We start from the raw sequence: 56,576 nt of genomic DNA, 5'->3' as shown, positions 1-56,576 counted from the left end.
CGGCAGGTGCCCGGGTAGGAGCCGGGCAGCGAATGAGGGGCGGTGGCAGCCTCGGCAATGTCACGGCGGGTGCAATAGCACTCGTAAAGCAGGTCGGCGTTCCGCAAGGACTCGACTGCGGCCCGGTAGAGGGGGAGCCGGTCACTCTGGCGGACCGGTTCCGCATCCCAGTCGAGCCCGACGGCGGTGAGCTCGGCGAGCTGCGCTGCTTCGGCTCCGGCGCGGGCACGGTCCAGGTCTTCGATCCGCAGCAGGAAGGACCGGGACGTACTGCGCGCAAACAGCCAGGCGAGGATCGCGGTGCGGAGGTTCCCCAGATGTAGCTCGCCGGAGGGGCTGGGGGCAAAGCGGCCAGCGCCGGGGCTGTTCATCGGTGCTCCTGCAGCGTCAGGGGATGAGAAGACCCCCCATGCACCTGTCAGAGCCCGCTTACCCTTGCTACCTTCCGGTCCTGGGGGAGTTCACAGGGTGACACCACATGAGGGGCCGGGAAAGAGTCTACAGGAATCTCGGGGCCGGATTCGAACCGGCAGAATCGTCGGTCGTCGTGCCGCGGGGCGGGCAGAACGCCGGCTGGTTGTCTGCTGAATCAGGTGTGATCCTGGAGTCGCCCGGCAAGGTCACACGGCGGCGATTCGTTAGATCGTTCCCAAGTGGGTATTCTGGTATCTGCTCCAAACTAGGAGGATTCGCCTAGCGGCCTATGGCGCACGCCTGGAACGCGTGTTGGGTTAACGCCCTCGGGGGTTCAAATCCCCCATCCTCCGCCATATGTGAGTTACGACAAAAGACATCTCCAGCTTCGGTTGGGGGTGTCTTTTGTCGTTCAACCACTGAAGAACGTAGCCTCATCCCCCGGGTTGGGGCGGGTTCGCCTCGGCGTCAGTGCCCCGCAGCCTGGCGAGCCGTCGGAGCGCGGCTGCCTCGCTTGGGCCCTCGGGTCCGAGGCCGAGCCGGACGATGAACATGACCAGGCGTGTCGCGGTGCGCACCGGCAACGGAATGGGCCCCAGTGACGGCACACGGAGCCCCAACAAGTCCCGGTGGCGGGGTTCGAGGGTGGCCACGGCCCCGGCGAACAACACCCGGTAGCCGAATCGCTGGGACAGCGGTAGCGGCGGACGTTTAATGTACCGGAGCGCTTCGGTGACCTGCGGGCCGCACACCAGCTCGTCGTCGAACGCTGCCAGTTGCGCTGCCAGTTCAGCCGCCGACTCCGGCGGGTCGATGACCCCCATGAGTCGCCCGGCCTGTGCCCATTCAGCCACATAGTTGTCTGCACCGCCGGGGATCGGCGGGCCATACGCCAGATGCGATGCCAGGAAGGCGTCAGTGAAGGCCAGATGCACCCAGCGCAGGAGGTCGGGGGAGCCCGCCGAATAGGGTTGAGTGTCACCCCGACTGTCAATGTAGGTGCCAGTGACCCGCTGATGTAACCGCTGTACCCAGGCCGAGCCGGCCTTGGCCGTTTCGGCTGAGCCATAGGTGACGGTGAAAATCCACTGGATGGTTCCGGCGAGGCGGCCGAGTGGGTCTTCGCGGTATCGGGAGAAGTCGTGGACGCCCGCCATCGCACCCGGATGCAGCGCCTGCAGCAGCAGCGCCCGGATCCCGCCGACCAGGGGGGTCATTGACCCGTGCACTGCCCAGGCCGCTGACGACGGCGGGAAGTAGCCGACGTCGTCGCCTTCGTCCAGCTTTTCCGCCCAGGCCGGGGGGACCTCCGAGTTGCCGGTGAAGGTCTTGCGGAGCTGTGTGCGCCAGGCGGTTAGCCCGGTGTTTCTAAGTGAGGCCACCACCCCATTATTGCCTAGGCCCATCCGCTGACTGCTACCGTACGAATGCTAAGCAGTCGCCTACCGGGAGTAACCATGTCACCAACGAATCTGCATTCCATTCCTCTGACCATGAACGATGGCACCGAGAGGTCGTTCGGCGACTTCAAAGGCAAGACGGTGATGGTGGTGAATGTTGCGTCGAAGTGCGGCTATACCCCCCAGTACGGTGGGCTGGAGAACCTCTACCAGAAGTACCGGGATCAGGGATTTGTGGTGGTCGGAGTGCCCTGCAACCAGTTCATGGGCCAGGAACCCGGAACGGATGACGACATTCAGTCCTTCTGCTCGACCACCTATGACGTCACGTTCCCGTTGACCAAGAAGGCCGACGTGCGCGGCAAGAACCAGCACCCCCTCTACTCGGAGCTGACGAAGTTCAAGAACGGCATCCTGCCCGGGCTGGTGAAATGGAACTTCGAGAAGTTCCTGGTGAATGATCAGGGCTCGGTGGTGGCGCGGTTCGCCCCGACGGTGGAGCCAGAGTCGGCCGAGGTGGTCGCGGCCATCGAGGGTGCGCTGGCGAAGACTGCCTAGGTTGACCTAGCTGCCAGCACGTGCCTCGCTGACGGGGCGGAGGGACTCAACACACGCGGCGAGGAAGGCGGCGCCAGCGTCGTCGTTGGTCAGGTGATCCTCGGTGAGCACGGGGTACGGCTTGTCCGGAACTCCGTCAGCGGGTCGGACGTCAACATGGGCGACGTCGTACCCGTGTTCGTGGAGGTAATCGGCCATCGCGTAGTCGGTGCGCGAGTCTCCGACGGTCCGCCAGCGGGCAGGGATGGCGGTGCCCAGCAGACCCAGGGCACGCTCGGCGCCGAGGTCCTTGCCGAGACGGACCGATTCAATGTCGGTCGAGATGATGGTCGGGTCGATCCGGTAGTCGATGTTGTCATCGCTATCCGGGGCATGATGGGCCAACCGGCAAACCCCCATGCCGAAGGACCGCATCAGGGCCAGAGCGTCGGCGTCGAACCCGGCCTGCTCAGCCAGATAGTCGGTGTTGTCCACCTCAATGTGCTGTTCCACCGACACCATCGCGTATTTGGTTTCATCGAAGAACATGTGCCCGAAGTACTTTTCCGCCACCAGTTCGCGGATCCCTGCCCCGAACTCCTTCGGCAGTGCCAGAGCCTGGTCGACATGCAGTTCGCCCGCCCCCGACCTGTCGAAGCTGAACCAGACGCCACCCTTCTCACAGATGGCGTGGAACACCACGCCTTCGGGGATCCCTGCCGCGAGCATGGGAGCCATCACCTCGCTGCGGATGAACGAATCAGACCGTCCCGTGTTGAAGATGACCGGCCACCCGGCGGCAGCGAGAGTCATCAGGTCCTTGATGATCGCCGGCCGCACGGTCCGGGACACGGGGCTCGCGATTGGTCCGTCGACATCCAGCAGGAGTCCGGTCAGCTCAGGGGTGCTCATGCCTGCAATTATTCTCGGCGGGCCCGGTATCGACTATTCGGTGGCCGGTCTGAACGTAACCTTTGGGCCACTAAAGACCGTTGGGCGCGGCTCATGTTCCATTGCCCGATGATGTTCTCTAGTCTGTATTGGTGATCTTCAAAGCCGTAAGCGCAGGACGTCCCTACCCGGACCATGGTTATGTGACCCCCAAGGATTGGGCCGGTGTCGCACCCCGGCAGGTACGGCTGGACGAACTGGTGACCACCAAAACCACCCTCGACCTCGAGGCGCTCCTCGCCGAGGATTCAACATTCTTTGGTGACCTGTTCCCGCACGTGGTCCAGTGGAACGAGACGCTCTATCTGGAAGACGGGCTGCACCGCGCCGTCCGCACGGCACTGCATCAGCGAACCATTCTGCACGCGCGCGTCCTGGTGATCAATGACTGACCAGCCCCCGCACCGGCACGAGACCAAAAAGTCCAAGAAGAACCCGATTGAATGGCACGGCCACCGGATCGTGACCGAAAACGATCTGGACAGCGTGTTCGCAGACACGGGGGAGGTGGAGCGCCCGCACATTTACATGCGCCGGCTCCGCCACGGGGTGGTTCTGGTGGTGCTGGTCGCGCTCCTCGCTGCGGCGGTATTCGTTGCGATAGGAATCAACCGTGGGGATATCCGCATTGCCGCGCTGGAACCGGATCTGGAGCCGACGTATGCCTGCCCGGAGGGCCCGTTCGAGGTGCAGTCCCCTTCGGCCATTACCGTGAACCTGTACAACAGCACAACCATTCCCGGTCTGGCTGGCACGGTCGGTGAGGTCCTGACGGAACGAGCGTTTGTGCTGGGCGAGATCGGTAACCGCACGGTGAACCGGACCGGCATGACTGCCATCGTGGTCGCCGGACCGGAGGGCTACGCGAATGCTTTCACCGTCCAGCGCCAGATTCCGGGAACCACCTTCGTGGAGGATGAGCGCGCTGACGCTACCGTCGACGTCGTCGTCGGATCAGGGTATGAGGGCCTCATCGCTGAGGCTGAGCTGGACGAGACTCCGGGCGGACTGGTGTGCGTCGACCCGACCACGGCATCTGCCGAGGCCGAGTCCACGTCGGGTGCACCGGAGTCGACCCCCGCTGCACCCTAGCTGCAGGCTAGTTGCAGCCTTCGGGCCCGCACGCTTCGCCGTCGGCGGAGGCCGCTGCGGATCCGGCGGGACTCACGAGGGTCAGCGGGTTCGCTTCCTGCCACGCGGTGGTGAGCGCCTCGGCGAACAGATCGGCGGGTTGGGCTCCGGAGATGCCGTATTTCCGGTCGATGACGAAAAACGGTACTCCGCTGATACCGAGCGCGCGTGCCTCGGCAATATCGTGGTGGACGTCGTCGGCGAACCGGTCCGTGTCGAGGGTGGCCCGCACATCCTGCTCGGTGAGCCCGATCTTCTGGCCGAGCTCCACAAGGAAGTCCGTATCGGAGGTGTCTTTGCCCTGTTCGAAATGGGCGGACAGGATGGCTTCCTTGGCGGCATCGCCGAGCCCCTGGGATTTGGCCAGGTGCAGGAACCGGTGGGCGGTGAAACTGTTGCCCACCACGACGTCCTCGAACCTGAAGTTCAATCCCTCGCCCGCGGCCGAAGCGGACAAACTGTCCCACATCTCGCGGATCCGGTCTTCGGAGATGCCCTTTCGTTCAGCGAGGTATTGCTGTTCGGTGCCGTCATAGTGATCCGGGAGATCCGGGTCCAACTGGAAGCTCTTCCAGGTCACGGTGACCTGATCGCGGTGTTCGAAGCCGGCGAGGGCCGTCTCAAACCGGCGTTTGCCGACGAAACACCAGGGGCACTTGACGTCTGACCAAATTTCAATCTGCATACACCGCACAACGCGGGGTGGGCTGCGGGGTATTCCCACCGCACCCCGCCGTGCCCCCTACCGGGGGTGCGGAGAGGTGCGGTGGGAATTGACTAGACGGTCGCCAGCTCGCGGTTCTCGTGCAGGTAGCGGGCGTAGGCGGGGACGGTGAGGAAGGTGGGAAACTCCTCACCGAGGGCCACCTCCTCGAAGATTGCCAGGGCGTCGTCGAAACGGTCGCCGTCGAAACGCTCCATCGCCGCGAACTCCTCCTCCAGCAGCTCGGCGACCCACCCGTGGGTGATGGCCTCGCCGTCGTCGGTGACGGCACCCGAGTAGATCCACTGCCAGATCTGAGACCGTGAAATCTCAGCCGTGGCGGCGTCCTCCATCAGGGAGTTGATCGCCGCAGCGCCGTTGCCACGCAACCACGACTCGATGTACCTCACGCCGACCTCAAGGTTCTCGCGGATCCCGGCTTCGGTGATGACACCGGGGGTGCCTGCGATGTTGAGCAGCGCCTTGTCGTCGGGGATGACGTCGTCGCGCAGCTTGGTCAGCTGGTTGGGCCGCTCGCCGAGGACGGCGTTGAACACCTCCATCGCTACCGGAACCAGGTCCGGGTGGGCAACCCAGGAACCGTCGAAACCATCGTTCGCCTCCCGGGTCTTGTCAGCCCTCACCTTTTCCAGTGCGACGGCGTTCGCGGCTTCGTCTCGCCGGTTCGGGATGTTGGCCGACATGCCGCCAATGGCGTGGGCGCCCCGGCGGTGGCAGATGCGCACCAGCTGCTCGGTGTAGGAGCGCATGAATGGCGCGGTCATGGTCACCATTGACCGGTCAGGGAGGACGAAGCGGGGCCCGCGGGTCCTGAAGTTCTTGATCACCGAGAAGATGTAGTCCCACCTGCCCGCGTTCAAACCGGCGGCGTGTTCGCGCAGTTCGTACAGGATTTCCTCCATTTCGAACGCGGCGGTGATGGTTTCTATCAGCACCGTGGCGCGGATAGTGCCCTGGGGCAGCCCCAATAGTTGCTGGGCCTGGACGAAAATGTCATTCCAGAGCCGTGCCTCGAGATGGTTCTCGATCTTCGGCAGGTAGAAGTAGGGGCCCCGGCCCTGGGCGATGAGCGTCCGGGCGTTGTGGAAGAAATGCAAACCAAAGTCGACCAGGCCGCCAGCGATCGGGGTGTTGTTGATCAGCAGGTGCTTCTCGGGCAGGTGCCAGCCGCGGGGGCGCACGACGATGGTCGGCCGATCCTCACCCAACCGGTACTCCTTCCCTTCCGGGGAGGTGAAGCTGATGCGGTCCGCCAGCGCGTCGCGCAGGTTGAGCTGCCCGTTGATGACATTGGACCAGCTGGGAGTGGAAGAGTCCTCCATGTCGGCCAGCCACACCTTGGCGCCTGAGTTGAGGGCGTTGATGGTCATTTTCCGGTCGACGGGGCCGGTGATCTCTACCCGGCGGTCCTCCAGACCCGGGGCGACCGGCGCAACCCGCCAGCCGTCGTCGTCGCGAATGTGCTTGGTCTCGGGGAGGAAACGCGGATCGGTGCCGTTGGAAATCCTGGCGCGGGACTGCTGCCGCAGGTGCAGGAGTTCCTGCCGGCGGCTGGCGGTCGACTGGTGCAGTTTCCGGAGGAAATCGAGGGCTTCCGGGGTGAGGATTTCGTCCTGGCGGCGCACGGCCGGCGCCGTCAGGGTAACGCCGTTGAGGGTAATCAGGTTGTTCATGGTGTGCCTCCTGGGAGAACGTGGGTGGGGCAAAGGGGGTTAGTGGAACTGCTGCGCCTCGGTGGACCCGGCCAGGGCGAGGGTGCTGCCCGTGGGGTTGAGGGCGGTGGCAACCTGGTCGAAGTAACCGGTTCCCACCTCACGCTGGTGCTTAGTGGCGGTGTAGCCGCGGGACTCGGCAGCGAATTCGCGCTCCTGGAGTTCGACGTACGCACTCATGCCGTCGCGGGCGTAACCCTCGGCCAGGTCGAACATCGAGTAGTTGAGCGCGTGGAACCCGGCCAGGGTGATGAACTGGAAGGTGAACCCCATAGCGCCGAGCTCCCGCTGGAACTTGGCGATCGTTGCGTCGTCGAGGTGCTTCTTCCAGTTGAACGACGGCGAGCAGTTGTATGCCAGCATCTGGTCCGGGTGCTCCGCCTTGATGGCCTCAGCAAACTTGCGCGCCAGGTCAAGGTCGGGGGTGCCGGTTTCCATCCACAGCAGATCCGCGTACGGTGCGTAGGCCCGTCCCCGGGCAATGCACGCCTCGAGGCCGTTGCGCACCTTGTAGAAGCCCTCAGAGGTACGCTCGCCGGTGATGAACTGCTGATCCCGCTCGTCAACGTCGGAGGTGATGAGGGTCGCGGCCTCGGCGTCGGTGCGAGCAATCACTACCGACGGCGTCCCAGCGACGTCGGCGGCGAGCCGGGCGGCGTTGAGGGTACGGACGTGCTGCTGGGTCGGGATCAGTACCTTCCCGCCGAGGTGCCCGCACTTCTTCTCCGAAGCGAGCTGGTCCTCCCAGTGAACGCCGGCAGCGCCGGCCTGGATCATCGACTTCATCAGTTCGTAGGCGTTGAGTGGGCCGCCGAAGCCTGCTTCGGCGTCGGCGATGATGGGAACCAAGTAGTCCTCCACCGTCTGGACCCCTTCGGCGAAGTCGATCTGGTCAGCACGTAGCAGCGCGTTGTTGATGCGGCGTACCACAGTGGGAACTGAGTTGGCGGGGTACAGCGACTGGTCGGGATAGGTGTGCCCGGAGTTATTGGCGTCGGCGGCGACCTGCCAGCCGGACAGGTAGATTGCTTTCAGGCCCGCCTTGACCTGCTGCACCGCCTGATTGCCGGTCAGCGCGCCAAGCGAGTGAGTGTACTCACCCGTGCTGGCCTGATCGGTCAACTGCGTCCACAACTTTTCGGCGCCGCGCCGGGCAAGGGTGTGCTCCTCCTGGACCCGGCCGCGAAGGCGGACGACGTCGGCTGCCGAGTAGTCGCGTGTGACGTTCTCCCAGCGGGAATTAGCCGACCACTCAAGTTCCAGCTCCCGCTCAGCCGATCCTTCGGCGCCCTGGCCTGTCGATGCGGTGTGTGTCTGTGGGGCGTTCTGGTCCTGTGTCATTGCATTCTCCTTTGAATTCCCTGAGCCGTTGATTCGAGTGCGCTAAGTGTTCGTTTGGCTTCGTAAAACCAACCTTTCTCTCATTTCAACCCCTTGCCTAGATGGAAATGCTGGCAAGAAACGCACTTCTTCGCGTAACCTCAAGAAATGACCAACATGCCGATCAAGCCAGCCACCTGGAATCGACCGGAATCCGGTGGAGCCGCAGAGGTGGGCGCCGGTGCGCCGGACGACCTCGACGCGATCAGTCTGGGCCGGCGGATCCGCCACCTCAGGAAATCGAAGGGGATGACGCTCGACGACCTGGGCGCCGTCGTCGGCACCGTTGCGTCGCAGCTGTCGTTGATCGAGAACGGCAAACGTGAGCCAAAGCTGGGGATGCTGCAGGGTCTCGCGTCGGCGCTCGGGGTAGGGATCGACCAGCTGTTAGGCGCGGAACCGCCCACCCGGAGGGCAGCACTGGAGATCGAGCTGGAGCGGGCGCAGCGCGGCCCGCTGTACGGGGCACTCGGGCTGCCGAAGGTGCGGATCTCCTCACGGCTCCCGATGGAGGTACTCGAATCCCTGGTGGGCCTTCAGGGCGAGCTGGAGCGGCGGCTCAACGAGCAGGTGGCCACCCCGGAGGAAGCCCGCCGGGCGAACGCCGAACTGCGGCGTGAGATGCGCAAACAGAACAACTACTTCCCCGAGCTTGAGGCCGAGGCGCAAAAGGTCCTGGATTCGGTGGGGCACACTGCGGGGCCCATGTCCCAGCACCTGATTGCCGACATCGCCGCCCACCTGGGGTTCACACTCCATCACGTGGGTGACCTGCCGCATTCAACCCGCTCCGTCACTGACTTAAAGAACCGCAGGATTTACCTGACCCAGTCCCAGCGCACCGACCACGATCCGCGCTCGGTGCTGCTGCAGGCGCTGGGACATTACGTGCTCGACCACCAGACGCCAGAAAATTATCGGGAATTCCTCAGGCAGCGCGTGGCCACCAACTACTTTGCCGCGGCACTTCTGCTGCCGGAGAAACCTGCGGTGGAGTTCCTGCAGCGCTCGAAAGCGGCGAAGGAGATTGCCGTGGAGGACATCCGGGATGCGTTCGCGGTGTCCTACGAGACCGCGGCGCACAGGTTCACCAACCTCGCCACCGAGCACCTGGGTATCCCGACCCATTTCCAGAAGACCCATGAGAGCGGGATCATCTACAAGGCGTATGAGAACGACGGCGTCACCTTTCCTCAGGATCACACCGGAGCCATCGAGGGCCAACCGTCCTGTAAGCGCTGGACCTCACGGGTGGTGTTCGAGGTGGCCGACAAGTTCCGTGCCTACAACCAGTACACCGACACGCCCAGCGGTACCTACTGGTGCACGGCCCGGACCGAACGGTCAGCGAGTGGGGAGTTCTCGTTGAGCATCGGGGTACCGTATGCGCACGTGAAGTGGTTCAGGGGCAGGGATACCACCATGAGGGAAAAGTCCTTCTGCCCGGATGAAGCGTGCTGCCGACGCCCGCCGTCGTCCCTGGCTGAAAATTGGGCAGGTCATGCCTGGCCGAGCGCCCGGGCGCACTCGCACCTGCTGGCCGCCATGCCGCCCGGTGCGTTCCCCGGCGTAGATGAGACCGAGGTGTACAGCTTCCTTGAGGCCCATTCGGGCTGACCTTTCACAACCTCAAGCCACCGATCAGGAGAACAACATGGACCTATCCACCGCAGACCTCTACGACCAGCTCGGAGAGGCCGTTCAATCAGTGTCACTCCAGTTCCAGGATCTGGGGGGAGAGATGGCGTTCAGCGGACCGATCCGGACCGTGAAGTGTTATCACGACAACGTGGTCCTGAAGTCGCTCCTGTCCACACCCGGCGCAGGTGCGGTCCTCGTGGTCGACGGCGGCGGCTCACTTGAGCGGGCGCTGATGGGTGACATGATTGCGGAGATTGCGGTGAAGAACGGGTGGCACGGCGTCATCATCAACGGTGCAATCCGTGACCGCGCGGTGCTCGCTGGGCTGCCCCTCGGCGTGAAGGCACTCGGCAGCAATCCCCGCAAGAGCGCCAAGGACGGCGTCGGCGAGATTGATGTGCCGGTGGCGTTTGGAGGGGTCGTTTTTACCCCCGGCGGGACTGTGTACGCCGATGCCGATGGAATTCTGGTCGCCGGCCCCGCAGTGTAGCTAGACACCGCTTTTTAGGTTGAGCTGTTGCTATCCGTGGTTACGGGTTGCAGTCGCCGTTGTCCTCGGTGTAGCCATCGAGACGTTCGATGAAGCGTGCCATGGCGTCACGGGCTACGGGCTGAAGGCGCTTGTACTCGCCATCGTTGAACCCGGTCGTGATGCCATTCTCGGCCATCCAGGAGATCTCCTTGTGGAACTGGTCGTTCACTGGAACATCCGGGAACGGCGCAACCTGAGGTGCATCGTAATCGGCTGCGTCCGCGATGCTGCAGTACTCGCCAGCGAAGCGGTTCATGAACGCGGCCATCGCGTCACGGTTGACGGGTGCCAGCGGACGGAAGGCGCCGTCGCTGTAGCCGGTCGACAGGCCGGTCTCGGCCATCCACGCCATTTCCTTGTAGAACTGGGTTGCAGGAGTGATGTCAGTGAATGGTGAGGTGGTGGGCTCTGCGTAAGCAGGCTCACCGGCCAGGCGGTAGAGGAACGCCGCCATCGCATCGCGGTTGATCGAGGCCAGCGGACGGTAGGTTCCGTCCGTGTAACCGTTGGTCAGACCCCGGTCAGCCAGCCAGTTGATGGCTTCCTCATGCTCGTTGCCCGCAGCGTCCGGGAACCGGAGCTGGTCAACCTGAAGTCCGACAATCTCGTCCTTCAGACCCGTTGCGTTGTGGTGATGCAGGAACAACGCGCGTGAGTCGGTGACGCCTTCCTGACGGTTGACGCCGAGCAACGCTCCATCGGCCGATACGAATGCTGCCGCATCAGCATCAGCGCCCTCAAACCACAGCTCGGGCTCGGAGACGTTGAAATCGATCCAGTCGGTGGAATCCACCGGACCATTTACACCGTCTTCGTCAACATTGAACGGGCTGTAGGTGGCGACCCGGTACTGGATGGGTGCCGATTCTTCCAGATCGAGGCCAAGAGCTGCAGCCGAGATAGGAAAGGTGATGACGTTGGTGTCGAAGGTGTTGGTGTCAGTATCGCCGAAAACGCCGTTGGCGAAAACCTGGTCGGTTAGGAGGGGATCCCCATTCGCATCGACCGCTATTGAACCGTCGGCGGCAAGTTCGTAGACCTCGAAGAGAATCAGGTCCAGGTCAGGAGCACGGCCGGTGAAACCAACATAGTCGGTTGTGCCGTCGCCGTCGGTGTCGAACTCGACCTCGACGCTGCTGTTACCACCGAGCTGCCCCCAGTTCTGCCAGGTGCTGACGCCAATGTTCAGTGTGCCGTCTTCGGCTTCGCCGCCCGCTGCTACCACTCCAGGGACCGTCGATGCTGCGCCGACTGAACGCAGATCGAGGGAGTAGAGGGATTCCAGGGGACGCTCGTCGGCCCGAGGGCTTTCGGCGCCAAGCACGAGTGGGGAGACGATTGACGCGTACTGCGAATCTTCGCCGCCCTGAAGAAGACCGCGGCCCTCCATGGCGATTGCGGTCTCAAGGGTTGACGCGTTCTCGAACATGATCTTCGAGCCTGCCGAGATTTCCGAGGTCGGCTTTGGTGCCGAGTAGACGGGAACGCGGAGTTCCTGACCCTCTGCGCCAGCCAGCTGGATGCGGCCGGAAACGTCGGCGAGGTACTGACGGGGCAAACCGAGCTGAGTTTCCTCAGCGGCCGGGTCAATCGTCTTCGCCAGCGCCGCAGGATCGTCGATGCTCATGGTGACATCGAGGGTGATGGTTCCGTTGGCAGGTACATCAATAAGCTCTGGGCTTACCGTGACCTCGACGCCTGGCATGGTGGATGCCTCAAGGTAGCTGGTCGAGTAGGTCAGAACTGAATCCGACTTGTTCTCGACGGTTACCTGCTGGGTCATCTCCATGGCTTCGGTACCTAGCTCCAGCACACCGAAATTCACCGAGGTGAGGGAGGGGTCTTCGGTGGCATAGGCGAGCACCCGGGTATCGAGCGCCTGGACTGCGTCAACGCGACCGGAGCCGACCCGGTTGGGAGCGTAGGCCGTGCCGTCGGCGGTGAGCAGATCTTCAGTGGCCGTGTTCATGATCATCGACTTGATCTCGTACGGGTTGAAGTCGGTTTCCGCGAAGAGCAGGGCAGCGATGCCGGCAACGTGAGGAGCGGCCATTGACGTACCGCTCTTTGACGACGCACCTGTGCCTGTTCCGACCTGAACCGACCCGGTGGAGACACCGGGTGCTGCGACGTCGGGCTTGACGACGCCGTTGGAGCCGTGGAGGCCACGGGAGGAGAAGGATGCGAGCGTGTCTTGTGCACCAGATTCGCCGGTGACTACAGCCTGGAAATCAGCATCGAGCTGGATTTCCAGGGTGCCGGCTTCTGCTGCTGGTTCCAGCTGCTCGGAGAACTCGGCGTTGAACTGAACGCCGGGAATGGTGGCGTTGCCGCCGATGCCAGCGTCGAAGACTGCCCGAGGCGAGTCGAGGACTACGCCTTCTCCACCTGCAGCTTCAACGTTGTTGAAGCGGGCCACAGAGCCGCAAGGGAACGCGCCGTCCTCTTCCCACTGCAGCCAGACCCATTCGCCGTCGAAGGTATTCGGCGCGAAGGGCTCGCACCCGAAGGCATTCGCTTCGGGTGCCTTGACCACGGTGCCCGTGAGCTGTTCATCAGTGGCGCCGTAGAAGTCGAAGTTCTGGCTGTACTGGCCGAGTGCTTCTCCTGCTACATCGCTGGGTGCAAGCACCTCTGCGCGGTCCAGTGAGACCTGCGAACCGACGCTGGCCGCAACGGTCAGCGCTGACTTGGAGCTGCCAGGGGAGCCGCCGATGTCGTAAACGTCCCCGTCATTTCCTGAGGAAACAACCGAGAGGACGCCAAGGGTGGTGAGCATGTCGACAATGTCATTTTCGGGGTCGTCATACGCTGGGAAGGAGGAACCCAGAGACATATTGACAACCTGCGCGCGGTCGCTGAAGTCGCCGTCACGGTTGGGGTCAAGTACGTAGTCGAGCGCCTCTCCAACCACTGAGCTGGAACCTTCGCAACCGAAGACACGGAGCGCAACCAGCTGGGCTTCCGGAGCCGACCCCGGGCCAATCTTCATTGCGTTGACCGCATCGGCATCGAGGGCGGAGTAATCGCCGTCGAAGGTGGACCCATCGTCGTTGACGCCGTAACCTGCGGCGGTGCCTGCGACGTGGGAGCCGTGGCTCTGACAATCGAGAGGGTTAGCGTCCGGTTGTGGCTCACTGGTCAGGGGGTCGCTGGCGTCGTAATCGTCACCCACCAGATCCCAACCACCAACATACTTGGCGGCGTCGAACAGTGCGGGGTCAGGTTCGAGGTCATTCTGAGCCTGTTCGAATGCTTCGATGGTGCCCGGCCCGCCAAAGCCTGAGTGGGTGTAGTCGAGTCCGGTGTCCAGGACGGCGATGGTGACTCCCTCGCCGGTCTGGTCGCGTGCGGTCCAGGCATCAAGGGAGCGGGTGTCGATGTCGGCGCCCTTGTTGGTGGTGGTCTTCGGCACGATACCGGTGATCTTCACGACGTCGGGGCGGGCAGCAAGTGCCCTGATCGCTGCAGCGTCACCCTGGATGGCGACACCCGGGAGAGTGTTGGAAGTGGTGTAGAGCTGGGTCGCGGATGCTTCGGCGGCTACCGAGTCTGCCTGTTCCTGGATTCCGGACCTAATGTTGAGGACATCGCTGGTTCGGTCCAAGGGTGCTGTCAAGCCGCTGAGGACCTCGGCGGGCTGGGTTTGTTCGAAGGCCCCTTGACCCGAGAACTGGACGTAGGCAGCAGTTGAACCCTTTCTGTCTCTCAGGTCACCGCTGACTTTTAGTTCGGGTACTGCCTGCAGCTCGATTCCCTCAGCTGTGGGTTCACCCGAAGACGGTGATTCCACAGCCGAAGCAGGCGCCCACATGCTGGAAGCCAGAACAAGGCCAGTCAGCGATGCCAACACAGCCTTCCCCGTATTCCGGTGGTATGACTTGCTCATACTTCTCCTTAGTGAGGCTCAGTCATGACCACCCGCTGAGACCTGTGATTAGCTCCCCGCAAGTACTGCTGACACGGCCATGACAGATGTGAGTGACGTTCCCTGAGTGAACAAGATGCATCAGCAGTAGTTGAACAGTGGATGCCGGTTACCCGACCCCCTCCACCGGTACTACCTTTCTGTGTGATCAGTCACAAGTCAACGGCTACCACAGAAAAAACTTAGTTAAGTTAGGCAATTTCCTGTCAAATCCCTGGGAAAGCCCGCGCGGTGTGAAATCGATGACTATTCGGAGCTTCTAGCGGCGAAGTATTCTACTTCTTAGCCGGCGATAGCGACGCCTTGCCAGAGCGACGAGGCTGGCGTCGCCTACTGTCTGCTCGAGCGCCTGTACCCGCTCGCTGAGTTGACGATTCGCGTCAAGAATCTGGCGCAGCAGGTCTTCCGAATAATTCTGCCGTTGATGCAGGTGGTCGAACTCGCGCTGCTGATACGACGTCTGGTAGAGCAGCGATCCCAGCCCTGACTGGCCGACATGCTCTTTGAGGTGGATCTCGCGCACCAATTGATCCAGCCGTTTGTGCTCGGCGTCACCAACAATCACGCTGTTCCCAAGGTCTCCCGTCGCTTCCTTCCGCTGGTTCCAAAAGGCCAACGGTTCCTCGCCGAGAAAACCCAGCGTGTGCTGTTGGAGCAGCCGGAGCTGAAATTCCCAATCGCCAACCACTGAGAGGGATTCGTCGTAATAGCCAATCCGGTCATGAACTGAGCGGCGATATAGCAGCGAAATGGGGACGCACCGGTTGTGCCGGAGGGTATCAAACAGGGTGATTGACTGCAGCTGCGGCTGGAAAATTTCCCGGCTAATTTCTTCGATTGTCCCGTCCGTGATCCGTTCGTAGACCAGTTCCGTGCGGACTGCTACCCCGGCGTCGTCGTGGTGCGCCAGATGAGCCAGGGTTCGTTCGAGGAACTCAGGGTGCCATTCGTCGTCGTCATCGTGGATGGCGATGAACTCCGAGTCCGACGCTCTGATGCCGGCATTTGAGGCTGCCTCCATGCCGCGCGCCGCGTCGTGGTGGATGACCTGGACTCGATCGCCGAGCTGCACACGGTAGCGGTCCACCACTGGATCCACTTCGGCGCGGTCACCGCCGTCGTTGACGACAAAGAGGGTCCACTGTGTGACGGACTGGTTGAGGACATCGCGCAGTGCACGGTCCAGCAGCACCGATCGGTTCCGGGACCGCATGATGATGGCGACTGAGGGGGGAGGAACGAATGTCACTGAAGATCCTTAGACGGCTTTGCGTAGTGGGAGCCGCGTACGCAGGGAGGCTAGTCTGCGGACCAGCCTGAAACTGGAGGAATTGAACCAGCCGTGCAGCTCGTCCCGGGCGGCGGCGACTTCCCCTTCAAGGTGTTCACGAGTCTTGCGGAGGTCAGCCAGTTCTGCTGACATCGGGAGGAACACCACCCGCGCCATGTCGGCTGCTGCGGCCCAGGATCCCCGTGCGGCCCATTGGTGGTGTGGCGACGGGGGCTGAACCTCGACTGGTTCGCCCTGCAGTGCACTAACCACTGAGTCCCACCACGCGGCAGATTCGATGAGCTTCTGGGGCCGGAGGGACTGCACCTGGTCCGCGATGTCCGTACGGCGCTGCCACGCCTCGTGAAGGGCCTGCCCGGCCGTGCCGTCGAGCAGCGACGGCAGGGGCAGGGCGAAGTCGGAGAGGCCCCAGTTGGCGAGGGCCCCACGCAACCGCACGTCACTGTATTCGTCCAGGGACAAGGCAACCGTGGGGACGCCGCCGTCGAGAGCGAAAACCACCGGGTGATACCGCGACGTGACTACCAGTGCTGCCCGAGACGTGAGTACTGCGGTGTCGCGCGCCGAGGCGATGGGCTGTGACTGGACGGAGGAGGTCATCGCTGCAGCAATCTCCGCGTGTAGTGAGTCATCAATACCGCCCTCACCCTCAACAGCCATGTGGGGCAGCAGGAGGACGGGCAGGCCGGTGAGGTCGGCGGCGTCGTCCAGGACCTGCGCAACGGCCGTCACGAACTGGTCGCGTGGACAGGCGCCCGTGTTGTCGGCGAAGGTGCCAACAATATAGGAGGCCATCGGTGGGGCATTTTCCGGCGGCTGGCCGCCGGCGTCGGGCTGCTGCCGGGCGGCCGTGCTCGATGCGAGGAAGGAAGCGTCGTCAAGGCACGGCACCACGCTGGATCCTGCCAGCTCCCGTCCGAGGCTGAGCGAACTGTCCTCACGTGCACCTATCAGGGCGGCACGGGAGAGCATCTGGACTGCCACTTCACGGTCAGCGCCGTACAGCATAGGACCGATGGTCTGACCAGCAATCACCACTGTCTTGCCGAGGTGCCGCGCAATTGCGGTGACCGCTGCGCGTTCGTAGAGCAGCCAGCCGAACACCGAGTTCATATTGCCGCCCCCCGCGATCAGCACTGAGTCGCAACCGCGGAGGGTCTGGATGAGGCGGTGCACCTGGTCGTCGTCGGCCAGGCTATGAGCCTCGCCGTTGAGGAGCGACATTATCTCGCTGAGGTAATGCTGGTAGTCGGCGTACGGCCACGGAAACTCGATGGTCGGCGCTGCCTCGGTGCCGAACCGGGTGGTCGTGTCAGCTGCATTCCGGCTGAGCAGGACGACGTCCTTGATGCCGCGGCTGGCCAGTTCATCCACGGCAGCGTGAGTCATTGCGTCATCACCGACGTGGTAGGTGCGCTGTCCGATATCGCCCAGAATCGCTACCCTCATGCGCGGGTCCCGGCGGCCCCGCCCTGCCAGACCGCATCGAATGGGGCCTGGGAGGACAACCGGTGACGAATCGCTTCGGTCACGAAAATCTTGGCGGTTCGAGCCGCATCGAGGGGACTGGCGCCCTTGGACAGTTCCGCCGCAATGGCCGCGGCAAGGGTGCAGCCCGCGCCGCTGACAGCTACGTCGCCGACCTTCGGGGCTGACAGCAGCTCAAGGGTAGTGCCATCGAAGTAGACGTCGACGGCGTTCTCACCTGCCAGGCGAATACCACCCTTGGCGACGACGACGGCGCCGCTGATCTCGTGAATCCGTTTGGCGGCCTGCTGCAAATCCTCGATGGTGTTGATGGTCAGGCCTGACAGTGACTCAGCCTCGAAGTGGTTGGGGGTGACAACAGTTGCGAGCGGGAGAATGTTGGCCTTGAGCGCCTGATCCGTGTCGAGCGCGGCGCCGGGCTCCTGGCCCTTGCAGATCAACACCGGGTCCAGCACAATGTTGCGCCACTGCTGGCTCTTCAGCGCCGTCGCAACAGTGTCGATGGTTGCCGGGGTGCCCAACATGCCGATCTTGACCGTGTCCACGGGGTAACAGGTCAGGACTGCCTCCAACTGGTCGGCGATGACCTGGGGCTCGACCGCCACGAACCGGTGGTTCCAGTTGTCTTTCGGAGCGAACGACACGATGCAGGTCAGCGTCGCGATGCCGAAAACGCCGAGCTCCTGAAAGGTCCTGAGGTCCGCCTGGGCGCCGGCCCCACCGGTCGCCTCGGATCCGGCGATGGTCAGAGTCACTGCGGGGGCGGAATTAGTTAGGGGCATTTGTACAGTCTGCCTACTTTCGGGCGGGGCGGCCAGTTCAGGGCCCTCCACCCGGGCGTGGCAGAATTGGACTGCCCGGGGGCAGCCGGGCATCAGTGCTAATACAGCGGACCCAATCGTGTCCGCGAACCACTTCGATGAATGAGAAGACGTTGACTCAACTGCAGGAAAAAACCCGCGCCAAATTTGCCTCCTCCGGCAGTACCTACTTCGCGATCATGCTGGCGACCCTCGCAGTCGTCGTACTGCTGTCCAATATTGGGGCTTCCAAGGGCGTGCTGATCGGTCCGATTATTGGTGACTTCAGCATCATCACCGACGGCGGCTTCTTCCTCTTCCCGCTGGCCTACATCCTCGGCGACGTCATCAGCGAGGTGTATGGCTTCAAAGCCGCCCGGCTGGCGATCATCGTGACTTTTGTCTTGTCGGCGTTTGCCTCGCTCTGCTACCTGGTCATCATCGCCCTGCCTGGGTTCGACGACGACTTCGGCACCTCGAAGCAGGCCGCACTGGAAGGAGCGCTCGGCCCGGTTCCTTTGATAGTGCTCGCCTCCCTGCTGGCCTTCGCGGTCGGCCAGACCCTCAACGCCTGGGTCCTGGTCAAAATGAAGGGGCGCTTCGGCGAGCGCGGTCTAGTGGGGCGGCTGCTCGGCTCGACAGTGGTCGGGGAGTTCGCCGACACCCTGATTTTCTGTGCCATTGCTGCGTCGGTGATCGGCATCACCACCTTTGGCGGATTCCTCAATTACCTGCTCTTCGGCTTTCTGTACAAAACCCTGATCGAGGTGCTGTTCGTGCCGGTCACGACACTGGTGATCAAGGCGATCAAAAAGCGCGAACCGAGTTACGCCGCGTCCTAGCGCTCCGGGCCTCACACTCACCCGGAAAAGTGCCGGAGCCGCAGACGAGTGGTGGGGCAGCCACTCGTCTGCAGGTCACGCACTTTTCCGGTGCACTAGGCGGGCGCGGTGGAGAGCCGACAGGATGCGTGCCTTAAGCTCCGCCTCGCGGAAGAGGTCCGCCCATTCGAGGCGGATGAACTGCCAACCATCCTCCATCAAGTCCTTTTCCCGGCGGCGCTCCTCGAACAGCACTTCCTGGGTCGGGGCGAAGTCGAAATATTTGATCCGGCCGTCAAACTCCAGGGCCAACAGGAGCTCCCGCCAGGCAAAGTCGAGTCGGTGATTGCCGCGCCTGGTCCGGACAGTGACCTGCTCCTCCGGCATCGGCAGCCCCATCCTGTGGAGGAAGTGTCTGGTCAAGGTCTCACCCGGGGACTCTGCCAAAGCGCTGGCTCTGGCAGCGACAGCCCGTGCGTTGGCGATGCCCTTGTGGCCGGTGAGCTGCAGCGCGATCGCTTGCATAGCAGGCTGGTCTCCGCCGAGTTGCAGCGCGTGATCGGCGATGATGAGCGACTGGCGGTAGGAGAGTATGCGGGCGCAGTCCACCACAGTGCGCTCCAGGGTGGTGACTCGCAGACCCTTCCCAGAGGAAACGTCCCGGGATGACAGCGACGAGTAGTGTGCTCGGACGTCCGGACCATGCCCGTGTGGACTGGTCGGAAACCCCTGGATGAGGTGGATCAGGTCATCCACTTTCCATAGGTACAGGCCATGGACGCGGGCAGCCGAGGTGTGGCTGTAGACCATCCCCCTCCGTGGTGTGGGAAGCAGCGCGTGATGGTGAGCGTAGATGCGTTGCAGAGCCCGGGCCTCAGGCGACTGCTGTCGCCAGAGCTGGCCGGAAAGATAACAGCCGCGACGCAACCGCACCAGGTCTTCGCCTTGGACGAAGCGGGCAACCTGCCGATCGTTGACGTTTCGTTCGGCGAGTTCCTCGGTGGTCCACGGCTTTGTGGAGGCCTTGAGCCAGGGCGGGCATCCAACGTTCATGCGGCCAGCATGCGCTGATCCACGCCCGATGGGGTGGGCGGCCGCTGCTATGTGGACAACTCGGCCCAGTTGGTGGCTGTGGAGGAGGAGTCCGGCCGCGGGCGACGCCATCGACCTGCCCCGCATCACCCAAAAAAGTGGCGCACCTGCAGGGTCGCTGTTGGGCAACCACTAACGTGCGGGTCAGCCACTATTGTGGGCCTCGGAGTGCGGGTCAGCCACTATTGTGGGCCCGGAGACCGGGAAGGGCTAGGCGTAGTAGCGGCCCAGCACCTCAGCCTTGAAGTCGAAGAAGGTGCCGTTGCCGATGGCGTCGCGGGCGTCGTCGACCAGTTTCACAATGAACCGCTCATTGTGAATGGAGATGAGGGTGGCCGAGACCATTTCCTTGGCCTTATACAGGTGGTGAATGTAGGCGCGGGTGTAGTTGGTGCAGGTGTAGCAGTCGCAGCCGTCCACCAGGGGAGTGAAGTCCTTCCTGAACCGGGCGTTCGAGAGATTCCACCGCCCGTCGGGGGTGTAGAAGGCTGAGTTGCGGGCTACCCGGGTGGGAGAGACGCAATCGAAGGTGTCGGCGCCGTTCTCGATGCCGGTGAACAGATCGTCCGGTTCCGAGATCCCCAGCAGGTGCCGGGGCTTGTTCTCCGGCAGTTCATCAGCACACCAGCCCAGAATGGTCCCAAGGTTCTCCTTTTCCAGCGCCCCGCCGATACCGAACCCGTCGAAGCCCATGCCGCCAAGGTCCCGGGAAGCCTTGCGTCGAAGATCCTCGTACTGGGCGCCCTGAATGACGCCGAACAGCGCCTGGTACGGCTTCCCCACCCGTTCTTCGGTCAGCCGGTCGTGTTCAGCGAGGCAGCGCTCCGCCCATAACCGGGTGCGCTCCAGCGACTCTTCCTGGTACGTGCGGGAATTCATCAGCGTGGTGAGCTCATCGAACGCGAACATGATGTCGGCGCCGAGCTGATGCTGGACCTGCATCGAAATCTCCGGGGTGAAACGGTGCCGGTCCCCGTTGAGGTGCGATTTGAACCACACGCCGTCGTCGTCAATGTGGGCGAGCCGCTCCTTGCCGGCGGCCACCCGATGGTCGGAGCCGCCCCCTTCGGCGTCGGCGACGTTCATGGTGATGACCTTCTTGAACCCGGATCCCAGGCTCATCACCTGGAAGCCGCCCGAATCGGTGAAGGTTGGCCCATCCCAGTTCATGAAGCGGCCCAGCCCGCCGGCTTCGTCGAGGATCTCAGGACCGGGCTGCAGGTACAGGTGGTAGGCGTTCGCGAGGAGTGCCTGCGCCCCCAGCTCCTTCATCGATTCGGGAAGCACCGCCTTGACCGAGGCTTTGGTGCCGACGGCGATGAAGGCCGGGGTGCGAATCTCACCGTGCGGGGTGCTGATGGTCCCGGTGCGTCCGTGCAACGGTTGACCCGTAGGGTCGCTCAATCGCTCGTTGACGGTGAAGGTGAAAGTGGATTGCTGGGTATCAGTTGGCACCAGCCCATTTTGCCAGCAATTAGGTGGCTGGCTTTCCGGCCCGACCCAGGGCGGAAGTGATGAGCGGGTCAGCATCGGGGTAGTGCTCGCGCCGCACCGCTTCCCATCCGTCCCAGACGCCGTGCAGCGCCTTGGCGCCCAGCGCATAGGTGGAGGCGATGACCAGCGACGAGGGTTCGTCGCGGACCCCTTCCGTCAGAGGCTGTTCGGCGAGGATGAGCAGTCCGTCGCCGTGCTCGGCGTACTGGGCGACAGTCAGCCCCAGCTGGTGTTCGGTGCGGAACCATACACGGCCGGTGATCTCCTGCCCGCCCGGCAGGGTGAGGGAATAGTGCTCACCGGGTTCACCCACCGATCCGGCTCCCAGCCGGTCAACCAGGGCGCTCCCGTCGGCGGGGGTGCCAGCGAAAAACGCTGTGTGCCGATCGGTGTTGGGGTGCCGCTCCAGCGCGAACCGCAGTTGCTGGAGAAACGAGATCCATCCCTCGGTGATGTCCGCATACCAGTCGGCCATTTCCGACTCCGGCTCGGGCACCCCACATTCCACCGTGACAACCGTTCCATCCGGGCCCGGCTCCAGCAGGAACGTGTCCCCGTCCTCGAGGGTCAGGGAACGGTGGTCCTGGCCTTCAACGACCCCCGGCGAGAAGAAGATGAGACGGATCTCCTCAGCCAACCCGTCGTAGTCCCACCCGTGCCACTGGGCGACTTTGGCCGGCTCGCGGAGCATCACCCAGATCTGGCGGGCGTCAGCGTTGATGTGGACGCTGAGAGGGTTTGCCCCATCTTTCCCGACGGTGCCGCTGCTGCCGGAGGGGGCCGATGAGTGATTCATGGCGACACTCTACTCCCGCAGCAGGTTCCACTCCAGAGCCCTACAGGGCGCGGATCGCTACCAATTCATTGTGGATCCGCCGGGTCAGTTCATCAGGCGTCAGCGTCTCGGATCCGCCGTGGGACCGCAGGTACAGTAGCGACGACAGCCGCACCACGCGCCAAGCCCTTTCGGCGGCGGCATCGCCCGCTGCTGCTGTGCGGCTGATTTCCGGGTCGTACAGGTTGGGAGCGTTCAGCTGACGCTGGCGGACCGCAGCAGCGAGCTTGGCCTTCAAAGGGTCCGTCTCGGCGTCATCGGCGGTGCGGAGAGACGCCGAATAAGCCTCCGAGCGGGCGACGTCGCCGTTGTCATTGGCGAGGTAGGAGGCGAGCGCCAACGCTCCCTCGATCCACTTCCACCGCCCGAAGTTGCCGTCGAAGGGTAGCGGGGTCAGCAGGTCACAGACCCGAAGCGCGTTTGCCGCGTCGGCGAAGTCAACCAGGAGGATCACCGCCAGATCGTGCACATCCTGCAGGTTGCTCCCCGACTTGAAGTTCACGCCCTTAGTGAGCCGGTCAGCAAGACCCTGCAACCGGGCGCTTTCGGGATGCACCGACACGGCGTGGGCGATGACAGCCTCAGGGGTGCCATCCTGGGCGGGGATGGCGCCTACCGCCGGTGCGTCGTCGTCGACGGTGATCTGGACCTGCGACCCGGCCGCGATCCGCAGGGTGTCGCCGGACTCCAGGGTCGCGACGACGACGGCGGGTGTCCCGAAATCGTCCGTCTCAATGACGGTTTCCACCACCTCTGCGGGGTCCGCGCCCGCTGGTCCGAGGATGTGGTGACCGGCGGTGACGGCCTCGGCGCCAACCCGTCGGACCCGCGTCGGTTTCCGGTTGTCGGTCACTGGCTAGCGTCCCCAGCCAGCGTGGGCCAACGCCTGACGGAGCAGCCCGCCGCGCCCGCCGGAGAACTCTGCCTGAACGCCATGGCTTAACGCCTCGTCGGGGGTCATCCAGGAAAGCTCCAGTGCATCCTGGCGCGGCTGGCATTCGCCGGTGACAGGAATCAGGTAGGCGAGGGCGACGGCGTGCTGGCGGTCGTCGGTCATGCCGGTTTCGGAGGGCGAAGGAAAATACTCCGCGACGGTGAAGGGCGTGGGGCAGGGGGGCAACTGCGGCAGGGCGAATGGCCCCAGATCCTTCTCCAGATGCCGCACCAGCGCGGCGCGGATAGTTTCCCGATACATCACCCGACCTGAGACGAATGTCCTGACCATTTCACCCTGGTCGTTGGCCTGCAACAGCAATCCCACCTCAGTGACATAACCGAGCGAGTCGCACCGCACCGGGATGGCCTCCACATAGACCATGGGGAGGCGGCGGCGGGCTTCGTAGAGGTCATCCTCGGAAAGCCACCCGGGATTAGGGTCTGGGGTGCGAACGTTCATACCTTGTTTTATCGCAGACGAGCCGTCGACGGGGGGCGGCGCGCTGCACTTCGGCCAATGGCTGAATTGCTCGACCACAGCACACCCCTGCTGCGGTGACCGCCGGGCGGGGTCGCCGGACAGCCACCGACGGGCGGTGGCCGCTCACCGTCAGTTCAGCCCTCCGGCCGCTCACTGATGGTGAATGACCGGTGCGCTGAGACAGGCACGGTCAGGATGCGGTTCCCATCCGTCCGCGACAGCTCGGCGGAGAAACCGGCGCGCCGGACCCGGCGCCCGAGGTCCGCGACGTCGCCCGCATAGTCAAAACCCACCTGGATGTCCTGGTGTTCGCCGGTCCGGACGGCCACCCGGCCGCCGTTCTTGGCTGTGAACTCCGTCGCTTCGGCCGTGTCGCGGGGGCGTGCCCCAATGTTCCTGAGCATCCTGGCCGCCCCCTGCGGGTCGGACGCTGACCAGATGCAGACAACGGTCAAGGCCTGATCCGCGGTGGGGTCCAGAAGGCGTTCGCCCTGATCGACGGGGATGTTGTGTCCCGGCGCCTCGACCTGGACAGTCGTCGCGCCGGCCGCATCCCTGATCACTTCCGCTGCTGTGCCGCTCTCTGCGGTACGGCGGGCAAACTCCTCAAGAACGCCCGCCTCGAAGCCCAACAGTGTCAGTTCGGCGGTTCCCGGCTGGAGCGCGATCCGCCCACCGCCCGCATCGAAGAGCGCGGTCCCGTGCTGCTGGACCATTCCCAGGACCGGCAGCAGGTCGCCGAGCAGCTTGGGGTGGGCAGTGATCAGGGTGGGGCGAACGCGCAACATTGGGTACTCAACGGATTCTGGGGGTCGGGACGCTCAGCCGAGCATGAAGGTTTACAGTAACCCCATGAAGGCTGAACTGCCCGACCTGTTGGTTCCCGACGTATCGGCGTGGAAGGAATGGCTTGGCGCCAATCACTTCACCTCCCCGGGGGTGTGGCTGATCCTGCACAAAAAGGGCGGCTCGGTCACCGAGCTGACCTACGCCGCAGCGTTGGATGAGGCGCTATGCGTGGGCTGGATCGATGGCCAGGCCCGACGGCGGGACGAGGAGAGTAGCTTCCAGCGGTTTACCCCGCGCGGCCCGCGCAGCATCTGGTCGGTACGCAACATTGGCTTCATTGAACGCCTCACGGCTGACGGCCGGATGATGCCGGCGGGGCAGGCCGCCGTCGACGCCGCAAAAGCCGATGGCCGATGGGAGCGGGCCTACGCGGGCCCGGCCACTGCCGAGGTTCCGGACGACCTGGCCGCGGCCATTGCCGCCGAACCGGAGGCGCAGGCCATGTTCGACGTCCTGACCTCACAAAACAGGTACGCACTGATCTTCCGTCTGAGCCAGCTGAAAACCGAGGCCGCGAGAGAACGGAACATCACCAAGTTTGTGACAATGCTCACTCGACACGAGACGTTGTATCCACAGCGGAAGCGACCTTGAGCCGTTACGAAACCAATTAGGGCACACTTCTGTGACTAATTCGAAAAATTCCCGTGTAAGGTAATCCTTACCAACACTGGAACATCTTCGGAGACATCACACTCATGACTAACAGATTTGCCGCCCTAGCCGCTGGTGCCACCGTCCTCGCCCTCGTGGGCTGTGGGGCGACGACTGAATCAGGCTCCGAGCAAACGGATTCAGCACCAGCCGCCGAAATGGAGAGCGACAATGCGTTTACCCTCTACTCCGGCCGCGACGAAGCGCTGGTCCAACCACTGATCGACATGTTCGAGGAATCCACTGGCGTTGAGGTGGACGTGCGCTACGGCAACACCGCCGAACTGGGTGCGCTCCTCCTGGAAGAAGGCGAGCAGACACCGGCCCAGGTCTTCCTTTCCCAGGATGCGGGGGCGCTCGGCGCTCTCAGCAGTGCCGGGTTGTTCAGTACTCTTCCGGAGGACCTCGCATCCACCATTCCCGACGGATTCACCTCCACGGATGACAGCTGGGTGGGTGTCACGGGCCGGGCCCGCGTCATCGTGTACGACGGCGAAGAGCTGACGGCCGAGGAGGTCCCAGTCTCCGTGGATGAGCTGACCGAACCCGAATGGTCCGGTCGGGTGGGGGTGGCACCATCGAACGCCAGCTTCCAGGCCTTCATCACGGCCTACCGGGTGCTGAACGGTGAAGAGGCAGCCGATGAATGGGTGGCGGCACTCGCGGCCAACGACCCGCAGATCTTCGAGAACAACGGGGCTGTCCTGACCGCTGTGAACGAGGGAGTCGTTGAAACCGGTCTGATCAACCACTACTACTGGTTCGGCCAGGCCGCCGAGGCTGGCGAGGAAAACATGCGCGCCCAGCTGTCCTACCCCGACGCCGGAGACCCAGGGTCCATTGTGAACGTCACCGGCGCGGGCATCCTCTCCAACGCCGCGCAGGACGCCGACGCACTCAAGTTCGTCGAATTCCTGGTTTCGGCCGAAGCGCAGCAGTACTTCGTTGATGAAACGTTCGAGTACCCGCTCGCGGACGGCATTGATGCACCCGAGGGATTGCCTGCGTTGGATTCGCTGGTCAACCCGGACCTGGACCTTTCGGATCTTGAGTCCCTGGAACAGACCCAGGACCTTCTCAGCAAGCATGGGCTGATCTGATCTAACTGTGAGCCGGTGACCCTCGAATGACCCTCGTCCGAACTGGACGCGCCAGCAGCACGCCGGCGCGTTCAGTTCGTGCGCCCGGGGTCGGCCGGACGCCCCGGGTCAAGCCGCCTGCCTGGCTGCTGGTTCTGGCTATACTGGCTGCCACCACGGCCGCGATCCCGTTGGTCTATCTCGTCGCACGCACTACCGACGCCGGATTTACCGAATTCGTCGACACGCTCCTGCGGGCCAGGGTCCTGCAGCTGGCGCTGAACTCGATCCTGCTGGCGGCATCGGTCACCGCCGCATGCCTGGTGCTGGGTACGGCCTCGGCGTGGGTGCTGACCCGGGTCCGGATCCCCGCACCCCGCGCCATGCTCCTCATCTCGGCTTTGCCGCTCGCCGTCCCCTCCTACCTCGCCGCCTACGGCTGGCTCGTCTGGTTGCCGACCCTCGAAGGATTCTTTGCGAGCTGGCTGATCATGACGGCCGTCTGCACGCCCTATGTCACGTTGCCGGTCGCCGCAGCACTCAGAGGCGCTTCGGGGGATCTTGAGGCGGTGGCCCGCACGCTGGGCCGCGGCCCCTGGGGAGCGTTCAAAGCTGCAACCTGGCCGAGGGTCAGGCCTGCGGCCGCCGCGGGCGCTCTCCTCGTTGCCCTGTACACCCTGTCGGACTTCGGGCTGGTGTCCATGTTGCGTTACCAGACCCTCACCTGGGGCATCAATTCGGCCTATGGTGCGAGTTTTGACCGCAACCAGGCGGCGCTGCTTGCGCTCATGCTCGTTGTCCTGGCGTTGACGGTGGTGGCGGGGGAGAAACGGTTCCGTGGCCGGGCCAGCCAGGGAGCAGGCCGCGGACGGGTGCCGCTGGTCGCACCCCGACGCTGGCTCGCCGGCGTGCTGGCCCTGGTCCTGGCCGCCCCAGTGGTCGCCGTCGTCGTGCCTGTCGGAGGGCTCACCAGTCGTCTGCTGGACGCTGAGACGTTGCGTGAGATGGACCTCGCCCGGCTGGCCGAGGCGATTGGGGCCACGCTGGGACTCGCCGCCGCGGGCGCCGTCGCAGCCGTGGCGCTGGCCCTCCCCATCGCCGTCCTGGCCGCACGCTATCGTGGGCGCCTGATTGCGGCGGTCGAGGCGGTCGGGTTCCTGGGGCACGCACTCCCCGGCATTGTGGTGGGTCTGTCGCTGGTGTTTTTCGCGCTGGGGGTGGTCCCAATTCTGTACCAGACCGTGGTGGTGTTGATCTTCGGGTACGCCGTCCTGTTCATGCCGAAGGCTATCGGGACCATGCGTAACGGGATTGCCGCGGTACCGGAAAACCTGGTTGATGTCTCCCGAATGCTCGGGTTGTCCCCGCTGCAGACCTGGTGGCGGGTGACCGCGCGGCTGGCGCTGCCCGGCATCGGAGTCAGCGCACTGCTGGTGGCCATCTCGGTCATGAAAGAATTGCCTGCGACGCTGTTGCTGCGCCCCACCGGCACCGCCACCCTCGCGACAGAACTCTGGTCCAGGACCACAGTGTTCGAGTACGGGGCTGCCGCACCCTACGCGGCCACCCTGGTGCTGCTCGCCGCCGTCCCGGCGGTGGTGCTTTCTGGATTCCGGGGCGTAGCGAAGGAGGACTTGTGAGCTGGGTAGTTATTGATGGGCTGAGCGTTGCCTACGGGGGTACCACGGTGCTCGACCGCGTGCACCTGGAAATCCCCAGGGGATCGCTCACCGCCGTCCTGGGCCCGAGCGGCTGCGGCAAAACCACCCTCCTGCGAGCTATTGCCGGGCTGCTCCCAGCGGCGGGCGGAACTATCCGGGTGGGCGAGAAGCTCCTCTCCTCTCCCACCGTCCAGCGGGCGCCCGAGAAACGGGGCGTCGGCTGGGTGCCGCAGGACGCCTCACTCTTCCCCCACCTGACGGTCGGCGAGAACATCGGGTTCGGGTTGAAGCGGAGCCCTGGCAGGTCCGGGCGAATCGCGGACCTCGCCGCGATGGTGGGCCTCGGTGAACTGATCGACCGGGCACCCTCCCAGCTTTCCGGGGGTCAGGCGCAACGGGTGGCACTCGCCCGGTCCCTCGCACCACGGCCCGATCTGGTGCTCCTTGACGAGCCGTTCGCTGCCCTGGACCCTCAGCTGAGGTCAACCCTTCGGCGGGAGGTCGCGGACCTGCTGCGAGGCCAAAGCAACACCAGCCTACTCGTCACCCATGACCAGGAGGAGGCGTTGTCCCTGGCCGACTATGTTGCGGTGATGCGGGACGGCCGGATCCTCCAGTGGGGAACGCCCCACGAAGTGTATGAGCGCCCGATCAGCCGCTGGGTGGCAGCCTTCGTCGGGGACACCGTGGAAATGGATGGTTGGTGGTCCGGTGGCCGGGTGCAGTGTGCGCTGGGATTGGTGGAGGCTGAGATGGCCGACGGGAGTGAATCCGTGGACGGTGCACCGGTGTGCGTCATGCTTCGCCCGGAATGGTTGAACGTGACGGCTGGCGGGACGGATGCCACAGTCACTGCAGTGTCCTACGCGGGCCACGATGCCCTGGTCGGTCTTGAGTTGCCGACCGGCTTCGCCGTGCGCGCCCGTGTCGCCGCCCCCGATCTGCCGCGCCGCGGGGACCAGGTAACGGTGGGCATCAGGCACCGGGCGCTCGCCTATCCCGTCGTCTCGGCCTCAGTGCCGACGCCCGCTGCCACCCGGTAGGCGGCTTCCAGAATCATCCAGGCTTGCAGCTGAGTCGAAAGCTCGGAGCCGCCGGTGCCAGCGTCGGCCCCGGTTCCGGCCGGGAATTCCAGCGCACCCGCCGCGGGAGAACGACGTCGGCCCGCACCGTTGCGCGCGGTCGTCCCCTGCGCCGTCGTTTCCTGCGCTGACATCCCCTGCGGCAGCTGCGTTCGGTCAGGTTCAGTTCGCCCAGCCCACAAGGTCTCTGCCGCCGTCGTCACCAGGGCGCCGGCGGTGCGTCGCGCATCGGACGGCAAGGTGGAGGTCCCTGCGGCGACGGCGAGGTAGCGGGCCAGGATTCCGGTGAACAGTCCACCGTCACCACCCCCATGCGTGCGCAGCACGCCGTGGCTCGTCAGCTGCTTGTCGACGGCGATGATCAGGCTTTCAGCACTGGATAAGTTATCCGGGCCACCGAGTTCCAGGAGGGCGCCAAGCACTGGTCCCTGGTTATAGGTGTAGACAGTTGGTATCAGCCTCTCGCCCCCGCCAGCGAGCCGGATACCGTCCTGGAACAACCCGGTGGCTGGGTCCTGCAGACGGTCCTGCAGCCAGTCCACCAGCTCCTGAGCCCGCACCGCATCACCTCGCCGGGCGAACAACAGGGCGGCGGGTCCGGTGGCCGGGGTGTTCTTGAAGTCACGGTCGGTGTTCCAATACAACCCGCCGCCCAGCTCGGGGGTGTGCGCAGACCGAAGTGCACGCTCCAGGGGGGACCCGGGCTGCCCGCCGCCGCGCCCCAATTGACGGAGCCGGTCGGCCGCCAGTGCAAGCCAGGCCATGTCGTCGTAGTAAGAGTTGGTCCAGCGCAGTCCGTTGCGTAAGTAGATGCTCCGGAGCAATCGGCGTGCTGTAACAGCCTGCTTTTCGCTGGCACGCTCATTGGACTCGCGCAGGGTCGCATCCAGCAGTGCGTCAAGGTAATGAGCTTGCCACCAATAGTGCCAGGGGGAGGCGCCGCGCCCCGCGGGAAACCGCACGGCGCCGAGGTGGGTGCCCGGCAGGCCCCATAGCCGATGACCGAACCGGGAACCAACGGATTCAGCCGCGGCTCGGGCCCGCAACTCTGCGGTGCGGACCGGGTGTTCCTCCCGCGAATTGAGCATAAAACCACCCTAGCCGGACAGCGCGGTACCCGTATTGAGCAATCTGCCAACTCCCGACCGCTCCAGGTGCGGTATGGGCTACGTCACAGTAGTGTTTGGTTGGCATCAGGTTCCATCCCGGCATCAATTGGCGGCAGATCGCCCAATACCCCCAACTCTAGGAGACATCATGGACATCAACCACACTGTGGCCCTGATCACCGGGGGAGCATCCGGTCTGGGCCAGGCCACTGCCAGGCAGTTGCACAGCGAAGGTGCCACCGTGGTCCTGGTGGACCTGCCCCAGTCAGCCGGCGCCGAGTTCGCTGCCGCGCTGGGTGACCGAGCCGTGTTTGCCCCGGCAGACGTCACCGATCCAGCGCAGGTCCAGGCAGCGGTCGACACTGCTGTTGCGCTCGGCCCGCTTCGCACCGTGGTCAACTGCGCGGGGATCGCCACCCCCGGGAAGGTCCTCGGACGCGACGGGGTACTTCCCCTGGAGCAATTCGCCAAGGTCATCAACATCAACCTGATTGGCACTTTTAACGTGATCCGGTTGTCCGCGGAGGCGATGGCAGCGACCGATCCTGCGACGCCGGAGGGCGGCTCGGCTGAGCGCGGTGTCATTGTGAACACCGCGTCGGTTGCAGCGTTCGACGGTCAGATTGGTCAGCCAGCCTATGCCGCCTCCAAGGGTGCCGTCGCCGCGATGACCCTGCCCATCGCGCGCGAGCTGGCCCGGTCGCTGATCCGGGTGGTTACTATCGCGCCCGGGATTTTCGAGACCCCTATGATGTCGGGGCTGCCCCAGGAGGCACAGGATTCCCTCGGTGCCCAGGTCCCTCATCCGTCCCGGCTCGGTAAGCCCGCCGAGTACGCAGCCCTCGTCTCCCACATCGTGCAGAACCAGATGCTCAACGGCGAAACGATTCGCCTCGACGGTGCCATCCGCATGGCGCCGAAATAGCTGCCAGCGCAGCCCAGAAAGGAACAGCTCAATGGAGAGCACCCTCCCGTCCGCCGATTTTATGGGCTTCGAGTCCCTCCTCAGCCCCACCGAACGTGCCAAACTCGACGACGTCCGTGACTTCCTCGCCAAGGAGGTCGCTCCGTCGGCGGAGGAATGGTGGAATAGGGCCAAATTTCCCATCGAGATGCTGCCCAAGCTCGCTGCACTGAACCTGAGCACGCCCGTGCAGCAGGGGTACAGCTACCTCTTCGGTGGCATGGTCATCGCTGAAATGACCCGCGCAGACACGTCCCTGGCCACGTTTTTCATGGTGCACCACGACCTGTTTGTCGAAGCGCTGCACGAGTTCGGGTCCGAAGACCAGAAGGCCCGTCTCCTTCAGGACGCGATGGACCTGAAGATTACCGGCGCGTTTGCGCTCACCGAGCCACTGCACGGCTCAGACGTGGCGGGTGGCCTGTCCACAACTGCCACGCGCGACGGCGACACCTGGGTCCTCAACGGCGCCAAACGCTGGATCGGGAACGGGACCTTCTGCGACTACATGCTGCTCTGGGCCAAAGACACCGCCGACGGAAGCATCAGAGGCTTCATCCTGGACGCAGCGCTGCCGGGGATAACCCGCACCCGGATCGAGAACAAGATCGCGTTGCGTACCGTCCAGAACGCCGACATCGTGCTTGACAAGGTGCGGGTCCCCGAGGCGGACCGGTTCGCCGGCATCAGCACCTTCGCCGATACGCGTCGGCTGCTGCGCGGCTCCCGGATCCTCGTGGGCTGGCAGGCGGTGGGCCAGCAGCTCGCCGCGTTCGACGTCGCCCGCCAATACGCGGTGGAGCGCCACCAGTTCGGTCGCCCGATCGGCGGTTTCCAGTTGGTGCAGGAGCAACTGGTGCGGATGCTCGGCAACACCACGGCCAGCCTGGGGATGATGGCGAGGGTAGCGCAGCTGCAGGAAGAGGGCGGAGGGGACATGCCGCAGGCGGCGCTGGCCAAGGCCTACACCACCGCCCGAATGCGGGAAACCGTCGCGCTGGGGCGTGGGATCCTCGGCGGTAACGGCATCACCACCGACTTCCGGATGGGCAAGATCTTCGCCGACGCCGAGGCAATTTACACCTACGAGGGGTCTTATGAAATCAACACCCTCATTGTCGGCCGGGCAATCACCGGGCTCTCTGCAATCAACTAGGTGACCTGCGCCGAGAGTCCCCTGGCAGCACAGCCCTGCAGCTCCGGCATCGACGATGCTCACCCCGGGTCGCTCGTCTTGGCAGGCTGGCGATTGGGAACCCTCTTAGTGGGCAGGTGCCGGAGTGTTTTCCGCCCTGGCGTGGCGGATCGATGATGGCGAAAAACGAATGCGCGGCGGAAACCCAAATGAGTGGGGCATTGGGTGAAGAGTGGGACGATACATTCCCCTATTCGTCGTTTCTCGTGAGTCGCTGCGAGAAGTAGACCGGAACGAACGAGACGAGGATCAGTACCGTCGCCGCCACGTTGACGAGGCTTGCCTCGTTTGGTCTGCCCATCTGGTTCATTATCCAAAGGGGTAGGGTGTCCACCCCCGGCGGGGCGGTGAAAATGGTTACTACTACCTCGTCGAAGCTCAGCGCGAAAGCGAGTAGCGCCCCCGCGATGAATGCAGAGCGGAACTGCGGGAACGTGACGAGCCGGAAGGTCTGCCAGATACCGGCGCCGAGGTCCATTGAGGCCTCTTCGAGGTTCAGATTCATTCGGCGCAAGCGGGCAAGGACATTGTTGAAGACCATGACGATGCAGAACGTTCCATGGGCGATGATCATGCCGAAGTATCCAAGCTGGATCCCTATCGGTCCGAGGATGTTGCTATAGGTGTTGCTGAGCGCGACACCGGTAACCACTCCCGGTAGGGCGATTGGAAGTATGACCAGCAGGTTCACGACGTCCCGACCGAAGAAAGAGTACCGCTGAAGGGCAAACGCCACGAGCGCACCGAGGACAGACGCGATGATGGTAGCGCCGGTTGCGGTGATGATGGAGTTGAGGATCGCTACGTGCAGCGAGGTCTCCGTGAGCGCCTGGGTCCACCACGTTAGGGAGAACCCGGGGATGGGCCAGGCGGAGATCCGGGCTGAACTGAATGAGTTGGCGACGACAAGTAGAAGCGGCGTATAGATGAAAGCAAGCACAGCGATGACGAAGAGGCCAAGCATGATGCGAGTTTTTCTTGCGAGTCTGAGCATGACCTCTCCTACAGTCGCTCAAGAGCGCCGGAACGGCGCACTGAGATGAGATAGACGAGCACGAAAACGATCGGTATGACCGAGAACGCCGCTGCCAGGGGTGGGTTGAGGTTGATGTTCGAGGCGATGATACTGCCGATCATTTGTGTTGTACCTCCGACGAACTCAGCCGCGATGTAGTCACCAAGGCTCAAAGAGAAGGTGAAAATCGAACCTGCGATGAGGGCGGGCACGATGAGAGGCAACACAACCGACCGCACGGTCATCCAGTTCCGGGCACCCAGGTCCGATGCCGCGTCGAACAGGCTATTGGGAACATTCCTAATCGCCGTGTAGACCGGCATCGCCATGTAGGGGAACCAGAGGTAGCAGAGCGTCAGAATGACTGTGGGGATACTGAAGCCGGGCCCTGAGAGCCCCAGCGGGTCCACCAGCCAGTTGAACAGGCCGTTCTCAGAGAAAGTCACGCGCATGGCGAGTACCTTCACCAGGTAGCCGGCCCAGAGCGGCATGGTGATGGCGATGACCAGAAGCTCGCGAACCCGGGGGCTCGCTAACTTCGCCATGAAGATCCCGAGAGGAATCGCGACCGCAGCGCAAATCAAAGTCACGGCGATCGCGATTCCCAGGGTTCGAAAACTTGTCGCAAGGTAGGCAGGTGTACTGACGATAGTGGCGAAGTTGGAGAGCGTGAAGCCTGGCTTGACCTTCGATGTGAGAGGGTCGGTGGCCCAGAACGCCGTGATAAGAAGGAAAGCAAGGGAAGAGATATATATTCCAACGAGCCACAGCATTGGGGCGGCGAGGATGCCTCCGAGCCGCATACGTCGATGACTGTGGAGCCACGTCTCAAGCTTCCTTGCTGTACTGGGCTCGCTTTTGGTCTCCGTGATCGTCACGGTCCTACCTCTCTAATGATGGGCGCAAGCGCTCGTTAGCCTTTTACGGTCTGCCAGGCTTGGGTCCACTCCTGGAAATTCGTGCACTGCACGTCCGTACGCCCGTCCACGCACTGCTCGAGGGGAGTCGTCCAGAACCAGATGTTGCTGTAATAGTCCTCATCGAGTGCGTGGAACGTCTCACAGTGAGCTTTAGCTTCCTCGTTCAGGTCGCAAAACGCACCGTTTGCAGGGGCCATGCCGAAGTTCATCGCGATCTGGCCGTTTACATCGGCCGCACTCGTGTAGTTCATCCACTCATACGCACAGTTAGGGTGCTGGGCCTCAGCTGCGACCATCCATGTATCGGACCAACCAGTTGAACCTTCTTCCGGAAGTACGCCCTGCATCCGCTCATCCTCAGACAGTTTGCGCAGCACTTCCCACGACGTGCCGACCACCGAAGTGCCGCCAGTGAAAGAGGTGATCTGGGCTGTCGGGTCGCTCCAGTATTCGCTGAGAATGCTGTTCTGAGTCTTGAGGAGTTCTATGCTCGCATCCAGCTGCTCCTGGTCGAGTGCGTAAGGATTCGTAATTCCGAGTTCAGGTTGCGTAGCCATGAGGTACAGCGCAGCATCGGCAATGTAGATGGGAGCGTCGTAGCCGATAATCTTTCCTGCGTAGGGGCTGTCAGGCTCCCATACGACATCCCAACTGGTGGGAGCATCGGTGACGACCTCGCTGTTGTACTGCAGGATGTTAGCACCGCGACCGATTGGCACCCCGTAGCTCTGACCGTTGATGGTGTCGTACACCTGGCCCTTCATACCCTCGACGATCTCGTCACCAAAGTTGGGAACAAGGTCGAGATTGATCGGCGCCACATCCCCGCCGGCGATCAGCCGTAAACTTGCATCGCCCGACGCTGAGACGAGATCGTACTCACCGGTACGCATGAGAGTAACCATCTCGTCGCTGGTACCCGCAACGCGACGATTTACTACACATCCGGTGTCCTCGGTGAACTGGTCACTCCACGCTGGCTCGACGAAGCCGCTCCACGCGACGATATTGACCTGGCCTTCGCCCTCTCGGAGTTCCTCAAGCATCGGCACCTCCGGTACATCGATATTGAGGCCGCCGCCGGTCGCGGTGGTGGATTCACCTGAACCGCAACCGGTCAGAACCAGAGCACTGACGGCGGCTGCGATTGTGAGGGACTTGTAGGTGTGTTTCATGCTTTTCCTTCTCTGGATAATTTGTGTTGATGTGGACCTAGGAATTAGGCGACAGCTGCGACGTGTTCCTTATGCCATACGGCGCGCACTGTCGCCCCCCGGGCAAACTGGTGACGTGTTGAACTGGTTCCTGAGTTCTGCACCTCAGCGATGAGGCGCATACCCGTTTCGTCAATGACCACGAAACGAGTACTTGGACCCGTGTAGACGACTTCATCGATAGTGCCGACTACGCTCCTTTCATCAGGCGAGATGGACGCGTCGAGCGTCCTGAGTGAAATTCGCTCGGGCCTGATGCTCACTAGGGAATCGAGCCCGGTCACCGCTTTGGCGACCTCTGCATCCAGCAAATTCGAGATGCCAAGGAAGCCAGCGACAAATGGTGTGGCAGGACGTTCATAGACTTCGGTCGGCGTGCCAATCTGTTCGATCCTTCCCTCGTTAAAGACGGCGACTCGATCGCTCAAAGTCAATGCCTCTTCTTGATCGTGGGTCACGAAGATGAAGGTGATTCCGATCTCCCGCTGAATCTGCTTAAGTTCAAGCTGCATTTGCTCGCGCAACTGCTTGTCGAGGGCACCAAGGGGCTCATCGAGGAGGAGGACCCGTGGTTGCAGGATAAGCGCTCGGGCTAGCGCAATACGTTGGCGCTGCCCACCGGAAAGTTGGCTCGGTTTCCGGTCTGCGACGTGGCCCAGGCGCACTTGTTCGAGCGCCGCCTGCACTCGCTCACGTCGTATTGACTTCGACACTCGACGTACACGCAACCCGTAGGCGACATTCTCCGCGATGGTCATGTGTGGGAAGAGCGCGTAATCCTGAAACACCGTGTTCACTTCACGGTCGAATGGCGCGATGTTCGTAACGTCTTTTCCACCGAGCGCGATGGTCCCCGTGGTCGGTTGTTCGAAGCCCGCTATCATCCGAAGCACTGTCGTTTTACCCGAGCCGGAGGGGCCGAGCATGGAGAAAAACTCGCCCGAGCGGACCTCAAGATCGAGACTTCTGACCGCCGTGAAATCTCCGAATCGCTTATCCACTCCCTGGAGCGAGACTCCCGCAGGGGCGGACGCGCCGCCGTCAAGGTAGGGCGTTCTGGTGTCGATAACCGACATATGGACCTCCTAATTGAGCAGCACCGGTGAGCTAGATCACAAACATATAGTAATATAGGTCATAGTTCAACAGGCCCGGAACAGGATGCGGGATGGGCGACAATGAGGGTGTGGACTCGATGAAAACAGCGCTCCCGGGAGTGAAACGCACCTCCCGCCTCCGGAACGCGGTGTTCGAATCGGTCGGCGAGGAGGGCAAAGCAGCAGTCGTTGAACGACAGATCAACTCCGCCATTAACCGCGGTGTGCTTTTCCCTGGAGAACGACTGCCGGCAGAGTCCGAGCTGGCCAAGTCCTTTGGAGTGTCTCCCGTCACCGTGCGCGAGGCGCTGGGGCTACTGCGAGAACGCGGCCTCGTGGTGACGAAGCGCGGACGCGGCGGTGGGAGCTTTGTGACAGAGCGTGCCGACCCTATACGGCATGCTCAGGATGTCCTGATGAACCTGTCCCGGACATCGCTCCGTGATTTGGGAGCGCATTACTTCGCATTGACGGCCGCCTGCCTGGAATTGGCCGCGCATCGCGCTGACCAGCACGAGGTTGACGCGATTCGCGAGCGTCTCATCGACACGGAGCCGTTGACGTCACTGCAGTGGCGGCACATTGCCGACGATGTGGTGGTCGAACTGTGCGCCCTCGGCCAATCGGCCCGGCTTACCCGTGAGCAGATGCGCACCCAGGCTGAATTTTCACCCTTGCTAGGCTTGCTCGCAGCCGATTCACATGAACGCGAGCGTCAGCATCACTGCCTGAACCGATACGCGGAATTCATTGCCGTTGGAGATGCAGATGCGACTCGATCTGCCCTGCGCGAGGAGGTTGCCGCATCGATACTGCACCTGGAGCAGCTCCGGCGCGCATCCTCTCGGAGCAGCGAATGAAGCGCCTTGTCGCAAACAGAGTCAGCTATGTAGGACCTCACTACCTGATTGAAGGAAACTTGCGGTGAAGTATAAGAACGCACGGTGTGCAGATAGCCCCACACAATTCTTGGACGAATACTTCCAGGCCGCCTTGGCCGAGCTCAAGGTTGCAAGCGAGTCACTTGGGGATCAGATCGGCGCGCTGGAATCGAATGGAGTCTTAACGGATCGACAGATTGACGAGCTCGTAGAACCAATTGCTCGGCAGCTGTTCGGCTCTACCTCACCTGTCGCCTACGGGGCGGGTTTCGTCGCGTCTCTCGAACTGGTCGGAGCTTCGCGTGGGTATTTATCCTGGTGGCAGGGGCCCCTGCGCTCTCAATTGCGCCTCGCAGCGCAGACACCAAATAAAGAGCTTATCGATTACAGCGCTTTCGAATGGTTTCGTGTGCCCCTTACTAAGGGGCACGGGCACATATCAGGGCCGCATGTCGATTATTTATGCAGCGATGAGTACACCCTTACAGCCAGCGTTCCGATCACATATGAGGGCCGCTTCCTCGGCGTCGTAGCGCTGGATTTGCTTGTCGACGACGTCGAAGCTGACCTGCTTCCGGTTCTGGAGAAGTTCGGTGTGTTGTGCGTGGTCAACAGCTCACACCGGATACTCGCTTCCACTCAACCAGAACTCGCACCCGGTGACTCAGTACGTTCATTCGTCAGCAACTATTCGCGTACGGATTGTCAGACCGCTCAGTTGTACGTGCTCACGAAGTCGTCTTGAATCATTTGATCGGGTGCGGGGGATCTGAGGCTCTTCCCAGGTGGATTTTTGCACCTTTGCCCTGCTGATGGGCAAGTGTTTGTCCCTTGCCTAGGTGCGGCGTTAACAGGCGTTACGACGGCGACGCCTCGGGGATCGGCTCCGCCGGAGGCCTTGGCCGCCCCACCTGAGGGCCGCGACCAAGGGGTCAGCGGTGGCAGACTGGGTTCATGCCCTCGTTCCGTGCCCAACTCGACATCACGGGTTTACTCCCCGGCCATGCACCGGAGGCGGTGATGGATTCCGCTGCGGCCGCGCTGGGGGCGGCGCATCTGGTGGAAGCTAAGCAGCTGGACGTGGTGGCGGGAATACCCCGGATCACACTCCGGTTCCTCGTCGAGGAAACCGACCACGAGACCGCGGCCCGGCAGGCAATCAGCGCTGCAGTGAACATGCGCCACGCAGTGGAGCGGGTCGCTACAGTTGGGATCCTGCGGGTTCTCCGTCGTCGTAGAAATCGATGGGAGCGACTGTAGCCATCTGTTGTGCGCGCAGCTCACGACGGTAGGCATGGTCCACCCGGTGCCGCCGCGATCCAGCAGAGATGATCAGAAGGAAGGCACCCAGCCCGGCGGCGAAGGCCACAGGGGCTGATTGCTGATCGCCGAGCAACCGCTCGGGCACCATCAGCGTCACTCCCCAGACCACAGCCAGAGCGACGGCGATCCGGCCACGATCCGTCATGCACACGGCCATCGCCGCCAGGATGAGCAAGATGACTCCGGTCAGGGCCCAACGCTGGGCACCCCACTCCAGCCAGTCGACTTCGAGGAATGTCAGCACCGCACCGGAGTGGACCACGGCGGTGACCCCGGCCCAGCCGAGGAACAGCCCGAGCGGGACGTCCACGAGGACAGCTTCGATCCTGGTCTGCACCGGGTAGCGGTTGAGCCACCGCAGGGCACCCAGCAGCAGAACCACCAGCAGCCAGATCAGCACCAGGCTCGCCGTCGCGCTGGTCTGCTGGAGTGTGAGCGCCCACGCGAGCGTGACGAGGAGCGACCCCGCGACCAGCCAGCCCAGCACCCGATGCCGGGGGCTCCGCCGCTGGGACGGCAGCCACTGGTGCGCGGTGTAGCCGAGCAACCCAGCCGCGATCACCAGCCACACATAGGGTGCAGGGAAGGCAGGCGAAACCAGCGTGGCCGCAGGATCGAACGTCCCCAGTGAAGTCTCTCGGATATCCGGCCCGCCGAAGGCCCCTGCGGCGTTGGCGGTGCCCAGTGTCGATCCAATCACCACGATGGTGACTGCGATCCGCCTGACCAGGTCCGGGTCCCAGGATCTGACACTCTGAAGGACCATGCTGCTGCCCCGCGTTGCTCGGCGAGCAGCATTACGGGAGGCACTCCCTCGTTCCCCCGCGGGCGGCTGGGGGCCGGCCTTAGGCACCGGGACAGTCTCGGGTGCAGTGGCACCGACCGAGCCGGGGGTGTTCTCCGCCGTCGGCCCGCCGGTCACACCGGTTTTGGGGCGGCCAGCCCGCAGACGCTCCAGCGCTGGAGACACGTGATCGTGTCCGATGTCGTCCGAGGAGGAGTGCTGCTCCTGGGAATCCGGCGCCGCGGCTGGCGAACTAGTCGGTTGGTTCGGCAGCCGGGGAACGTTCGGGGTCGGGGTGCTCATTAGTGGTTCTAACCTTCCGGCGTTGCTTGAGCGCGAGGAATGCGGCAATGACAAGTCCCACCAGCGTACCTACACCCATTCCCAGGAGAGCGCTGACCCACAATGGGAATCCGGTGGTGACGTCCGTGATGTACCCGAGCATCACCAGCCAGGCGGCCCACAGGATGCCCCCGACGGCGGCGCACGCGAGGAAGGGTCGGATCGGAAGATTAGCGATGCCTGCCGCAGCGACGCCCGCGGAGCGTCCCGCAGGAAGGAACCGGAGGGCAATGAGCCCGGCGTAGGTCGGTGACTTCCCGGCCTTCTGCACAGCGCCCCGGATACTCCGATGGATGCCGCGCCCCCACTTGAACTTGTCCAACCACGAGGTCAGGCGATTGCGGAACAACAGGTACAGCACAATATCGCCCACCCAGCTTCCCAGGGTGGCTGTCAGCAGGGCCACGGGCAGCAGCAGGGTCCCCTCGGACGCCATGGTGCCCGAGGCGATCACCAAGAATTCAGAGGGCACAGCTGGAATGAACACGTCAATCACTACGATGACGAAGGTCAGAGGATGGAACAGCGGTGACCATGCTCCCAGATCGGTGAGGTCCACCGTCCCAATCTACAGGTGACCTGCGGGGCGCGGTCCAGAGCAGGACCCCGCGTTAGGCAAAGTTCTTGAGCTGAAGCTCACTGTCGAACCGCCGGGGTGTGCCGCTGAGCGGGTCACTGAACTCGATACTTTTGGCCAGTAACTGGAGCGGCTTGGTGTAATCGTCGGGCGCCTGAGGGTGCAATACCGGGTAGAACGGGTCGTTGAGGATGCCGAGCCCCAGCCCCGCCATATGCAGTCGAAGCTGGTGGGTTTTGCCGGTATGCGGGGTGAGCCGGTACCGCCCACACCCGCCCCGCTCCTCAACCAGGCTGACCAGGGTTTCAGTGTTGGGCTCACCCGCCACCTCCTGCGCCAGCAGATAGGTGCGGCTCTTCACGATCCGGCTGCGGACCACCCGCGGATGGTCCATCAGGTCAAGTGCCGGGTCCACTGGTGCAGCGGCCTCGTACTCCTTGGAGATCAGCCGGTTCTCGAACAGCAGCTGATAGTCCCCCCGAGTCGCGGGGTTGGTGGAAAATAATAGAATCCCTGCCGTCAGCCGGTCCAAACGGTGCATGGGGATCAGCTCGGGCAGGTCCAGCTGAACACGCAACCGCACCAGGGCTGATTCGGCCACGTACCGGCCGCCCGGGGTGGTGGGAAGGAAATGGGGTTTGTCCACCACCAGGAGGTTCTCGTCCTGGTGCAGGATGTTCACCTCCACGGGCAGGCGTTCCTCAACCGGCAACTCACGGTAATACCAGACGAAGGTGTGCTCGGTGAGCGGGGTGGTCCGGGTCAGCCGCTCCCCGTTCAGCGCGACCACCTCACCTCGGTCGAAGCGGGCGGCGATACCTTCTGGATCCACATGGTCCCACCGGTCCAGAATGTAATCGAGAGCGGTACCCCACGGACCCTCAGCGGGCAGGCGCAACCGGGTGGCGTTGACACCGTTGCGGACAGGAAGCGGGGATTGCATCACCTATCAAGGGTACGCGCTAGGGGCAGCCCACTATCCGGTACAGGGCCGCCTCACCTTCCCGATCTACCAGCTCGAAGCCAGCGCTGGGGGAGAGGTCGCTGAGGCCGGAGAACACCGGTGCCTCCCCGCCATGGACCGAGTCGGTTCCGAAGTCCAGGACAAAGGCTGTGTTGGTGCTGCGCACAGCCGCGCAGACCTCGGGGTTTTGCCGCATGGTGTCCAGTTCCTCAAAGATGAGCCTGGCCTCAGCGGTAGCCGGGGTGGTCCCGAAGGGCAGGAGGGACCTCCGGCCAGCGAACGCGTAGTTGAGAGCCGCTCCGGTCAGCGGCTGGCCAGCAATCACCGCGTCGGCGGGGACATGGTCCGGTAGGCGCTGCAGCAGCGCCAGCTCGTCCGAGGTCAGTAACCGGGAATCTTCGGTGTACCGGTAATGGTAGGCAGCCTCGCTGACCGCTCGCTGGACCGCAAACAGCGGCGCCACCGCCAACCCAATGACCACCACCACGGCGGTCACCAACGGGACGAACCAGGCAGGCTCGAGGGTACCGCGGGTCGAGCGGACCCGCTGCGCCGCCTGGATCAGGGAACCGGCCAGCGCGACGCCACCGATGCTGGCGACCAGTATCCCCGCCGGGGCGAGCATCGCACTGATCCGGAAGTAGTCGTTGTACCAGACCCCCGCGACGATCCACCGGAGGGTTGGGGCCTCCTGCCAGCTGCCGACGACGAATAGCGTGCCGGCCACCAGATACATGACGATCACCCACCGATGGCTGCGCAGATACAGCACGACGGCGGCTCCCACCGCGGTCAGGATCGCTGCCAGGATGGCTATCGGACGGCCGAGCGGTCCGTGGAACACTACTTCCGAGATGGCTCCACCAGCATCGCCCATCTGGTCCCAGTTGGTGGATCGGGCGGGCCGTACCGTCATCCACAGGACAGCTGAGAGCACCACGAAGGTGGCAGCGCCCGCCGCCACCGCCAACCGTCGTCGGCCGCTTTCGGACCGGAACCGGGTGTAGGCCACCGCGAGGACGGCCGGCGCAGCCAGGGCAAGGAGGCTCAGGAGGGACGAGGGGTGGGCCAGGAGCAGACCGGGTAACACGCCGAGCAGCAGCAGGAGGCTGCCGAACCATCTGAGCGGCACCTTCGTGCCCGCCCCCACGAGCTGGATCACCACCCCGAGTGCTGCCGGGAGGATCGCGATGGACAGCATGAAGGGGTAGACCACCCCGAATTCCAGCAGCAAATAGGGGAAGGAACTGTAGGCGGTGGACAGCACTGCGGCGACCAGCAGGGGCAGGGTCCGCTCACCGGTGAGACGGCTGACCAGGAAAAGGCAGCCCAGACTCCAGATCCCGGTGATCAGCACCAGATTGGCCACGTTGATGGCCGCGGTCAGCGGAAGGCCAGCGGTCGCCATGACCAGCGACACCACCGCATGCCAGCCAGCCGGATAAAATGTGCCGTCCCGGCTTCCCAGATAGCCCAGGGTCAGCGACGACGAGTTGCCGGTTTCGGAGATGTAGCGCAGGGCGTTGAGATGGAAAATGTTGTCATGGGACTGGGCGATATTCTCCGGCACGCCGAACATCCAGAGCATCCACGCCGCCACCGGCACGGCAGCGACCGCCCACGCGATGAGGACCGGCGCCCAGCGGGCCAGCGGTTCAGCCTCCGCGACGCCGCCGTGAATCAGCTGCCCGAAGCGGCGGCGCAGCAGCCACAACGCGGCGCCAACCAGGACGGTGACGGCCAGCACTGGTCCCAGCGACCAGTCAACACCAGCCAGGGCGGCGACCTCGGCGGACACCACCACCGCCGTGATACTGAACGGTCCGGCGAGGGCCAGCAGGGTCAACCGACGCAACCCCAGTGCCGCACCCCAGGCCAGCCCAGGCCCGAAGATCACGAGGATGGCGACCGCAAACGCCGGCAGGGTTTCTGCCCAACTCATAGGTCCCCCCGGATTGTGGTGGATGATGTCATGGGGTCGCGGTCGGACTGGCCGGCTGACAATACGGACAGTAGTACAGGTCCCGCAATTCCAGGGCGTTGTCCCCGAGCTGTTCCAGGGTCACCCTGGTGCCGCACCGCAGGCAGCCGCGGTGCTCCCGGCCATAGACCCACAGCGTGTCGCCCCTCAGATTGCCGGTGGTGGCCCGGGTGGACCGTGCCTTGTTGGCCTCCAGCAGCTTCTTCGCCAGTGCCACCATCCGCGGCAGGTCTTTAACCCCGGCGACCGGGGTCAGAGGGTGCACCCCGGCGAGGAAACACAGCTCACATCGATACACGTTTCCGATGCCCGCAAGGTTCCGTTGGTCCAGCAGGGCCAGCCCAATCGGCCGGTCGGGCTGCGCCAGCAAACGACGCAACACCTCGTCGGGGTCCCAGCCCGGCCCCAGCAGGTCAGGGCCCAGATAGCCCACGGCTTCATCCTCACCGGACCGGGGGATGACCTTCAGGAACCCCAGTTCGAAACCGACGGCGGCGGACTCGGGCGTTTCGAGGATGCAGCGTGCCTTGAACGCCGGCCGGCGCCACTTGGCACCCTTCGGGTAGATATGCCACAGACCTTCCATCTTCAGGTGCGAGTGGATGGTCCAGCCGTCGTCACCGCCCACCCGGATCAGCAGGTGCTTTCCACGCGCCACCACGTTCTGCACCGTCTCGCCTGTGAAGTCGACGGTCGCAAAGCGGGGGACCCGGATGTCGCAGCGCGTCAGCGTGCGCCCGGCCAGGGCCGTGTTCAGTTCGCGGGCGGCGCGCCAGACGGTATCCCCCTCAGGCACGGATTCTCAGCCCCCTCGGGGTGGAATAGAAACCCGCAGCGGTCAGGGCGCGTCCCGCCTCGGAGTCCAGGACCGGCTCGCCGTTGACCTTTTCGATTGCCATTTTCTCGGCCGCCCCACGCCGAATGATCGCTACCAACGCGCTTGCGGCGGCGTGCAGGGCCGCCGAATCGTCGGTGAACGCCAGCACGGTCTTGCCGCCCCGTTCCACATACAGGGCGAGCCGCCCGTCCTGCAGGATCACCAGTGCCCCCGCCTTCCGGCCGGGGCGGTGCCCGCCGTCGGAGGCGGGCCACGCCAGCGCTGCGCCATAGGGATTCGCTGGGTCGGTTGCGGCGAGGGCAATTGAGGACCGCACAACGGTGGGGTCCTCACCCGGGCGGCGTTCCTGCTGGGCGTCGGCGCTGAATGAGCGCAGCCGGTCCACTGTCGCGGGGACGGCGAACTGGGCGGCACCGAGGTGCTCGATGAAATACCCGCGCCGGCACCTGCCCATCTCCTCAAGCCGGGCCAGGACTTTGTATTGCAGTCCGAACCCGCCGGGGGTACCTTCGCTGCCCACCGACCCGCGGGTGACCACCCCATACCGGTCGAGCAGCAGTTCGGCTGTGGCGTGGGCGTGGACGGTGGTTTCGGTCTCGACCTGCGGCAGCACCGTCCAGCGGCCGGCCGCCATGGGAGGGGTGCTGCGCTGGTAGCCGCGCACGCCGTCGTCGTTGCCCCTGACCCGCATTGACGACCCGGTCAGGGACGCACCAGGCGCCCGTCCGAGCCGTCCGACCCGCGATGACCGGGCGCGCGGCGGGGCGGCGCGCTGTTTGTGGGCGGTCTTGCCGCCAGCCAACAGACTCCGCACGGGGGTGAAGGTGTCGTTGCTGATCCGGCCGCCCCACACCAGCTCCCAGAGTGCGGTGACCACCTCGGAATCGTTCAGCGGCGCGTCAGAGTCGAGCGACTCGACCAACTGCCGGAAGAAGTAGGCTCCGCCCCGGTCCAGGAGTTCCAGGAGGTTCAGTTGCAGGGCGGACGGTTCGAACACTGGATCCGGTCTAAGGGTGAGGGGCGCGTTCTCGGCAAGGTGCAGGGCAATCCACCCGTCGTTGCCGGGCAGCGTCCCGGCCCCGGACCAGACCACCTCACCGGTGGCGGTCAGCTCGTCAAGCATCGCCGGCGTGTAATTGGCTACCCGCGAGGCCAGGATGAGGGGTTCCCACGCCGACGCCGGAATGGGAACCCCCGACAGCTGGTCAACCACAGTGGCCACCCCGTCCAACCCGCGGAGGGAGGAACCGACGTGCTGCCAGGACGGCAAAAACCTGCCGTAGGCCGCGGGGTCCACCGGTTCCACTTCCTGCCGCAGCGCGGCCAGGGACCGACGGCGGAGCCGACGCAGCACCTCGACGTCGCACCATTCGCTGGGCGCCGCAGTGTGTGAGGACACGGGGGTGTTCTCCGGGAGTGAGGCAACCGGGCGGAACTCGCCTTCGACCACCCGGCCGTCTGCGGCGAGGCGCTGCAGGGCAGTCAACACCACGGCGACTCCCAGGCCGAGGCGCTGCGCCGTTTCGGCGGCGGTGAACGGTCCGTGGGTGCGGGCGTAGCGTCCCACGAGGTCTCCCAGTGGATCCGCCACCGGCTCGATGAAGGCCAGCGGGATGCCCATCGGCAGGGGGACGCCCAGCGCGTCGCGCAGGCGGGCGGCATCCTCGACCGCCGACCAGCGCTCCTCGCCGGCGATGAAGACCTGCAGCGCCCGGTTGGCCTGGCCGAGTTGCAGGAGCAGCGGCCCCACCAGTTCGACAGCCGGGGTAGCGGCGGACTCCTCAGGGGTCTGGAACCGGTCAGCTACTTCCTGCGTGGTGAGCGGACCAAGGAGCCGCAGGAGGTCGGCGACGCCCTCGAGGCCACGCACGGTCCGGTCCGGTGCGAGGCGCTGCAGTTCGCTTTCGGTGGTGGCAATGACCTGGGGGTCCAGCAGTTCACGCAATTCCGCGCGACCGAGCAGTTCGTTGAGGAGGGTGGGATCCAGCGACAGGGCGGCGGCCCGGCGCTCGGCGAGCGGGGAATCACCCTCGTAGAGGAAGGACGCCACGTAGCCAAACAGCATGGAGCGGGCGAACGGCGACGGCTGGGAGGTGGTGGTTTCGACGATGCGCAGTTCCCGGCGCTCAATGCTGGCAGCGATGTCCTTCAATGCGGGCAGGTCATAGACGTCCTGCAGGCACTCGCGGACCGTCTCCAGGACGATAGGGAATGTGGGGTATTTGCGGGCGACGTCGAGCAGCTGTGCCGAACGTTGCCGCTGCTGCCAGAGCGGGGAGCGTTTCCCGGGGTTCTGCCGGGGCAGCAGGAGGGCGCGGGCAGCACACTCACGGAACCGTGAGGCGAACAAGGCCGAACCGCCCACCTCGGTGGTGACAATGCCATCCAGTTCTTCAGCGTCGAAGAGGAACAACTCGGCACCCGGCGGCTCGTCATCCATCAGGGGCACCCGCAGCACGATCCCGTCATCGGAGGCCATCGCTGAGCCGTCCATGCCGTAACGCTGTTCCAGGCGCGCCCCGACGGCGAGCGCCCAGGGTGCGTGCACCGGCATGCCGAAGGGGCTATGCAGGATCACCCGCCAGTCGCCGAGTTCGTCGTGGAACCGTTCAACCACCAGGGTGCGGTCGTTCGGGACAATTTCGGTGGCCGCGCGCTGCTCGGCCAGGTAGGTCAGGAGGTTTCCCGACGCCCAGTCATCGAGGCCGATCGCTTTGCACCGGGCCTGCGCCTCCTCAGGGGAGGCAACAGAGGTTTCGCGGATAAATCCGCCGATCGCACGGCCGAGTTCCACCGGCCGGCCCAGGGAATCGCCCTTCCAGAACGGCAACCGTCCCGGCTGCCCAAACGCGGGGGAGACCAGCACCCGGTCGTGAGTGATGTCCTCGATCCGCCAACTGGTGGCGCCGAGCGCAAACACATCACCCACCCGCGATTCATAGACCATTTCCTCGTCGAGTTCACCAACCCGACGCCCGCCCTGCTTTCCCCCAGTGCCGGGTTCGGCTGAACCGACCAGGAAAACTCCGAAGAGTCCCCGGTCGGGGATGGTGCCACCCGAGGTGACGGCCAGACGCTGTGCGCCGGGCCTCCCGGTGATAGTGCCTTCCACCCGGTCCCAGATGATCCGGGGACGCAGTTCAGCGAACTCGTCGGAAGGGTAGCGCCCCGCCAACAGGTCGAGGGTGGCATCAAAGGCAGATCGGGGCAGGGAAGCGAAAGGGGCGGAGCGACGGACGACGTCGAACCACTCCTCCACATCGATCGTGCCCAGCGCCGCGGCTGCCACCGTTTGCTGCGCCAGGATGTCCAGCGGATTGGCGGGGATGTATAGCGGCTCGATTTTACCGGCGAGCATCCGCTCCACGGTAACGGCGGTGTTGACGAGGTCTCCCCGGTGCTTGGGGAAGAGCACGCCCTGTGAGACCTCGCCCACCTGGTGCCCCGCGCGGCCCACCCGCTGCAGCCCGCTGGCCACTGAGAAGGGTGATTCCACCTGCACCACCAGGTCCACTGCGCCCATATCGATTCCCAGCTCCAGCGAGGACGTCGCCACCACGCAGCGCAGCCGCCCGGATTTCAGGTCATCCTCGATCAGCGCCCGCTGGTCTTTCGATACCGACCCGTGGTGTGCCCGGGCCAGGAGGGGCTCCGAGCCGTCAGTCTGGCCGGCCTGGCCCATCAGTTGGGCCGGCGGTGACTGGGTTGACGGATCCGCCGCACCCTTTCCGACGGGCTGGCCGGTTGTACTGCCTTCCGTCGGTGCGGTGTCTCCCGTCGGTGCTGCCCGGAGTGCTGCCGCTTCCAGCCGTTCGGCGTGGATCTCGTTGAGGCGGGCCGTGAGACGCTCGGCGAGCCTGCGGGAGTTGGCAAACACGATCGTGGAGCGGTTGGCCTGGATCAGGTCAACAATCTTCTCCTCGACGTGCGGCCAGATGCTGCCCTGCGGGACGGCTTCGGCGCCGTACGCGTCGTCGTCGTCGCCAGCGTTCTGCGTCGGCGGTCCGCCGAGCTCGGTCATGTCCTCTACCGGCACGGTGACGGTCAGATCCCACTGCTTCTTCGACGGCGGCGCCACGATCTCAACTGGAGCGTTGCCGCCGAGGAACCGGGCAACCGTCTCCTGTGGTTCTACTGTCGCAGAGAGCCCGATCCGCTGCACAGGCTTCTCCAGCAGGGCATCCAGCCGGGCGAGGGACACCGCGAGGTGCGCACCCCGCTTGGAACCGGCCACCGCGTGGACTTCGTCGACGATGACCGTGTCGACGTCGGTAAGGGTCTCTCGCGCCTTGGACGTCAGCATGAGGAACAAGGATTCGGGTGTGGTGATGAGGATGTCGGGTGGCCGGGTCAACAGGGCGCGGCGATCCGCCTGGGAGGTGTCACCGGAGCGCACCCCCACAGTGATCGACGGCGCTGGCAGGCCCAGCCGTTTGGCGGTCTGGGTGATCCCGATCATGGGGGCCCGCAGGTTGCGTTCGACGTCGACGCCGAGCGCCTTCAGCGGTGAAATGTACAAGACCCTGGTGCCGCGCTTTATCGCGGGTACTCCCTTGGTGGCTGGTACTTCCTCGGCCGCGCCGGCGGCGATGAACTTGTCCAGCGCCCAGAGGAACGCCGCCAGGGTTTTCCCGGAACCCGTGGGCGCAATGACGAGGGCGTTCGAGCCCGCAGAGATGGCGTTCCAGGCCCCCTCCTGCGCGGAGGTGGGCGCGGCAAAGGCTCCGGCAAACCACTGATGGGTTGCGGGAGTGAATTTATCCAGCACCGATGTCACCGATTCATCATCTCTCAGGCGACTGACTTTTTGCGACGCAGCGGGCACAGGATCCCGCCCGGCGGCGAATTGGAGGGTAGCTTCAAGGTAGAACGCTCCAACAGCAGCAGGAAAGGTTCACCATGAGAGGCCAGGTAGGAAACAACTGGGTTCCAATGGCGGGTGTGTCTGCTCTTTTTCTGGGCGGTGCGGTGGCCAGCCTGATCGCCGGTGAAAACACCGGCGCGGTGGCAGCCTACTTTGTGGTGGCGACCCTGGTACTCATCCTGGTGGCGGCGCCCTGGCTGGTACGCAACCCGCCAGCGATCAACGCCAACTCGGGCACCTATCTGATTCTGGCCGTTGTCCTGGAGTTGGCCGCCCTGCTGGGCGGGTCGATTGCAGCCCTCCGCGGGTTGGGCGGCTGGATCGTACTGGGCGCGGGTCTGGTCGCCTACGGACTGCTGGAACGTGGGCGGGTCATGGTGACCGCGGGAGCCTTCGCGGTGCTGGCCGGCGTCGTCGCCGTCGTTGGTCAGCAGGCCTGGTTGACCTTGACGCTTCAGCTCCTCACCGCAGCAATTTTCGCCCTCGCCGCCGGCCGGCTCAGGCACCTGTTACTCCGTGAGCGTCGGGCATCGGGCGGCGCCACTGACTCACGATCGCCAGCCTTCCGCTAGGGCTGGCTCCCGGTGGAATATGACTACATGGCAGTGACAGGGCCAACGGTCATGAGGATGATGTCCTCGGCCGCGCAGCCAACCGAGGCCTGGACCGCGATCAGCGAGTCGGTGGCACCCGGCGGGTAGACCCTGACACCGGTGGTGTCGGTAATGCTGCAGTCGTCACCGTAATTCTGGGCATTGGTCTGTTGCAGGGTGGCGATAGCCGACTGGCCGGGAGCCAACACCACGGTGGGTGTCTCCACTCCGGGTTCCCTATCGGCGGGGGCGCCGACCTGCGCCTCGGACGCGTCGACGTAGGACACTCCCGGATAGCCGGTCATGGTGCATTCCTCGTCCGACATATTCGAGAGGATCAGGTTGCGGGCGGCGGTACCCGCGCTGCCGGCACCCATCGGTGTTTCCACCGTGGCCGCCAAATCGGCGGCGGTGCAACTCCCGTCGTCCTCGGGCTCGGCTGCGGTGGGCTCTTCCGACGCTTCTTCAGTCGGGGCGGCCGAGGCCTCGGGTGAGGGGGATGTGCTGGCTTCGTCGGCCGGTTCCGTGGTCGGCGCGGCAGAGGTGGTGGCTTCCGGTGCGGGAGTCGACTCCTGCTCGGTGGAACTTGACGCCCCACATCCCGCAACCAACGCGATGGAACTGATGGCCGCGATGACGACAGCGGCTTTGGACGAAGTCCGTGTGTGGATACCCATGGACTCACCTTCGCCGGTGAATGCCCCTGCGTCAATCGGCCGCACGAATGAGACAACCGATTGACGCAGGGATCGTTACAGACTCCTACTTGGTGCTGCGGGTCCGGACCAGGGCCAAGACGCCCGCAGCCAGCCCGAGCAGGCCAGCGGCCAGGGCCACCCATATCACCGGCTGGGTTGAGGTGGATTCGGTGGCCGAAGCTTGCTCAGTATCGGCGGCGTCGGCCTCATCGGTGGCTGCCGCGTCGTGCCCGTGCCCGCCTTCCTCAGTCTCGGCGGTGGTGACGAAGGATGGTGCCGGGCTTTCCGGTTCCTCGGCGCCTTCCTCGGCTACCTCATCCCAGCTCGACACGCTGCCATCTGAGTAGGTCTGGATGGCAGGCAGTGTCACTGTGGTTCCCTCGGCCGGGAGACGCCCCACTGACAGGGAGAAGATCTGGTACTCATCGGCGGACAGTGAGTCCTCTTCACTGTCCGCGGTCCACACCACAGACAGGACGCCTTCGGTGATGGTGGTGCCGTCGATTTCGACGGGCTCGGGAAGGTCACCGCGGACGACTTCGGCGGTCCAGCCTTCCACCGGCTTGGCGCGGACCGAGGTGAAGGGGCTATCGGTGGGGAGCTGGACCTCGATTTTCTCGGTCAGGGCTGTGTCCGACTCGCTGGGCACTGAGAAGTTGAGCTGCGTGTAACCACCAGCGGTGGTGCTGGCTGGGCTCACATTGACGTGGGCCGAAGCCGTGCCCAGGCCGAGGGCCATGAGACCCGCGGTGGTGACGGCGAGTGCTGAGGTGGTGACGGTCCGGCGTGATGAAGCTTTCATGGGAATGCCTTTCAGGATGCTGCCCAGGCGCACAGCGCTCTTGGGATCAGCGAAAAATGGGTGTTGTGGTGAGGCAGCTGCCCACGGATCAGGGAAGGTCAGGCAGGCAGCAGGATGCGGGCGGGCAGGTGCGGTGGCCCCCGAAGCGCGGGGATGTCGCGCAGGGCGCGAACCGGACGTAGCGCCGGTGCCGGTGGGAACAGGGGGATCCGGGGGGCTGGGGCGCCGAGGACGACGTCGGGCAGCCGGAGTAGTGGTACTAGCCAGCTGGCTGCCTGGTGCAGTGCGGATTCGCCCCGGTGGAGCATGAACCCCGTGGCGGCGACGGCGACACCGTGGAGTGTGAGCATCCAGAGGTCGGTGTGTGCGGCGGCGGGGTGCCCATGCGCACCATTCGGCATGCAGTTGACCGCTTGGACGGCGTAGTGGGTGGCGGGTGCGGTGACGCAAGCCGCCGTCGTCGACGTCAGACTGAACGCGTGGTGCAGGAGCCATTGCCCCAGAGCGAGAACGAGAAAGAGGGCGGGCAGCGATAAAGCTCTTTTAGAAATGACTGTCACTGCCATGAGCGTCGCCGACCCCAGCACGGCAACGATCAACGGGGCTGGGAGGTTTCCTCCACCAATGACGTGCGCCCCGGCAGCAAGGGCGAGGACAACTGCTGACGTCACTGAGGAGCGGACCAGACGGTGCAAAGCCGGTGCGCCGCTCATGATCCTCCCTCAGGTCCAGTGGTTGTCCGCACTCGTACTACGGCTGAAGGGCTACCTGCCCTACCTAAGGGTATTCGACGCGGTGCGGGGGACGGCTTGGTGAGGCTGCTACTCGTGGTGATAGGGGCGCCCGGCGGCGATCTCCTGCGCGCGGTACAACTGTTCGGCGAGGATCAACCGGACCAGCTGGTGCGGAAAGACCAGGGGGGACAGCGACCACACCAGGTTGGCGCGACTGTGGACGGACGGGTCAACGCCGTATGCGCCGCCGATGATCAAAGTCACAGCCCGGGCGTTGTCGATGGGCTGTTGGAGGGTCCGGGCCAGGCCGGGGGAATCGAGGGCCTTGCCGCGTTCGTCGAGCAGGATGACGAAGTCGTTGGCCGTGAGTTTCGCGAGGAGCCGTTCGGATTCCTCGCGGCGGGCGGCGTCATTCTCCCGGGCCGAGTGGGGGATGAGCTGCCAGCCCAGGTCGAAGGGCTTCTTGAGCCGTTTCTCGTAGCGCGCGATGCCGTCACTGACCCACGCCTCGTGCTTCTTACCTACCGCCAGAATCCGCATAGCCACAAGTGACACCCTACAAGGGTGCCTCTGCGCGTCATGGAGAATGAAGCCATGGCCCACCGACAGCGCGGTACTGCGCGGGAACCGGACGAGAAGACCTGCGTATCCTGTGGACGCCGGATGGAATGGCGTGCCAAGTGGGCCGCGACCTGGGACGAGGTGCGCTATTGCTCGGCCGCCTGTCGACGCCGGGGGGTCACCCCCGCCGATCAGGAACTGGAAGCCACAATCCTTAGCCTGCTGGCTGCGGCGCCGAGCATCTGGCCTTCCGATGCAGCGCGTGTGGTGGGTGGCGATGACTGGTCGTGCCTGGAGGAGCCAGCGCGACGGGCGGCCCGGCGGCTGGTGGCTGCCGGTCAGGTTCAGATCACCCAGGCCGGCTCGGTGGTCGATCCCTCGACGGCCAAGGGGCCATTCCGCATCCGGCGGGCGCGATAAAGAACGCGACCTCGGACTAGACATCGACAATCATCGATGTCGCAACGTAGTCTGGGGCCATCGAATGGAGGTGCCCACTTAGGGTACAAACGCAACGAGTGAGGCGTGATGACCGATCCCAACGGAAGTACACAGGTGCACCTGAAACCATCAGTGTTGTTCGTATGCGTCAAGAACGGCGGCAAATCCCAGATGGCTGCAGGCCTCATGAGATTGGAAGCGGGCGACGGGATCTCAGTCAGTTCTGCTGGCACCAAACCCGGAACCGCCATCAACGCTCTCTCGGCTGAGGTTCTTGCAGACCTCGGTGTCGACATTTCAGCGGAGCAGCCCACCCTGCTGACGGAGACCGACATGCGTGCCGCCGGGCTCGTCGTGGTTCTCGGCGGGGAAGCAAAGGTTCCTGCGGTCCAAGGCGTCGAGGTGGAAACCTGGGAAACCGATGAACCTTCCCTGCGCGGTATCGAGGGGCGCGACCGCATGGAGCTGGTCCGCGACGACATCCACGCCCGGGTGAAGGTCTTGAAGGAACGGCTGATTTCCCTGAGCTGACCAACTGTTTCGTGGTGCAGGCTGCCCCATCCAGATTCTCTTGGTTCTGCGCTTCTTCGAGAAGTTGTTCGATGCTGTCATCGCGCATCTCGGTCGACGTTACCTCCCAAACAGAATCCAGTAGGCGCTTGTCTTCGGCATGAGCAAGATTGCTCTGGTCCAGTTGACCCAGACCTGCTACTCGTCCATCGATTCGTAGCCTATCCCCGTAGAAGTCAGTTTCGATGAAGCTCTTCTTGTTGTGGTCGAGGATCTTTCGATCTCGACGCGGTCGACGTTGAACGTCTCGCAAGCCCATTCTTAGAGCGTCAGGCCTTCGCCTCCACAGCTGCGCGTTCGCGCCGGCACGCAGCGGGGGCAGCTTTGCCTTCGTGCCCCATCTTGGCGGGGGTGCAATCAGTGCGTGAGGTGCGGGTGGTCATGACAGAGATGGCAAGCCCACAACCATTACGACCAGTCACTCTGAGCGTCACGACAGGGCCTCTTGCTCGCCCTTCACATCCACGGGATGCTGGGCCAGTCGTACGTTTTAATGTCACAAAGATGGCTGGATTGGTTCGATAATCGAGAATTTGACGTCTAGCTCTCGTTCGCTCGCCTCTACGTAGCGATTTTGGCAACTAGGTGTTGGATTGCGCTTGCGAATCCGAAGGAAGGGGCCTTGGCATTCGACCTCGTTTCAGTTCTTCCGGCGCTGGGCCTCGCTTTCCCCCTGGAAAGAATCAGCCGCGTTGAGTTCGCCTTTCGCCCACGCCAGCGCGAGTGCGGAAATGCTGATGCCGTCGCCGATCTTACTATCGGCGATTTCCTGACCGATGCGACCTATATCGATCCACCGTAGTGTCGAGTACTCCGCGTCGACCCGCTCGGCACGAGGATCGACGCGGACGAGCACCACGTTCACCGCGTCACCGCTCAGGCCGCTCTCCGCCCAGATCTGTCCGAGCAAGCGGGACTCGTTCGCGATCAGGCCCGTCTCTTCGAGAAGTTCCCGCGCAGCCGTTGCCTCCGGGGATCCGTCTGCGGTATCGGCCTGTCCGCGTGGCAGCTCCCACAGATTCCGCCCGATGGCAGGGCGCACCGCGTCAATGAAAAGGACCCGTGATCTATCGACGACGACGGCAACTGCCCCGTCGCCTTCGGAATTCGACATAATCCTGTGACGAGTCCATCCTTCCTCATCGAGCGCTTGCACGAAGAGACGTTCACCGGGGGCGGTCCAGACGTTGCGCCAGCGGCGAGTCCCTGTCATGGCTGGAACCGAAGGGTGGATTGCAACCGCGATCCGGACATGCGACGGAGGGCGCCGAAATCCGACCAAGGTGTGGCGAGGAGTGAAGCGGCAACGAATGCGGCGACCGCCCATACTGGGCCGGAAAGAGCAATGAACCCGTTGTCGTAAAGCACAATCGAGAGCCCGCCGATGGTGACGACGCCGCCACGGAGAATCGTCGAGCGCATTCGTCGGGATCGTGACGTCGTGTCACCGGCGATTTCGTCGATTGCGACAACGAGATCGAAGAGCGACCGCCGACCAGGCTTACGCAACAGTTCGCTAGAGCCAACGGCGTCGAATGCCTGCAGGCGTGAGTACTCGCCGGGCATAAATGCCGCAAGGCGTGTGACAATATCGCCGGCGATGGGCAGAGTGCTGGCGACCGCGGTCCGCGGCCGACGGCGCACACGCGCGCGCATCCGGGACCAGAATGTCTCCGGCGGCCTACGAAGCCCCCAGGCGAGCTCGGCAGCATTAGCGTCGTCGCCACGGATGCCCGAAGGCGACGGTAACGCGTTATAGATTGTGAGCAACCTGAGGCCGTCGCGATTGCAGATGGCACGGTTGTAAGCAAGTGTCCACCAACCGAGTGCCGAGCTGCGATGTACAGCCAGCCCGTCATGCTGCAGGGGTTCTGGCAGTTGCGGCGGGGTCAACTGCTCTAGATGCTCGCCGTCGAGCCAACGAGTCACGAGGGACCGAGTCGTCACGTGGGCACGCTGGCACGGCATAGCATGGCCCGAGTGCACAACTTGGCAGGGAGCTGTTTTGCTCCGGTCAACATCGTTCGCGTACTCGAGATTCATTAGAGCAGCGACGAGCTCATCCACTTCTGGGACCTGATCAAAGTTCGGGGGAAGCTCGGTGTCGAGCTCGGGTCCGAGCGGGTTCGGTCCCAGGCGGGCGCTGCTAAGTACACGAATGCGTCCGTCCCGCATTGCCTTGACCCAGGCGCTTCGGCCGCTCTCCCGCACTGTTTTTGCTACTTCAATATCCCGCGCATCCCAGAGACTTTGTGGCACCACGACCGGGTCCGAAACGCGCCATGCCTTTTCGAATTCAGCACCAGAGGACGAATGGGACCGCTGGCTTGCCTCCGAGGCTCGCTCGTAAGCTCCCCCTGTCAGGGCAATGAGTGGAGACGATACTCGGTGCAGGTCCTCGCGGATCGCGGCATGATTTGCCTCAATTGCCGACACAAGGTCGTCGTCCACTCCCCAGCTATGCTTTCCGCCGGAGAGTCGCCATGGCCCCGGTGCTGTTGAGGAGCTGGATGGCGCTGGCAGCAATTGCACTTCGATCGGAAGCGGCGCTCCGGGCTCTAAGCCGAGGTGCCAGGCCAAACGCTCCGGAGGCATGGCAATGAAGAATATCCCCTCAAGGAGCTGATTGCGGTCGACGACGACTGTGCCACCGAAGAGCAGTGCAGTCCGCAACACCCCGACGAGTATCCGTCGGGCCTCGGTCGGCCCGACTTGCAACCACAGTTTCGACTGTTCGACAGGGTCGAGATTGAAGACGCTGATCCGGGTGGACAAGCCAGCTTGCTCTTCTGTATACGGATCAGACATTGGTCCCCACTCGTTCTGACGATCTGCGATTGTGCGCTATCGCTAATGACCCTGCACTAGTCGCACTCAGAGAGTACTCAATCATGGGTTCCCTACTTTCGCTTTCTTTGACCGCCGATTCCGTATGCGGACTCCCGGGATCCGAACAACATCAAGTGCCCAGTCAAGTGCCCCAACTCAGCCGATGCCGCGGAATACCCCGTCGTCCACCGCTTCCTTAATGAGGCGTGAAGCCTGGGCGCTATTCTTCGGGGCAATACCGAATCCTTAGCGAACTGATGTGTTCGTCGTGTGTCTTCGAGTCACTGAGGTGTGTCAAGTAAGTGAGACACGGGATAGTCGTTTTTCGGGTTAAGCGGCAGTCTTTTGCTGCAGCTGGTTTTGACGG

At 63.9% G+C, this 56,576-nt stretch carries 51 protein-coding genes, 1 tRNA gene and 1 other RNA gene (1 of these 53 running past the window's edge); 19 read left to right on the top strand and 34 right to left on the bottom strand.

Annotated features, from left to right (window positions below):
* Positions 1 to 371 carry the 5' portion of a tRNA glutamyl-Q(34) synthetase GluQRS gene (gene gluQRS, locus ABD059_RS07315; RefSeq protein ID WP_343878709.1) on the bottom strand. The gene continues 523 nt to the left of window position 1, outside the view, so the window shows 371 of its 894 coding nt (coding positions 1-371); its start codon is at positions 369 to 371; its stop codon lies beyond the left edge, outside the window.
* A gap of 24 nt (positions 372 to 395) precedes the next feature.
* Positions 396 to 491: signal recognition particle sRNA small type (gene ffs / locus ABD059_RS07310), an RNA gene on the bottom strand.
* 191 nt (positions 492 to 682) lie between these two features.
* Between ffs and ABD059_RS07305 the strand changes: the two genes are divergently transcribed.
* Positions 683 to 770: transfer RNA gene (locus ABD059_RS07305), tRNA-Ser, on the top strand.
* Positions 771 to 848: 78 nt separating this feature from the next.
* Here the strand turns inward: ABD059_RS07305 and ABD059_RS07300 are convergent.
* The gene (locus tag ABD059_RS07300; RefSeq protein WP_343878708.1) at positions 849 to 1,796 is read right to left on the bottom strand and encodes an oxygenase MpaB family protein; all 948 of its coding nucleotides are present in this window, start codon (positions 1,794 to 1,796) and stop codon (positions 849 to 851) included.
* Between the two features lie 75 nt (positions 1,797 to 1,871).
* On the opposite strand from ABD059_RS07300, the gene ABD059_RS07295 reads away from it, so the two are divergent.
* Positions 1,872 to 2,372 carry a glutathione peroxidase gene (locus ABD059_RS07295; RefSeq protein WP_343878707.1) on the top strand — a complete coding sequence of 167 codons (501 nt, stop codon included), beginning with the start codon at positions 1,872 to 1,874 and terminating at the stop codon, positions 2,370 to 2,372.
* A gap of 6 nt (positions 2,373 to 2,378) precedes the next feature.
* On the opposite strand, the gene ABD059_RS07290 is transcribed toward ABD059_RS07295, so the two are convergent.
* Entirely contained in the window at positions 2,379 to 3,263 is an 885-nt protein-coding gene (locus ABD059_RS07290) for a Cof-type HAD-IIB family hydrolase (protein ID WP_343878706.1), read from the bottom strand.
* A 131-nt stretch (positions 3,264 to 3,394) separates the two neighbouring features.
* Here ABD059_RS07290 and ABD059_RS07285 point away from each other — a divergent pair, with 131 nt between their 5' ends.
* A complete protein-coding gene (locus tag ABD059_RS07285) occupies positions 3,395 to 3,694 on the top strand; it encodes a type II toxin-antitoxin system VapB family antitoxin (RefSeq protein WP_024476219.1) in 300 nt (99 codons plus the stop codon).
* Positions 3,687 to 4,394: a LytR C-terminal domain-containing protein gene (locus ABD059_RS07280; protein ID WP_343878705.1), complete on the top strand. Its 708-nt coding sequence runs from the start codon at positions 3,687 to 3,689 to the stop codon at positions 4,392 to 4,394. The genes ABD059_RS07285 and ABD059_RS07280 overlap by 8 nt, the downstream gene beginning before the upstream one ends.
* Positions 4,395 to 4,401: 7 nt before the next feature.
* On the opposite strand, the gene ABD059_RS07275 is transcribed toward ABD059_RS07280, so the two are convergent.
* The 3 genes from ABD059_RS07275 to aceA form a co-directional block, all read right to left on the bottom strand.
* Complete coding sequence (locus ABD059_RS07275) at positions 4,402 to 5,118, bottom strand: DsbA family oxidoreductase (RefSeq protein ID WP_343878704.1); 717 nt, start codon at positions 5,116 to 5,118, stop codon at positions 4,402 to 4,404.
* Between the two features lie 92 nt (positions 5,119 to 5,210).
* The gene (gene aceB, locus ABD059_RS07270) at positions 5,211 to 6,830 is read right to left on the bottom strand and encodes a malate synthase A (protein ID WP_343878703.1); all 1,620 of its coding nucleotides are present in this window, start codon (positions 6,828 to 6,830) and stop codon (positions 5,211 to 5,213) included.
* A gap of 39 nt (positions 6,831 to 6,869) precedes the next feature.
* Positions 6,870 to 8,210, bottom strand: a complete 1,341-nt coding sequence (gene aceA / locus ABD059_RS07265; protein ID WP_343878702.1) for an isocitrate lyase — start codon at positions 8,208 to 8,210, stop codon at positions 6,870 to 6,872.
* A gap of 147 nt (positions 8,211 to 8,357) precedes the next feature.
* Here aceA and ABD059_RS07260 point away from each other — a divergent pair, with 147 nt between their 5' ends.
* The gene (locus ABD059_RS07260; RefSeq protein ID WP_343878701.1) at positions 8,358 to 9,866 is read left to right on the top strand and encodes a helix-turn-helix domain-containing protein; all 1,509 of its coding nucleotides are present in this window, start codon (positions 8,358 to 8,360) and stop codon (positions 9,864 to 9,866) included.
* Between the two features lie 37 nt (positions 9,867 to 9,903).
* On the top strand, positions 9,904 to 10,380 hold the full coding sequence (gene rraA / locus ABD059_RS07255) for a ribonuclease E activity regulator RraA (protein ID WP_343878700.1): 477 nt from the start codon (positions 9,904 to 9,906) through the stop codon (positions 10,378 to 10,380).
* A 40-nt stretch (positions 10,381 to 10,420) separates the two neighbouring features.
* Here the strand turns inward: rraA and ABD059_RS07250 are convergent, their stop codons facing one another.
* The 4 genes from ABD059_RS07250 to thiD form a co-directional block, all read right to left on the bottom strand.
* Complete coding sequence (locus ABD059_RS07250; protein ID WP_343878699.1) at positions 10,421 to 14,311, bottom strand: S8 family serine peptidase; 3,891 nt, start codon at positions 14,309 to 14,311, stop codon at positions 10,421 to 10,423.
* A 298-nt stretch (positions 14,312 to 14,609) separates the two neighbouring features.
* A complete protein-coding gene (locus ABD059_RS07245) occupies positions 14,610 to 15,599 on the bottom strand; it encodes a glycosyltransferase family 2 protein (RefSeq protein WP_343878698.1) in 990 nt (329 codons plus the stop codon).
* Positions 15,600 to 15,608: 9 nt separating this feature from the next.
* Entirely contained in the window at positions 15,609 to 17,090 is a 1,482-nt protein-coding gene (locus ABD059_RS07240) for a polysaccharide pyruvyl transferase family protein (protein WP_343878697.1), read from the bottom strand.
* Positions 17,087 to 17,911, bottom strand: a complete 825-nt coding sequence (gene thiD / locus ABD059_RS07235) for a bifunctional hydroxymethylpyrimidine kinase/phosphomethylpyrimidine kinase (RefSeq protein ID WP_343878696.1) — start codon at positions 17,909 to 17,911, stop codon at positions 17,087 to 17,089. The genes ABD059_RS07240 and thiD overlap by 4 nt, the downstream gene beginning before the upstream one ends.
* Before the next feature lie 137 nt (positions 17,912 to 18,048).
* On the opposite strand from thiD, the gene ABD059_RS07230 reads away from it, so the two are divergent.
* On the top strand, positions 18,049 to 18,771 hold the full coding sequence (locus ABD059_RS07230) for a queuosine precursor transporter (RefSeq protein WP_343878695.1): 723 nt from the start codon (positions 18,049 to 18,051) through the stop codon (positions 18,769 to 18,771).
* A gap of 75 nt (positions 18,772 to 18,846) precedes the next feature.
* Here ABD059_RS07230 and ABD059_RS07225 read toward each other — a convergent pair whose 3' ends face one another.
* The 6 genes from ABD059_RS07225 to ABD059_RS07200 form a co-directional block, all read right to left on the bottom strand.
* Positions 18,847 to 19,803: a hypothetical protein gene (locus ABD059_RS07225; RefSeq protein WP_343878694.1), complete on the bottom strand. Its 957-nt coding sequence runs from the start codon at positions 19,801 to 19,803 to the stop codon at positions 18,847 to 18,849.
* A gap of 249 nt (positions 19,804 to 20,052) precedes the next feature.
* Entirely contained in the window at positions 20,053 to 21,297 is a 1,245-nt protein-coding gene (tgt, locus tag ABD059_RS07220; protein WP_343878693.1) for a tRNA guanosine(34) transglycosylase Tgt, read from the bottom strand.
* 19 nt (positions 21,298 to 21,316) lie between these two features.
* Entirely contained in the window at positions 21,317 to 22,132 is an 816-nt protein-coding gene (locus tag ABD059_RS07215) for an SRPBCC family protein (RefSeq protein ID WP_343878692.1), read from the bottom strand.
* Positions 22,133 to 22,172: 40 nt separating this feature from the next.
* A complete protein-coding gene (locus ABD059_RS07210) occupies positions 22,173 to 23,024 on the bottom strand; it encodes a DUF6707 family protein (RefSeq protein ID WP_343878691.1) in 852 nt (283 codons plus the stop codon).
* A 3-nt stretch (positions 23,025 to 23,027) separates the two neighbouring features.
* Positions 23,028 to 23,567, bottom strand: a complete 540-nt coding sequence (locus ABD059_RS07205; RefSeq protein ID WP_343878690.1) for an NUDIX hydrolase family protein — start codon at positions 23,565 to 23,567, stop codon at positions 23,028 to 23,030.
* Between the two features lie 155 nt (positions 23,568 to 23,722).
* Positions 23,723 to 24,376, bottom strand: coding sequence for a hypothetical protein (locus tag ABD059_RS07200; protein ID WP_343878689.1), 654 nt, complete (start codon positions 24,374 to 24,376; stop codon positions 23,723 to 23,725).
* Positions 24,377 to 24,440: 64 nt separating this feature from the next.
* Between ABD059_RS07200 and ABD059_RS07195 the strand changes: the two genes are divergently transcribed.
* From ABD059_RS07195 to ABD059_RS07180, 4 genes are all read left to right on the top strand, one after another.
* Positions 24,441 to 25,031 (top strand): YdeI/OmpD-associated family protein, encoded by a 591-nt coding sequence (locus tag ABD059_RS07195; RefSeq protein ID WP_343878688.1) that lies wholly within the window; start codon positions 24,441 to 24,443, stop codon positions 25,029 to 25,031.
* Between the two features lie 104 nt (positions 25,032 to 25,135).
* Positions 25,136 to 26,191, top strand: a complete 1,056-nt coding sequence (locus tag ABD059_RS07190) for an iron ABC transporter substrate-binding protein (protein ID WP_343878687.1) — start codon at positions 25,136 to 25,138, stop codon at positions 26,189 to 26,191.
* A gap of 26 nt (positions 26,192 to 26,217) precedes the next feature.
* Positions 26,218 to 27,810, top strand: coding sequence for an ABC transporter permease (locus tag ABD059_RS07185; RefSeq protein WP_343878686.1), 1,593 nt, complete (start codon positions 26,218 to 26,220; stop codon positions 27,808 to 27,810).
* Complete coding sequence (locus ABD059_RS07180; RefSeq protein WP_343878685.1) at positions 27,807 to 28,874, top strand: ABC transporter ATP-binding protein; 1,068 nt, start codon at positions 27,807 to 27,809, stop codon at positions 28,872 to 28,874. Before ABD059_RS07185 ends, ABD059_RS07180 begins: the two co-directional genes overlap by 4 nt.
* Here the strand turns inward: ABD059_RS07180 and ABD059_RS07175 are convergent.
* Complete coding sequence (locus tag ABD059_RS07175) at positions 28,826 to 30,001, bottom strand: glycoside hydrolase family 76 protein (RefSeq protein ID WP_343878684.1); 1,176 nt, start codon at positions 29,999 to 30,001, stop codon at positions 28,826 to 28,828. The genes ABD059_RS07180 and ABD059_RS07175 overlap by 49 nt on opposite strands.
* A 169-nt stretch (positions 30,002 to 30,170) precedes the next feature.
* Here ABD059_RS07175 and ABD059_RS07170 point away from each other — a divergent pair, with 169 nt between their 5' ends.
* Positions 30,171 to 30,947 carry a 3-hydroxyacyl-CoA dehydrogenase gene (locus ABD059_RS07170; RefSeq protein WP_343878683.1) on the top strand — a complete coding sequence of 259 codons (777 nt, stop codon included), beginning with the start codon at positions 30,171 to 30,173 and terminating at the stop codon, positions 30,945 to 30,947.
* A 31-nt stretch (positions 30,948 to 30,978) separates the two neighbouring features.
* Complete coding sequence (locus ABD059_RS07165; protein ID WP_343878682.1) at positions 30,979 to 32,142, top strand: acyl-CoA dehydrogenase family protein; 1,164 nt, start codon at positions 30,979 to 30,981, stop codon at positions 32,140 to 32,142.
* A 229-nt stretch (positions 32,143 to 32,371) separates the two neighbouring features.
* On the opposite strand, the gene ABD059_RS07160 is transcribed toward ABD059_RS07165, so the two are convergent.
* Genes ABD059_RS07160 through ABD059_RS07145 form a run of 4 tightly spaced genes read right to left on the bottom strand, consistent with a single transcriptional unit; the run spans position 32,372 to position 36,406 of the window.
* A complete protein-coding gene (locus tag ABD059_RS07160) occupies positions 32,372 to 33,145 on the bottom strand; it encodes an ABC transporter permease (protein WP_425546120.1) in 774 nt (257 codons plus the stop codon).
* Between the two features lie 38 nt (positions 33,146 to 33,183).
* Positions 33,184 to 34,074 (bottom strand): ABC transporter permease, encoded by an 891-nt coding sequence (locus ABD059_RS07155; RefSeq protein WP_343878680.1) that lies wholly within the window; start codon positions 34,072 to 34,074, stop codon positions 33,184 to 33,186.
* Positions 34,075 to 34,109: 35 nt separating this feature from the next.
* Positions 34,110 to 35,291 (bottom strand): ABC transporter substrate-binding protein, encoded by a 1,182-nt coding sequence (locus tag ABD059_RS07150; protein ID WP_343878679.1) that lies wholly within the window; start codon positions 35,289 to 35,291, stop codon positions 34,110 to 34,112.
* 44 nt (positions 35,292 to 35,335) lie between these two features.
* Positions 35,336 to 36,406, bottom strand: a complete 1,071-nt coding sequence (locus ABD059_RS07145) for an ABC transporter ATP-binding protein (protein WP_343878678.1) — start codon at positions 36,404 to 36,406, stop codon at positions 35,336 to 35,338.
* 92 nt (positions 36,407 to 36,498) lie between these two features.
* On the opposite strand from ABD059_RS07145, the gene ABD059_RS07140 reads away from it, so the two are divergent.
* The 3 genes from ABD059_RS07140 to ABD059_RS07130 all read left to right on the top strand — a co-directional run bounded on the left by ABD059_RS07140 (position 36,499) and on the right by ABD059_RS07130 (position 38,568).
* Complete coding sequence (locus tag ABD059_RS07140) at positions 36,499 to 37,287, top strand: FadR/GntR family transcriptional regulator (RefSeq protein WP_343878677.1); 789 nt, start codon at positions 36,499 to 36,501, stop codon at positions 37,285 to 37,287.
* A 109-nt stretch (positions 37,288 to 37,396) separates the two neighbouring features.
* Positions 37,397 to 38,053 carry a cache domain-containing protein gene (locus ABD059_RS07135; protein WP_343878676.1) on the top strand — a complete coding sequence of 219 codons (657 nt, stop codon included), beginning with the start codon at positions 37,397 to 37,399 and terminating at the stop codon, positions 38,051 to 38,053.
* Between the two features lie 209 nt (positions 38,054 to 38,262).
* A complete protein-coding gene (locus ABD059_RS07130; RefSeq protein ID WP_343878675.1) occupies positions 38,263 to 38,568 on the top strand; it encodes a hypothetical protein in 306 nt (101 codons plus the stop codon).
* Here the strand turns inward: ABD059_RS07130 and ABD059_RS07125 are convergent.
* From ABD059_RS07125 to ABD059_RS07100, 6 genes are read right to left on the bottom strand one after another with little or no spacing between them, the layout of a single operon-like run.
* Positions 38,510 to 39,718 (bottom strand): hypothetical protein, encoded by a 1,209-nt coding sequence (locus ABD059_RS07125; protein ID WP_343878674.1) that lies wholly within the window; start codon positions 39,716 to 39,718, stop codon positions 38,510 to 38,512. The genes ABD059_RS07130 and ABD059_RS07125 overlap by 59 nt on opposite strands.
* A complete protein-coding gene (locus tag ABD059_RS07120; protein ID WP_343878673.1) occupies positions 39,669 to 40,316 on the bottom strand; it encodes a DedA family protein in 648 nt (215 codons plus the stop codon). Before ABD059_RS07120 ends, ABD059_RS07125 begins: the two co-directional genes overlap by 50 nt.
* Before the next feature lie 52 nt (positions 40,317 to 40,368).
* Positions 40,369 to 41,277: an RluA family pseudouridine synthase gene (locus tag ABD059_RS07115; protein ID WP_343878715.1), complete on the bottom strand. Its 909-nt coding sequence runs from the start codon at positions 41,275 to 41,277 to the stop codon at positions 40,369 to 40,371.
* Positions 41,278 to 41,296: 19 nt separating this feature from the next.
* Positions 41,297 to 43,240 carry a DUF6541 family protein gene (locus ABD059_RS07110; protein ID WP_343878672.1) on the bottom strand — a complete coding sequence of 648 codons (1,944 nt, stop codon included), beginning with the start codon at positions 43,238 to 43,240 and terminating at the stop codon, positions 41,297 to 41,299.
* 28 nt (positions 43,241 to 43,268) lie between these two features.
* Positions 43,269 to 44,075 carry an Fpg/Nei family DNA glycosylase gene (locus tag ABD059_RS07105; RefSeq protein ID WP_343878671.1) on the bottom strand — a complete coding sequence of 269 codons (807 nt, stop codon included), beginning with the start codon at positions 44,073 to 44,075 and terminating at the stop codon, positions 43,269 to 43,271.
* Entirely contained in the window at positions 44,068 to 48,912 is a 4,845-nt protein-coding gene (locus ABD059_RS07100; RefSeq protein WP_343878714.1) for an ATP-dependent helicase, read from the bottom strand. The genes ABD059_RS07105 and ABD059_RS07100 overlap by 8 nt, the downstream gene beginning before the upstream one ends.
* A 146-nt stretch (positions 48,913 to 49,058) precedes the next feature.
* Here ABD059_RS07100 and ABD059_RS07095 point away from each other — a divergent pair, with 146 nt between their 5' ends.
* Positions 49,059 to 49,553: a hypothetical protein gene (locus tag ABD059_RS07095; protein WP_343878670.1), complete on the top strand. Its 495-nt coding sequence runs from the start codon at positions 49,059 to 49,061 to the stop codon at positions 49,551 to 49,553.
* Between the two features lie 23 nt (positions 49,554 to 49,576).
* Here ABD059_RS07095 and ABD059_RS07090 read toward each other — a convergent pair whose 3' ends face one another.
* The 4 genes from ABD059_RS07090 to rlmH all read right to left on the bottom strand — a co-directional run bounded on the left by ABD059_RS07090 (position 49,577) and on the right by rlmH (position 52,348).
* Entirely contained in the window at positions 49,577 to 50,251 is a 675-nt protein-coding gene (locus tag ABD059_RS07090; RefSeq protein WP_343878669.1) for a DUF4232 domain-containing protein, read from the bottom strand.
* 85 nt (positions 50,252 to 50,336) lie between these two features.
* Entirely contained in the window at positions 50,337 to 51,074 is a 738-nt protein-coding gene (locus ABD059_RS07085) for a YcnI family copper-binding membrane protein (RefSeq protein WP_343878668.1), read from the bottom strand.
* Between the two features lie 98 nt (positions 51,075 to 51,172).
* Positions 51,173 to 51,787, bottom strand: a complete 615-nt coding sequence (locus tag ABD059_RS07080) for a hypothetical protein (protein ID WP_343878667.1) — start codon at positions 51,785 to 51,787, stop codon at positions 51,173 to 51,175.
* Between the two features lie 108 nt (positions 51,788 to 51,895).
* The gene (rlmH, locus tag ABD059_RS07075) at positions 51,896 to 52,348 is read right to left on the bottom strand and encodes a 23S rRNA (pseudouridine(1915)-N(3))-methyltransferase RlmH (RefSeq protein WP_377959563.1); all 453 of its coding nucleotides are present in this window, start codon (positions 52,346 to 52,348) and stop codon (positions 51,896 to 51,898) included.
* A gap of 54 nt (positions 52,349 to 52,402) precedes the next feature.
* On the opposite strand from rlmH, the gene ABD059_RS07070 reads away from it, so the two are divergent.
* Positions 52,403 to 52,789, top strand: a complete 387-nt coding sequence (locus ABD059_RS07070) for a DUF3253 domain-containing protein (RefSeq protein WP_343878666.1) — start codon at positions 52,403 to 52,405, stop codon at positions 52,787 to 52,789.
* A gap of 108 nt (positions 52,790 to 52,897) precedes the next feature.
* Positions 52,898 to 53,341: an arsenate-mycothiol transferase ArsC gene (locus ABD059_RS07065; protein ID WP_343878665.1), complete on the top strand. Its 444-nt coding sequence runs from the start codon at positions 52,898 to 52,900 to the stop codon at positions 53,339 to 53,341.
* A gap of 679 nt (positions 53,342 to 54,020) precedes the next feature.
* Here ABD059_RS07065 and ABD059_RS07060 read toward each other — a convergent pair.
* Both ABD059_RS07060 and ABD059_RS07055 read right to left on the bottom strand, forming a co-directional pair.
* Positions 54,021 to 54,494: an NUDIX hydrolase gene (locus tag ABD059_RS07060; RefSeq protein WP_343878664.1), complete on the bottom strand. Its 474-nt coding sequence runs from the start codon at positions 54,492 to 54,494 to the stop codon at positions 54,021 to 54,023.
* Positions 54,495 to 54,589: 95 nt separating this feature from the next.
* Positions 54,590 to 56,188: a hypothetical protein gene (locus ABD059_RS07055; RefSeq protein ID WP_343878663.1), complete on the bottom strand. Its 1,599-nt coding sequence runs from the start codon at positions 56,186 to 56,188 to the stop codon at positions 54,590 to 54,592.
* Positions 56,189 to 56,576: the final 388 nt, after the last annotated feature.

The sequence above is a fragment of the Arthrobacter flavus genome, assembly GCF_039526005.1.
Taxonomy (GTDB): domain Bacteria; phylum Actinomycetota; class Actinomycetes; order Actinomycetales; family Micrococcaceae; genus Arthrobacter_D; species Arthrobacter_D flavus.
This window is presented reverse-complemented; position numbering and strand designations above follow the sequence as displayed.

Excerpts from the sequence above, each read along its gene's own strand:
- ABD059_RS07295 (WP_343878707.1), top strand. The coding sequence starts at position 1,872 with ATGTCACCAACGAATCTGCATTCCATTCCTCTGACCATGAACGATGGC.
- ABD059_RS07290 (WP_343878706.1), bottom strand. The coding sequence starts at position 3,263 with ATGAGCACCCCTGAGCTGACCGGACTCCTGCTGGATGTCGACGGACCA.
- ABD059_RS07280 (WP_343878705.1), top strand. The coding sequence starts at position 3,687 with ATGACTGACCAGCCCCCGCACCGGCACGAGACCAAAAAGTCCAAGAAG.
- ABD059_RS07275 (WP_343878704.1), bottom strand. The coding sequence starts at position 5,118 with ATGCAGATTGAAATTTGGTCAGACGTCAAGTGCCCCTGGTGTTTCGTC.
- aceB (WP_343878703.1), bottom strand. The coding sequence starts at position 6,830 with ATGAACAACCTGATTACCCTCAACGGCGTTACCCTGACGGCGCCGGCC.
- aceA (WP_343878702.1), bottom strand. The coding sequence starts at position 8,210 with ATGACACAGGACCAGAACGCCCCACAGACACACACCGCATCGACAGGC.
- ABD059_RS07260 (WP_343878701.1), top strand. The coding sequence starts at position 8,358 with ATGACCAACATGCCGATCAAGCCAGCCACCTGGAATCGACCGGAATCC.
- rraA (WP_343878700.1), top strand. The coding sequence starts at position 9,904 with ATGGACCTATCCACCGCAGACCTCTACGACCAGCTCGGAGAGGCCGTT.
- ABD059_RS07250 (WP_343878699.1), bottom strand. The coding sequence starts at position 14,311 with ATGAGCAAGTCATACCACCGGAATACGGGGAAGGCTGTGTTGGCATCG.
- ABD059_RS07240 (WP_343878697.1), bottom strand. The coding sequence starts at position 17,090 with ATGAGGGTAGCGATTCTGGGCGATATCGGACAGCGCACCTACCACGTC.
- thiD (WP_343878696.1), bottom strand. The coding sequence starts at position 17,911 with ATGCCCCTAACTAATTCCGCCCCCGCAGTGACTCTGACCATCGCCGGA.
- ABD059_RS07230 (WP_343878695.1), top strand. The coding sequence starts at position 18,049 with ATGAATGAGAAGACGTTGACTCAACTGCAGGAAAAAACCCGCGCCAAA.
- ABD059_RS07225 (WP_343878694.1), bottom strand. The coding sequence starts at position 19,803 with ATGAACGTTGGATGCCCGCCCTGGCTCAAGGCCTCCACAAAGCCGTGG.
- ABD059_RS07215 (WP_343878692.1), bottom strand. The coding sequence starts at position 22,132 with ATGAATCACTCATCGGCCCCCTCCGGCAGCAGCGGCACCGTCGGGAAA.
- ABD059_RS07205 (WP_343878690.1), bottom strand. The coding sequence starts at position 23,567 with ATGAACGTTCGCACCCCAGACCCTAATCCCGGGTGGCTTTCCGAGGAT.
- ABD059_RS07200 (WP_343878689.1), bottom strand. The coding sequence starts at position 24,376 with ATGTTGCGCGTTCGCCCCACCCTGATCACTGCCCACCCCAAGCTGCTC.
- ABD059_RS07195 (WP_343878688.1), top strand. The coding sequence starts at position 24,441 with ATGAAGGCTGAACTGCCCGACCTGTTGGTTCCCGACGTATCGGCGTGG.
- ABD059_RS07190 (WP_343878687.1), top strand. The coding sequence starts at position 25,136 with ATGACTAACAGATTTGCCGCCCTAGCCGCTGGTGCCACCGTCCTCGCC.
- ABD059_RS07185 (WP_343878686.1), top strand. The coding sequence starts at position 26,218 with ATGACCCTCGTCCGAACTGGACGCGCCAGCAGCACGCCGGCGCGTTCA.
- ABD059_RS07175 (WP_343878684.1), bottom strand. The coding sequence starts at position 30,001 with ATGCTCAATTCGCGGGAGGAACACCCGGTCCGCACCGCAGAGTTGCGG.
- ABD059_RS07170 (WP_343878683.1), top strand. The coding sequence starts at position 30,171 with ATGGACATCAACCACACTGTGGCCCTGATCACCGGGGGAGCATCCGGT.
- ABD059_RS07165 (WP_343878682.1), top strand. The coding sequence starts at position 30,979 with ATGGAGAGCACCCTCCCGTCCGCCGATTTTATGGGCTTCGAGTCCCTC.
- ABD059_RS07160 (WP_425546120.1), bottom strand. The coding sequence starts at position 33,145 with ATGCTTGGCCTCTTCGTCATCGCTGTGCTTGCTTTCATCTATACGCCG.
- ABD059_RS07150 (WP_343878679.1), bottom strand. The coding sequence starts at position 35,291 with ATGAAACACACCTACAAGTCCCTCACAATCGCAGCCGCCGTCAGTGCT.
- ABD059_RS07145 (WP_343878678.1), bottom strand. The coding sequence starts at position 36,406 with ATGTCGGTTATCGACACCAGAACGCCCTACCTTGACGGCGGCGCGTCC.
- ABD059_RS07140 (WP_343878677.1), top strand. The coding sequence starts at position 36,499 with ATGGGCGACAATGAGGGTGTGGACTCGATGAAAACAGCGCTCCCGGGA.
- ABD059_RS07130 (WP_343878675.1), top strand. The coding sequence starts at position 38,263 with ATGCCCTCGTTCCGTGCCCAACTCGACATCACGGGTTTACTCCCCGGC.
- ABD059_RS07125 (WP_343878674.1), bottom strand. The coding sequence starts at position 39,718 with ATGAGCACCCCGACCCCGAACGTTCCCCGGCTGCCGAACCAACCGACT.
- ABD059_RS07115 (WP_343878715.1), bottom strand. The coding sequence starts at position 41,277 with ATGCAATCCCCGCTTCCTGTCCGCAACGGTGTCAACGCCACCCGGTTG.
- ABD059_RS07110 (WP_343878672.1), bottom strand. The coding sequence starts at position 43,240 with ATGAGTTGGGCAGAAACCCTGCCGGCGTTTGCGGTCGCCATCCTCGTG.
- ABD059_RS07090 (WP_343878669.1), bottom strand. The coding sequence starts at position 50,251 with ATGGGTATCCACACACGGACTTCGTCCAAAGCCGCTGTCGTCATCGCG.
- ABD059_RS07085 (WP_343878668.1), bottom strand. The coding sequence starts at position 51,074 with ATGAAAGCTTCATCACGCCGGACCGTCACCACCTCAGCACTCGCCGTC.
- ABD059_RS07080 (WP_343878667.1), bottom strand. The coding sequence starts at position 51,787 with ATGAGCGGCGCACCGGCTTTGCACCGTCTGGTCCGCTCCTCAGTGACG.
- rlmH (WP_377959563.1), bottom strand. The coding sequence starts at position 52,348 with ATGCGGATTCTGGCGGTAGGTAAGAAGCACGAGGCGTGGGTCAGTGAC.
- ABD059_RS07070 (WP_343878666.1), top strand. The coding sequence starts at position 52,403 with ATGGCCCACCGACAGCGCGGTACTGCGCGGGAACCGGACGAGAAGACC.
- ABD059_RS07065 (WP_343878665.1), top strand. The coding sequence starts at position 52,898 with ATGACCGATCCCAACGGAAGTACACAGGTGCACCTGAAACCATCAGTG.
- ABD059_RS07060 (WP_343878664.1), bottom strand. The coding sequence starts at position 54,494 with ATGTCGAATTCCGAAGGCGACGGGGCAGTTGCCGTCGTCGTCGATAGA.
- ABD059_RS07055 (WP_343878663.1), bottom strand. The coding sequence starts at position 56,188 with ATGTCTGATCCGTATACAGAAGAGCAAGCTGGCTTGTCCACCCGGATC.